Source organism: Anaerococcus provencensis, assembly GCF_000312365.2.
Lineage (GTDB): Bacteria > Bacillota > Clostridia > Tissierellales > Peptoniphilaceae > Anaerococcus > Anaerococcus provencensis.
The window spans coordinates 1-57,671 of the sequence record NZ_HG003686.1 but is presented as its reverse complement, the minus strand read 5'-3'; the positions used below and the strand labels follow the sequence as shown (position 1 = coordinate 57,671).

Genomic DNA, 57,671 nt, shown 5'->3' with positions numbered 1-57,671 from the left:
GCTGCAAGGGCTAATTCCTTATTGTTGTAATAATTATATAGGTAGTTGTAATAGCCAACTCCAAGTTTGAGGTTGTAATCAATGTCATTTAGCTTATCTGGATAGTAGTCCTCTCCAATTACTTCTGCTGAGTGTTTGGCAGTTTCATCTAATAACTGCATCAAACCCTTGGCTCCTTGGTGAGATTGTGCATCATTATCAAAATCTGATTCGACCTTTACAATAGAAGCTGTAAGCAAGGGATCGACATTGTATTTATCTGAATACTCATTTATCTGATCTTGGTAATTTATCTGAGTTCTAGATGTTTGGTAGGCAATCACCCCATAGCTTACTGCCACTAGGGTAAGGATTGTCAGAAGAATAAAGCCTAAGACTTTTCCTATAAATTTTAAAACTTTCATAATAAATCCTTTTTTTCCAAAACTATTTTTAATTCTTTAATCAAATCTGCTACAGAACCGCTATTGTCAAAAACTACATCGCTTTGCTCTTGCATTTGGATTTGCTCTTTTTGCTTTTCTATCTTTTCTTTGGCATAGGATGCATCTATATTATCTCGATCCATCAGCCTTTCTACTTGGGTATCATGTTTTGCAGTAACAAGCCAAACTTCATCACAAGCAAATTTATCTTTCATTTGAAAATATAAAGGAATTTCTACAAAAACCACTTTTTCATCCAGGCTATCAATAGTTTTTTCTAGCTCGTTAATTATATTTTTGTGGGTTAATTGATTTAATTCCAATAATTTATCTTTATCAGAAAAAATAATTTTAGCTAATTTTTTCTTATCCAAGTTGTCAACATCAAAGGCATCGGTAAAGGAAGGTGAATTCTTGATAGCCTGGTAATTTAAACCATCAACTTCTAATAATCGCCTGTTTGTTTCATCAGCAGATAGGACTGTAAAACCCAAATCGGCTAATAGCCTTGATAAGGTAGACTTGCCAGAGGCTATAGTTCCTGTTATTACTATTTTATTTGGATTCATACATACTTTCTCCGGTATCTATATCAACTAATAGTGGTACAGGAAGTTTTGCGGCTTCTTCCATTGACTCTCTTAATATTTCTATAGCACGCTCCTTATCATAAATGCTTGATTCAAGGATAATCTCATCGTGAATTTGCAGGATAATTCTAGCATCAAGGCCAGCTTCTTTGAGCTTTTCATAAGTTTTTATCATAGCTATTTTTATGATATCAGCAGCTGTCCCTTGGATTGGGGTGTTTAAGGCTACTCTTTCTCCAAAACTTCTGACGTTGAAATTTCTTGATGAAATCTCTGGTACATATCTTCTTCTGTGAAATAGTGTTTCAGTATACCCTTGATCTCTTGCTTCTTTGATAATATTATCCATATATTTTTTGATATTTGGATAACTTGCCTTGTAATTTTCTATATAATCTTTAGCAACTTTTCTAGGAATATTTAGATTTTGAGAAAGACCGTAGTCGCTTATACCATATATTATCCCAAAATTTACAGCCTTGGCATTGTATCTTTGAACTTTTGTAACTTCCTCAAGCGGCGTATCAAAAACTTCTGATGCTGTCTTTGTGTGTATGTCTACACCATTTATAAAGGCATCTATCATATTTTGATCTTCTGATAGGGAAGCTAATATCCTAAGTTCTATCTGAGAATAGTCAGCATCTATCAAAATCATACCAGGACTTGCTTTAAAGGCTTTTCTGATTTTTCTACCCTCTTCAGTCCTGATAGGTAGGTTTTGAAGATTTGGTTCTGTTGATGAAAGTCTACCAGTCGATGCAATATTTTGTCTAAAAGTAGATCTTATCCTACCATCCTCATCTATAGAATTTTCAAGTCCTTCGATATAGGTTGAACGCAGCTTGTACATTTCCCTGTATTGTTCGATTTTTGGTATTATTTGGTGCTTATCCCTAAGTTTTTCCAAAACTGATGCATCAGTAGAATATCCTGTTTTGGTTTTTTTGATAACAGGCAAGTCCAAGTCTTTAAATAAGACTTCTCCAAGTTGCTTGGTAGAATTAATATTAAATTCTGATCCTGCCATTTCATATATTTCTCTTGTAAGAGTCTCTATAATCTCATCTATCTCAGCTTTTAAGCCTTCCAAAACTTGTCTATCTGTCACAAATCCAGCAATTTCCATCTCTGATAAAACCTTGGATAATTTTATTTCTATGTCCTTATAAAGGTCATACATTTGATAATCTTTAAGTTCGTAAGCTAGCTTATCCTTTGTATTTTCCAGTGTATAGAGGATAGATCCTAGGTAGTTACCCAAATCATCCTGGTCGATATCCATATATGATTTAGTTTTTGCTCCCTTACCAATAAGATCAACCGAACTTATAACTTCGTAATCAGAGTAATCTTGGCTTAAGGTTTTTACATCATATGATGATCTGGAAGGATCTATCAGATAGTGCATGAGCATTAGGTCATGGTAAGGTAATTCTACATCTATGCCGATTTTATCGAGTAAGACTATGTCTTCTTTGATATCAAATGAGTTCTTTATTATCTTCCCATCTGCAAAAATTTCTTTAAAATCTCCAACAAAATCTTCATCTGGGTCTACGATAAATGTTTTTGAATCTTTTGTTTTTATAGCAATCTTATAAATATTTGAGTGGATGTAGTTATCCCCATCATATATGGCCTTAAAAGTAAATTCTTTGCCACTTTTTATCTTATCAACTAAAGCTTTTAAGTCATTTGTTGTATCTAGGTCAAAAGATTTTTCTTCTACTGCTACATCGCTATTTTTATCAAGTTTTTCTATAAATTTATTAAAATTATACTTAGAAAATTTCTCTCTAAGGTTTTTCTCATCAACTTGACCTAATTTCAAATCATCTAAGTCAATTTCTACTGGTGCATTAGTGACAATGGTTCCGATTTTCTTGCTCATATAGGCAATGTGCTCGCTGTCAATCAGATTTTGCTTAGTCTTTTTCCCAGAAACCTCATCTATATGCTCGTAAAGCCCCTCTATTGACCCATAGTCTTTGATAAATCCTATAGCTTTTTTAGGACCGATACCATCTACACCTGGTATATTATCTGACTTATCACCCTCAAGTCCCTTAACATCTATAAGTTGTTTTGGACTTAGGCCAAATTCTTCTTTAATGGTAGATACATTGTATTCCACCATATCGGAAATACCCTTTTTGGTAAGATAGACAGTTATATTTTCATCAACCAACTGCAGATAGTCCCTATCCCCAGTGATTACTACGACCTTATAACCAGCTTCTTGGCCCATATTTGCATAGGTTCCTACAATATCATCAGCTTCGTATCCATCAAGGTCAGTATATTGTACCCCCATTGAATCAAGGATGTCTTTTAGAATTCCAAATTGATAAGAAAGTTCTGATGGCATCTTATCTCTAGTAGCCTTGTAATCTTTAAATTCGTCATGACGGAAAGTTTTGCCAGACCTGTCAAAAGCAACAAGTACTGAATCTGGCTTATATGTATCAAAGGCATTTTGGTACATGGTCAAAAATCCATATACACCATTTGTCATAACCCCATCATTGTTTGTAAGATTAGGCAGAGCAAAAAAAGCCCTAAATATTAAACTTGATCCATCAATTAACATTAGTGTTTTTGTCATAAGAACTCCTTAGTAATAGTATAACGCATATGGTTGATATTTTAAAGATTGCATTAAAAAAAGCCCATAATCTGTTGATTATGAGCATTTTTAATATGTATTGAAGCTTTTTTGGTCCTCGACCCTAAAGGGTCTGCGGTTGTTTCGTGCCTATAGGGCACGACCCCTCTCTGCGCCGGGGAGGCGAGTTTAGTCCTCTCTTAGCCGGGCGGGCTTGTTTATATTGTGCCTTCGGCAGTTTTTAGGTCCTCACTTCGTTGCGGTTGTTTCGCGACTTTTGGTCGCGAGGCCTCTCAGGAAGCCGGCCAGGCTTGTTGTGGTGCCGGTGGTGGGACTCGAACCCACACGCCCTGGTGGACAACAGAGTTTGAGTCTGTCTCGTCTGCCAATTCCAACACACCGGCAAAATGGTTACTAAGATAGTATACCATATTTTATTTGCCTTGTAAACGCAGTTTTTTATAATATCCCGAAAAATAAAATTTCATTGATAATATTCCTATTACAATGCCAAGTATTATACCTGCTAGAATGTCTGAAGGAAAGTGGACGTGGAGGTATAGCCTGCTAAATGAGATTAATATAGCCAAAACTAAGGTGAATATTCTTAGAAATTTTGATTTACCCATAAATAGTATAATTGTCGCAAATGTGGTGGCGTATGAGCTGTGGCCTGATGGGAATGAGGCATTGCCTACTTTTGGTATTAATAATTCTAATCCTTTTACATATTCATATGGTCTTGTCCTATCAACTATGTTTTTTAGGCCCAGGTTTATAATTATTAAGTTTCCTATAAAGGCAATAATCATTATTTGGGCCATTTTTTTGTATTCCTTTGTTGATAGGAATACTATGATTAAACATATCCAAAGTATTGCTCCATTTCCTAGAGAAGATATGGCAACCATAAATTCATCTAGAAATGGTCTTCTTATTTTTTGTATAGCATTTAGTATAGAAAGTTCAAAGCTTATAAAAGAATTCATTCTAATTTCCCTTATCTATGGTTTCAACAGTCATATCATAAGCTTGTTGGATTCTCGATCTTTGGTAGTCATCAACTTCGTCATAGTATTTTCCACCATCTAGGAAATCTTCTGCCACATGACTTTGAACACTTGTTCCAAAGTCATTATATTTTACGCCTACCCAAATAGGGTGTGCTTCTATATTTTCAATTGATGTTGATCCATTTTTAGGATTTTTAGCCAATTCTATTTCATAGCTTACTGCTTGTTCTGTTCTAATATCGTTGTTGTTTTCAAGGTTTTGGAAAGAGATAAAGTTTCCTAGAGCATAGGCTATAAAGCCAGTCCTACCATCACTAGCTTCGTAGTATTCGTACGGTTCAACAACGTGTGGGTGGTTGCCTATGACAAGGTCTGCTCCCCATTCAATCATCTCTCTACCTAGATCTACTTGATCAGCACTTGGATCAGAATGATATTCTATGCCCCAATGTGGATAGACGATTACAAAATCCGCTCCATTTGCCTTAGCTTCTTTGATGTCAGATTGTATTTCTTCTGGGTGCAAGTAGTTTAATTCTGGTATTTCTTCTCTAACTTGAACTAGGTCAACTAGGCCATTTGCTCCATAAGTATAGGCTAAAAAGGCTAATTTTATTCCATTGACATTTTTATACAAAATTCTGCTTTGGCCAGATTTTTTTGAACCCACATGGTCAATGCCAAATTCATCCATAGCTTCAATTGTTGTAAATAAGCCTTCGACCTCTGTGTCAAGTGAGTGGTTATTGGCTGTTGAAAGAACATCAAAGCCTGCATCTTTGATAGCTTCTAGGTATTCCTTTGGTGCATTAAATCTAGGAAAGCCAGCATATGCTAGGTTTGGATTGGTTGTTGTTTCATAATTTCCTATAGAAATATCTGCATCACTAATATAGTCACTGACATAAGCAAATGAATCTGAGAAATCATAGGCACCGCCACCCTTATTGTAGGCATATTGGATTTGTGCAAGGTGGGCCATGATATCTCCAAAAGTCTTTATCTTAACTGTATTCAGTTTTCGATCTTCTTGGTCTTCTTGATTATCTTCAGCTTCTTTTTTATCAGTTTCCTGACCATTTTCTTCTATAACTTCCTCGCTTTGATTACTTTCATCAATGCTTTCATCTCTTTGGTTTTGATTGATATTTTCAATTAAATCAGCTGTTCTAACTACTTCTTTTTCACTAGTAGGTTCAGCTTCTTTGCTAGAACAAGCTACCAAAAAAACACTAAGGAATAATACACTAAAAATTTTTCTACTTATTTTCACTAATTGCTCCTAATATTCTAAATATTATACTATATATATTCTACAACATTTTACGCTTTAAGGGTATAAGTATCTAATGTATGGAGGAGATTATGACTTTTAACGATACTTTAGCTGTAGAAATACACGAAATGAATGACCAATATTTGGAGATGAGAATCCCCTTAAAAGATGAATATAAAAATGAACTTGGAGCTGTACACGGAGCTATAATTATGGCTCTTGCTGATGTTGCAACTGGTCTTTTGGCCAACCAAGTAAAATATACCGCTCCAACACAAAGCTCATATACAAATTTTCTAAGACCAATACTTAATACTGAATATATTTATGCTAAATCTGAAATAATTAAAAGAGGAAAAAGAACTGTTACTGTAGATTGCAAAATATGGTCCGATGATACAAAACTCGCTGCTGTTAATAGATCAGAATATGCTATAGTTGATAATATAGATAAGAAGCCATCTAAACTTACAGAAAGTTTAAAATCAGGAAATTATAAAAGATACTAAAAAACATCTAGAATTAATCTAGATGTTTTCTTTTATATACTTCAAAGCATCGCGTTTTCCCTTGCTGTTAGCTATGAGAAAAACTCCTATAGCAAATAACAATACGAGAAAAGAATTAAGGTATTTGAGATAATCTTCTTGGATAATAGTATTGGTTTTGAATAAAAAATAAAAACTCAAGCTTAATACAATTATCAAAATTCCTATGATCAAATCACGTCTGAAAATCTTTTTAACTTCTATGGACCTATCATCCACATAGTCATAAGCTGCAACAGTGTATTTTGTCTTATTTTCATGCTTAAGTGAACTTATCTTATAATTACTTACTACTATCATCAATAAGCCAAGAGCTGCAATAATTATAGTCGGTATGTATTTGTTCTCTTCTTGTTGACTTTCAATAATAAGCAAGGGGATAAATGATATAATAACTAATAAAATTCCTATGGATAAAAATAATGTTGCAAGATTATAATTTTTGATAAATTTTTTCGCTACACTTGTATCCTTGTAATTTGAAATATCTGCCATAATAACTCCTTTAAGGAAATTATACCCCAGCTTATTTGATTTATAGATTTTTTCTTAAAAATATTTATACATTTAGATAAAAAGGATTATTAGAATAGGATATTAAAAAACTTCCCAATCTTTTTAAGACTAGGAAGTTTGTTTTAATTATTCTATTTTTGCTCCTGCTGGTATTCTATTGCTTACCATTAGAACATTTAGACCTTCTTCGCCATTTTGCTCGTGGATGGCTGAAAGAATCATACCATTTGATTCTTCTCCCATCATAGCTCTTGGTGGAAGATTCACTATAGCTACTAGGTTTTTACCTATTAATTCTTCTGGCTTGTAGTATTGTTTGATACCAGATAGGATAATTCTATCTTCTCCACTACCATCATCTAGGGTGAATTTTAATAGTTTCTTAGATTTTGGTACTTCTTCACAATTTTTAACTTTAACTACTCTAAAGTCACAAGCTGCAAAATTATCAAAGTCTATGTCATCATAGAATTCTTCTGTTGTGACACCTGTAAAGTCTATAACTTCTTCTTCGTGATCAAGAGTTTGAACGCTTGCCTCTTTGTTTTCAACAGCATTTTTGCCTGTTGGTTTCATTGTTGGGAACAGCAATACGTCACGGATTGAATGTTGGCCTGTTAGAAGCATTATAACCCTATCTATGCCTATACCTAGACCACCTGTTGGAGGAAGTCCTACTTCTAGGGCATTTACAAAGTCATAGTCCATCATTTGAGCTTCATCGTCACCTTTTTCACGTTTTGCTACTTGAGCTTCAAATCTTTCTCTTTGGTCAGCTGCATCGTTAAGTTCTGAGAAGGCATTTGCTACTTCTTTTCCGTTGATGAAGGCTTCAAACCTGTATGTTAATGATTTGTCGTCATTCTTTCTTTTTGCAAGTGGTGATATTTCCACTGGATAATCTATGATAAATGTTGGTTGGATAAGTTTTTCTTCTACAAATTCTTCAAAGAATTCTGCGATAATTTCGCCACGGCTTTCCTTAACTTCAACATTTTTCTCTTTAGCTATTGCGACTGCATCTTCATAGCTTGTGATTTCGTTAAAGTCAACGCCTGTTTCTTCTTTGATTGCATCAATCATTGGAAGTCTTCTCCATGGTGCCTTTAGTTCGATTTCTTTGCCATCGTATTCTATACTTGTTTTACCAAGTACATTTGTAGCAACAGTTTCAATCAAATGCTCAGTAATTTCCATCATGTCGTCATAATCACCATAGGCTTGGTATAATTCCATAGCTGTATACTCTGGGTTATGAGTTGCATCCATTCCTTCGTTTCTGAACATTCTGCCCATTTCATATACTTTATCAAAACCACCAACTATTAGTCTCTTTAGGTAAAGCTCGTTTGCAATTCTTAGATACATATCTATATCTAGGGTATTGTGGTGGGTGATAAATGGACGAGCTGTTGCTCCACCTGCTATTGTATTTAGTATTGGTGTTTCAACTTCCAAAAATCCTCTATTATCCAAGAATTTTCTAATTTCAGAAATAATTTTACTTCTTAGTACAAAAACTTCTTTTACTTCAGGATTTACTATAAGATCAAGATATCTTTGTCTGTAACGAAGATCTGGGTCTTTTAGGCCGTGCCATTTTTCTGGAAGCATTTGCAAAGACTTTGTCAATAATTGAGGTGTGTGTGTTTCTATTGATATTTCACCTTGGTTAGTTTTGAAAACTTCACCTTCCACTCCAACTATATCACCAATATCGTATTTTTTAACTTCTTTGAATTCATCGCCAATTACATTTTTACGGTTTACAATTTGGATTATTCCACTTTCATCTTGGATATCCATAAAGCTCATATTACCGTGGCCACGTTTAGCCATAATACGGCCAGCTATTCTTGCTGATTTGCCCTCATATTCGTCAAAATTATCTTTGATTTCTTTTGATGGTGTACGGTCTTTGAAATTGACAATTTCATGAGGGTCCTTGCCATTTGCTTTTAATTCTTCTAGCTTTTCCCTCTTAATTCGTAGCATTTCATTTAAATCTTGATCTGTCATTTTCGCTCCTTTTTTAATTGATGCCTTTTACAGTGAAGTACATTTTCCCATTTGGAGTAACTACTTCAACTCTGTCATCTACTTTCTTACCCAATAGTGCTGCGCCAACAGGTGATTCGTTTGAAATAAATCCTTTTACTGGATCACTTTCTGCAGTACCTACTATTTTGTAGTCCAATGTTTCATCAAATTCTTCGTCAAAAACTGTTACAGTATTGCCTACTCCTACTACATCAGAGTTTAGGTCAACCTCTATAGTTTTTGCATTTCTAATCATATCTTCAACTTTTGCTATACGACTTTCAACTTCACCTTGTTCATTTTTAGCTTCGTCGTAGTCAGCATTTTCTGATAAGTCTCCAAAAGATCTTGCAATTTTGATTTTTTCTGCTATTTCTGGTCTTCTTTTTGTTTTAAGATATTCCAGTTCATCTTCTAGCTTTTCTAGGTACTCTTTTGATAAAATTACTTCTTTATTCTCTGTCATTTTCTTCCTCTAAAACATCCTTATATTCATCTAACAAACTAAATATTTCTTCTTTAGTCTTTAGTGTATTTACTTTTTCTCTAATTTTTGTAGCGTTTGGAAGGCCCTTTATGTACCAGCCAACGTGCTTTCTCATTTGATTTACAACTAATCTCTCATCCTTATACAGCAAGGAGAGCTCGTATTGTTCGCGTATTTGATCAACTATTTCAGTTGGGCTAACCTTTTGGTAAGAACCATTTTTCAAATAATCTTTGATATACTTAAACAAGAATGGATTGCCCATGGCCCCTCTTGCAAGCATAACTCCATCGGCTTTTGTTTCATCCATTATATTGATAAAATCTTCTACTGTAAAGACATCGCCATTTGCTATTACTGGTATGGATAAATTTTCTTTTAGTATTCTTATATCTTCCCAGCTAGCCTTGCCTTGGTAGTGTTGGTCTCGTGTCCTTGCGTGAAGAATGACATAATCTATGCCATTTGCCTCACAAATTTTGCCAACTTCTAGGTAATTTTTGTGATTATCATCTACTCCAGTTCTAAACTTTACATTTATTATCTTATCAGTTGATTTTCTCAAAGCTTTTGTTATTCGGTCTACTTGGTCTAGGTCTTTCATGAGAGCAGAGCCTTCACCATTTTTAAAAATTTTTGGTGCAGGACAGCCCATATTAAAACTTATTTCACTTACATTATCCAGTGGGTTTATCTTTTCTTTTACTGCCTTTTCAATTCTTTCTAGATCCCTACCAAAAATTTGTATATTGGCATGTTTTTCCTTATCTGAAATAAACATTATCTCGTCAGTTTGTTTATTGTCAAAGGCCATGGCATTTACACTAACCATTTCAGTAAAAGTTTTGTCCGCTCCGTATTTTTCGCAAATAATGCGAAAGGCAACATCGGTTACTCCTGCAAGGGGAGCTAGCATTATTTCTTTATTTCTTGTTTCGCTCATAAATAATTCTTAGACCATCTAGCATCAAATCAGGCTCGATGATGTTAATATATTTTGATTCTACAGAAATAAGCTCAGAATATCCACCGGTTGCAATAACATTTATATCATCTTCTACATGATAGTCATTGCGAAGCTCTTTCATAATTTGTTCAACTAGACCATCAATCATTGATATATAACCAAAAACTATACCGGCATTCATACTTTCTGATGTGGTTGTGGCAATTGCACTCTTTGGCTCCCTAAGCTCAATTTTTGGTAATTGGGCAGTTGATCCAAACAAACCATCTTGGGCAATCTTTATGCCCGGTGCTATCGAACCACCAAGGTATGCTCCATCTTCGGTAATAACATCAAAGGTTATAGCTGTGCCCATATCCACTATAATAGATGGACCGCCATACTTACTATAAACAGCAACAGAATCTACAATTCTATCTGCCCCAACTTCTCTTGGAGAGTCATAGTCTATTGTTATTCCTGTATCAGTCTTATAATCAACTATCAAAGCCTCTCTGCCAAAAAGTTTCCTGTTGCAAGACTGCCAATTATACATTATATCTGGTACAACTGAAGAAATAATTGTATCTTCAATCTTGTCCTTATCTACATTATGAACGCCGAACATATTAAAAAGGGTAGCTACTAATTCATCGCTAGTTCGCTTTAAATTTGTAGCCACTCTATACCTAAATAATAATTCATCTTTGTCAAATACACCGAGAACTGTATTTGTATTTCCTATATCTACTACAAGTAACATCTTTTCTCCTTAGAGTAAATCACTAAAATTTAACTCTAATATAATACGGCAAAATCTGATAAAATCAAGCTATTTATTTAGTTTATATTTTCTAATTAGATTATTAATAGCTTCTATATCTTCTTTTTTTACTTTTACAATTTCATTTGTACTTTGATTGTCTTTTTTAACTTGCAAAACAAGGTCTGAGCTTTCCTTATCAAATCCCCATTTTTTAAGCTCTTTGTAGGTATAAAAATTAGAATTTGCTAGTATGCCATTTTCCCCAATATACATCTTGTTTTTGGAATATAGGCCAAATATAAGAGCTAGAACAATCATAACTCCCGCAGTTGCCATACTAGTTTTGTCGTTTAATTTGAATCCTTGGTAAAAATTAATAATGCCTGTAACTAACAAAACTACCAAAAGACCGATTTCTAATTTTGAAATTTCTCTACCAAATTCACCTACCTCACCACTTAATAGTGACTTGTTCTTTTTGCTTTTAAAAATCCTATATGCAAAAAACAAAATAATTGCTACATATAAAATCAAAATAAACATATCCATATTACCATTCATAGTAAAACCTCCTTAAATAAAAAAGGGCCGATAGCCCTAATCTTGCTCATTTTCATATACAGATCTTTTTAGAACACCTATATATGGGATATTTCTCATTAATTGATTATAGTCCAAACCATAGCCAACTACAAATTCATTTGGTATTTTAAATCCATACCAGTCAGCCTTGATATCTACCACTCGTCTTTCTGGCTTGTCTAGGAGAGTCACAATCTTGATATCCTTAGGATCTCTTTTTGATAGGTTATTTTTTAAGTTTAGTAGGGTATGGCCAGTATCTATAATATCCTCAACCAAAAGAACACTCTTATCCTTGATATCTGTATCCAAATCTTTTAGTATTTTGACATTGCCAGTTGAAGTTGTCCCCTCATAGGAAGAAACCGCCATAAATTCCATAGCCGTGTCTACTTTAACATACTTTGCAAGTTCAGACATAAACATAACAGATCCCTTTAGGATACCCACCATTATCAAAGGCCCTTGGCTGTCTGCATAATATTCGTTTATCGTCTTTGCAAGTTGTTTAATGCGAATATTAATACTATCTTCGTCTATTAAAACTTTTTCTATCATTAAATTTGTATCGCTAATCATTAGTAACCTCTATTCTCACTATTTTTTTTGTCCTCTGATCTATTTTGGCATCTTCTGCTAATCTATGAGAAACTAGCCAAATTATCTTGCCATCTGATAAGATAAGGGGAATCTTATCTCTTTCTATTTTATCAACTTTTTCATCAATAAAAAAATCTTTTAACTTCTTACTATGACCCAAACCAAGAGGATTGAACTTATCCCCATTCTTGCGAGTTCTTATCTCTAGGGGAAAGCTCAGCTTATCATAGTCAAAATATCCTATAGTTTTAGCTTTGTCTTTAGCCTTATCTACAAGGTCTGCTGATATAATATAGCCATTGAAATATTTTTTCTCTCCCAAAGATAAGTATATTTTTTCATCAGATAGTTGCTCACATATTATCTTTTTTAGATCATATGACTTGTAAGACTTTGAAAATTCCAAATCATCCTTGATGATTTTTTTGCCATTGGAAAGATTTGTTAGATTTATAAAGTCATCAATATTTTGTTTGCTAAAATCCTTAGTTGACCCATTCAAATCCTCAATTGCAGATCTTAATATCCTTGCTTGATAAGGGTAGGTTAAGCTTTCAAATCTGTCTTTATCCAAGCTAAGCTGATTATTTGAAGTGCTTTTTATTACATTCTCACTAAGATTTTTCATATTGTCATTTATAATTTCCAAATCATTTTTTACTAAATCAGAAAGTGAGAATATACTATCCTTAAGCCTTGGATTAATTTCTTCCATTCTTGGAATTATTTCATTTCTTATATAATTTCTAGTGTAGTCATTGGAAAAATTACTTTGATCAAGGGCGTAGGGAATATTATTCTCATTAAGATATGCTAAAATTTCCTTTTTTTCAAAAGTTAAAATAGGCCTTATAATATCTTCTGATCTAAAATCCATACCTCTTAAGCCATCTAGTCCCGTGCCTCTTATCATTCTCATAAGGATGGTTTCTGCTTGATCGTCCTTGTTGTGGGCAACAGCAATTTTCCCGTGGTCAAATTCTCTAGCAATATCCCTAAAAAATTCATACCTAAGTCTTCTGCCTGCATCTTCAGCTGAGATTTTCTTCTCCTTTGCAAAATCATCCATGCTGGCTCTCTTAACTCTCACATCAAGCTTAAGCTTTTTGCCTGTTTCTATTACTAGATTTTCATCATTAATAGCTTCTTTTCTATGTAGGTGATTGAGATGAGCAAGGACTATATTAATCTTATATTCTTCTTTTATTTGATTTAATAAGTAAATTAAAAACTGACTATCCGGCCCTCCGCTTGCTCCAACTATTATGGTATCGCCATAATCTATAAGATTGTGGGAAATTATATTATCTTTAAATCTAGTTAGAATCGTCATTATTCTCTTCGTTATTTTCTACATTCTGAGGATTCTCATCACTAGCATTTTCATCAGATTCTTTTTTGACCATGCCTAGCCTTTCTTTGGCTATCTTTTCCTTAAATTTATCTGTGTTTCTTATGTCATAGTCTTCTTCCAGGCTAGTGATTTCTTCGTCTAATTCTTGCATCTTCTTTTTGTTTGAAGTCATCTCTTGATCAAGTTCTCTAAGCTCAGCATCCATCTTGGAATTTGTGTAGTAGATAAAGCCAGCAAAAAGCAGTGTCAAGATAAGTATCATAGCAAAAAATCTAGTATTTTTAGCCTTTCTTTTTTTTGCATAAGACTTTTTTTTAGCCATCTATTACCTCATACATTTCATTAGCATCAGCTTTTTTGGCTCCGTCTATGATGTCCTTGACGCGAACTTTTAGATTGCTCTTGCCAAATACGATTTCTATCTCATCACCCTCATTTACAACAGAACCAGCTTTTGCAATATTGCCATTTATACTTACTCTGCCATTTTCACAAGCTTCTTTTGCTACTTGGCGTCTTTTTATTATTCTTGAATTCTTTAAAAATTTATCTATTCTCATAAGTAAATTTTACTTGATTTACTAATTTTATCCACTTAAAAAGCCCAGGATAACCTGGGCTAACACTTTACAATTTTTTATAATAGACCGTCTTTATCTGAATCAACTTCTTTAACATCACCTGATTCAACTACGTCAAGTTTTTCTTTTCTAACTTCTTCAGAAACTGTTTGATTTTCTGTTACATTTTCTCTGTTGATTTCTACTTCTTCGCTTATATAAGCTTCTTTATCAACTGTTACTCTTTCTTCATGGATTGGAATTCTGATTTCTTCATCTGTTGAATCGAAGTTATATCCATCAGCAACTTTTTCGCCATCTACTGCGTGACGTTCAATTGTTACTCTTTCTTTTTCAACTGGAACTTCAATCTCTTGAGTTTCAGTTACAACGTGTTTTTTAAGTCCGATTTCACCAGATTGAACTCTTTCTTTATTTACTCTTAGTCTTTCTTCGTGAAGTTGGATTTTTTCATCTTTAGAAAGGTCTTCTCTTTCAAGAATATCTTTGTCTATATAGTCTTTTCTATTTTCAAAAGCAGCATCGATATATTCAGGATTTTCTAGGTATCCTTCTCTTTCTATAGCTAGTACGTAGTTACCATTTTCAACTGCTCCAATTGCTTCATCAGAGACTGTACTGTCAAAGCCGAAATCACCAAAGTATGCTGGATCTAAATCTTCTCCTGTATAATAAGCATAAACTCCATTATATTCTGGATCTAATTCTTCTTTTCTTGCTCTATCTGAGATACCGTAGTATCTGAGAGTGTCATTGTTTTTGATTTCGTTTGCAGAAATAACTTCTAGTTCGCTGTCTTTAAAGCCTTGTGCTCTAAGTTGGTCGATTCTTGCTAATAGTTCTTCTTCGCTTCTGAATGTTTCAAAATTTGCCATTATAATCTCCTTTTAATGTAAGCATTCATGGTTGCCATCTTCTATTTCTTATATACCCGAGCTAAAAGCTCCTAAACATATAAATAATCATTTTTTAGCAAAATATTTTATTAATCTTCGTAATTTATTTTGCTTTCGTCTATGGAAATGACTTCCTTTCTAACAGGTACGCGAATAGTTTCCATCTCTATATATTTTTCACGTCTTATTATTATTTCTTCTACAACCCTTTTTTCTTTTCTGACAATAACCCTTTCTTCATGGAGGGGTATCACAATTTTTTCTCCTCTATTTAGTTTTTCTAAGTATTCATCTTTAATCTTATCCATATCAAAAAAGTCCTTTCCCTTATTCCTTGTATTTATACCCAAGATATATGTCGTATAATAGCAGTGGTGATAGTATGAACAATATTTTACATATAGATTGTGATGCCTTTTATGCTTCTTGTGAGGAACTTAGGAATCCAAGACTAAAAAACTTCCCTCTTGCAGTAGGAGGTCTCTCCAACAAGTCAATAATAACTACGGCCAATTACAAGGCTAGAAAATATGGCATCCACTCTGCAATGCCTGTTTTTATGGCAAAAGAGCTTTGTCCAGATCTCATATTGCTTAAGGTTGACCATCCTTATTATAGGAAGAAATCAAAAGAAGTCTTTGATATTATTAGAGATTACGCAATAAGCTTTGAGCAAGTTTCTATTGATGAGGCATATTTACAAATTTCTTCCAATAATCCTTATAAGCTAGCTGAAACTATACAAAACGACGTCTTTGACAAAACTCAAATCAACGTTTCTATAGGTATTTCTTATAATAAATTTTTGGCAAAACTTGCCAGCGATTGGAACAAACCTCATGGGATTAAGGAAATATCAAAAGATGACCTGCCAGATATCCTATTAGATCTTGATATAAAAAAAGTCCACGGTCTAGGTAGTCATGGAGTAGAAAAACTTAGAAAAATTGGCATTTACACTATCAGAGATTTGATGAAATTGGACCAAGAGTTTCTAATAGGGCTCTTTGGAAAGCATGGGACATATGTTTACAATGTGATTCGTGGAATAGATGATAGGGAAATTAATCCTACTAGGCAAAGAAAGTCTTTGGGTCGTGAGCGAACTTTTGCAAATAACACTAATGATATAAATACATTAAATGACTATTTATTAGAAATTTCAGAAAAAATAGAAAGTGATTTGGCTAGTAAAGACTTGCAGGGCAAAACTGTCAATTTAAAGCTAAAAAATGCTAACTTCAAAACTATAACAAGGGCCATAACCCTTCAAGAACCAGTCTACAAAAAAGATGACATATATCTTGCAGCATCTGACTTACTCAAAGACTCTTACAAAAATGAATACATTAGACTAATTGGAATCTCAATATCAAAACTTTTAGATAGAAATTCCAACCAACTTAGTTTTTTATAAGAAAGGGGCTGTTGCAAATTGATAGATATCTATCGTTCCATCATTGGAGTGCACTCTCAGAAAGTTTGAGGTTTAGCCCGCCGACTTAGGGAGGCTAAACTTTCTGGGAGGGTGCTCGAATGATATAGGAACGATTTATCTATTTTGCAACAGCCCCATTTATTCTTATAAAACTATTCCAAATCCAGACTTTCTTGTGTGTCTTCCCCATTTTCATTCATATTTTCTTTTAGTTCTGGTGCAAGGGTTGCTCTGATTTTTCCTTCGATTTCGTTCATTATATCTTGGTTTTCTTCTAGGTAAGTTTTTACATTTTCCCTACCTTGGCCTAGTTTCTCACCATCATAAGAAAACCATGAACCAGCCTTGTCAACTATGTCCATTTCTACAGCTGTATCTAGGATTACACCAGATTTTGATATACCTGTTCCATACATTATATCAAACTCGACTACTTTAAATGGTGGAGCTACCTTGTTTTTTACTACCTTTACTCTTGTACGAGATCCAATTGAATTGTCTCCTTCGGTTATTGTCTTTATTCTTCTGATATCAAGTCTTACTGATGAGTAGAATTTGAGGGCGCGGCCACCTGTTGTCGTCTCAGGTGATCCAAACATTACTCCAACTTTTTCACGTAGTTGGTTTATAAATACTACTGTTGTGTTTGATTTTGCAATAACACCAGTTAGCCTTCTTAGGGCTTGACTCATAAGTCTTGCCTGTAGGCCTACGTGGCTATCACCCATTTCACCTTCGATTTCTGCTCTAGGAACTAGGGCTGCTACAGAATCTATTACTATAAGATCTACTGCACCAGAACGAACTAGGGATTCTGCTATATCTAAGCCTTGCTCTCCAGTATCTGGTTGAGAAAGGATAAGATTATCTATGTCTACTCCTAAGTTTCTAGCGTAGTCTGCATCCATAGCATGCTCTGCGTCTATAAAAGCACACATATTGCCTTGTTTTTGGTCTTCGGCAATCATATGGAGGGCTAGGGTTGTCTTACCAGAAGATTCTGGTCCATAAATTTCTATAACCCTACCTCTTGGTATACCACCTATACCTAGAGCTATATCAAGGTTTATTGCTCCTGTTGGAATGGCAGAAACAGACACTCTTGGTGCTTCTCCCATCTTCATTATAGAGCCTTTGCCATATTTTTTTTCTATATTTTTAAAGGCTTGGTCTAAGGCCTTTTGTTTGTTTGCATCCATTTTTATCTCCTAAATATTTTCTAAATCAAGAACTTGTTTATTTTTAACTATATAATCTACACCAGAAATCACTGTTAGTGCAACGGCTATATAAAATATATAGATTCCAATATTGTTTAAGACTTCAACATCTAGCAATAGACACACTAAAGCTACCATTTGGCTGGTTGTCTTTGCCTTGCCCCACATACTAGCAGCTATTGTTATACCTTGGTCTGCAGCAAGAGTCCTAAAGCCTGTGATTATTAGTTCACGAGCAATAATTATGATAACTGCCCAAGAAGGTATTATTTGACCTTCTACTAGAACTATGAAAGCTGCCATAGTGAGTACCTTATCTACAAGTGGATCTACAAATTTACCAAAGTTTGTGATAAGATTGCGACTTCTTGCCAAGTGACCATCTAGGGCATCTGTAAGAGAAGCTATTATAAATATAATTGCTGCAATATTGTTATCTCTGCCCATGAAATAATAAAAGGCTACGAATACTGGTATTAATATCAATCTTAATGTTGTGACCTTATTTGCTATATTCATCCTACTCTCCTTCAAAATAAGATTTATCTACCAAGACTTTACGTGGTTTGCTACCCTCATAGGGGCCTACTATACCCTTTGTTTCTAGCTGGTCTATAATCCTGCCAGCCCTTGCATAACCTATCCTAAGTTTTCTTTGCAAGAGTGAAACTGATGCTGTGTTTTCTTCTATTATGATTCTTGTAGCCTCATCTAAAAGTTCATCTTCATCGCCAATTTCTGCTACCTTTGATTTTTCTTCCACAGTTTCTATGGCTTTTTCATCATAGCTTGCTTGGCTTTCTTTTTTGATGTGTTCAACTACATTTAGTACTTCTTTGTCTGATACAAAGGCTCCTTGAATCCTAAGTGGTCTCATAGAATCACTTGATGCAAATAGCATATCTCCCTTACCAAGGAGTTTCTCCGCACCAGCTGAATCAAGAATAGTCCTTGAATCGGTTTGACTAGTTACAGCAAAGGAAATTCTTGATGGAATATTTGCCTTTATAGTTCCTGTGATGACATCTACTGTTGGTCTTTGAGTTGCAATGACCAAGTGGATACCGCAAGCACGAGATTTTTGTGCAAGGCGCATAATATAATCTTCTACTTCACTAGCCGCAGTCATCATAAGGTCGGCCAACTCGTCTATGATTACAACAATATATGGAAGATTTTCCATGGATTCATCTGTTTTAGCTGCCTCTTTGTAGCCCTCTATATCTCTGACATGGTACTTTTGGAAGGCCTTGTATCTTTTTTCCATCTCAGATATTGCCCAAAAAAGCGACGAACTTGCCTTTTTAGGATCTGTGATAACTGGCATTATAAGATGTGGAATTCCATTATACACAGAAAGTTCCACAACCTTTGGGTCAATCATCAAGAGTTTGACTTCATCTGGCGAATGCTTGTAAAGAATGCTCATAATAATGGTATTAATACAAACAGACTTACCAGATCCTGTAGCTCCTGAAACTAAAAGATGGGGCATTTTTTCTATGCCTGATACTATTGGATCTCCTGAAATTGACTTGCCCATGGCAAAGGGAATCTTTGATTTGGCATTTTGGAAATTAGATGTCGATATAATCTCCTTAAACCCTACTATTTCTTTGCTCTTGTTTGGCACTTCAATACCTACATGGCTTTTGCCTGGAATTGGCGCCAAAATCCTAATTCCACTTGTTGCAAGGGATAGGGCCAAGTCATCAGATAGGTTTAGTATCTTGCTTACCTTTACTCCCCTTTGTGGTTTTAGCTCATAACAAGTTACAGTAGGCCCAACATCAATTTGGACTACCTTTGAACCTATGCCAAAGCTTTCAAGGGTTTCCTCTATAGCAAGAGCCTTATTTTTGATCTCTTTTTCATCTATAGATCCTGCATTTGTCCTATCTTCTAATAAGTCTATGGTCGGATAATTGTAATTATCAAATTCTTTTTTGATGCCTTCATCCAAGTCTTTCATCTCAATTTGTTTTGATTTGTAGCTTCTTACTTCGACTTCTTCATCCTTGTCGAAATCATAAGCTTTGATAGGAGCCCTCTTTACTACTGTCTCTTGGTCAAAAGCTTGGTCAAAGTCTTCTTTATCTTTTCTTTGAACTATATCTTCTATAGGATTCTCATAGACTTTGCTATCATTTGGTAAAACATCGACACTAATTTCTTCATCTTCTCTTCTAGATTCTTTGATTTTTTCATTTTGAGCTTTTACAAATGAACTTATTTTATTTGCAACAAAGACTATTAAATTCCTAAATCTTACAAAAAACTCTCTGTAAGTTAGGGGACTAATCCCTACCAAAAATAAAAATACCGAGATAATATATAAGATGTTTAAGCCCAAAGTTCCAATAAAACTTACCAAGTAATATGCTATGTATCCGCCAAGTATTCCTCCACCAAGACTTGCATGGGCCTTGTTATAATCAATAGTCCATGAAAGATCATATCTTACTAAGTCCTTTGACAAAAATCCAAGTGTTAGCAGAAATACCAGGTACAAGAGCAGGAATTTCCCTATATTTTCTTTGTACTTGTCCCTATAGGCAAAAAGAAAGCTTATAAAAATTATCACAGGCATTAGTATTGAAATCTTGCCAAAACTTATTGTAAACCAATTAGTTATGGCATTGCCGAGCTTTCCTGTGTTACTTGATAGGATAAATATAAACAAGAATGCACTAAGGGCCATCATTATCAATGAAAAAATATTAAAATCAAATGACCGAGTGCGTTTTTTATTCTTAGAATTTTTAGGAGGCTTTCTAGTAGATGTCTTTCTTATTCTATTTTGATTTTTACTATTAGCCATAATCTACCTCCCTATAAATTATATCTGAAATGAGCAAAAAAAGAAACCTCGAGGACTTAAATAGAAAGGGGCTGTTGCAAATTGATAGATATCTATCGTTCCATCATTGGAGTGCACTCCCATAAAGTTTGAGGTTTAGCCCGCCGGCTTAGGGAGGCCAAACTTTCTGGGAGGGTGCTCGAATGATATAGGAACGATTTATCTATTTTGCAACAGCCCCTTCTTATTTTTCTAACTTTGGCTTAGCTAAAATCGTAAGTATTATAAATCCTAGGCAAAAACCAATTAATATAAGGCTATTCTTATTTATAAAGGAATAATCAGCTTTGCTCATGATGTCTTTTATATTTGAAACGTAATAAAAGGCAGGGAATATTTTGCCTATTTTGATAGCAAAGTCTCCCAAAAGTTCTTGGGGAACAAATATTCCTGTAAGAAATGATGATCCCAAGGAAAATACGTTCATTACCCCAGTTATGGTGTTTTCTTTTTTTGCAAGTTTTGATACAAGGACCGCAAAGCAAACTATAGTTGCTGTAAATAAAAGTGCATTTGCCATCATTTGGATAACTTGCCTTGAAAACGAAAAATCTTTAAAATATAGGCAGTATACAATAACATAGACTAGCCAAATTCCAAGGCCTGATACAATATGGCCCAAGATTAGCTGTAGGTCTTGGCTAGATTTTTTCATTGGCGAGATGAGATTTCTCTTTTTTGTCATCTCCTTATTGTAAGTTAGATTGATAGTTCCTACTACGAGAATTATCTGGCTCATAATAACATACGCCATCATTTGAAAATAATATGGGCTATCTTTTTTGTAGTTTTTGCTGATGGAATTGACCTTAACATCAATTTCTTTAGCAAAATTTTCCTTTGTATTTTCTATAGCCTCACTTGTGGTAAATCCAGCATTTTCAAAAGCTTCTATTTGATTTAAGTAAGAATTTAAATCATTTTTTGCAAATAGAGTGAATGAGTCATTGTAAACTTCTTTGAATTTTAACATTCGATTTTTTTCAAAATCCTTTGGTATATCTATGGCACAGACTATCTCTTCGTAAAATAATTTGTCATCGAGCATGTTTTCATCCACATCAACAAGAATGTGATTTTTGTCTATAAAATCAACTACAGCCTTAGATATTTCAGTATTTGACTCATCTTTTACATAAATAGGTAATTTAGTTGTTGTAAATTTATCAACTGGATCACCGGTTCCAGCAAATATAAACATCAAAACTAAAAATATAATTGTGTAAAGCATCAATGATTTCTTGTGACTTTTTAATATTTTAAAGTAATTTTTAAAGACTATCATATTGCTTACCTCTAGTAAATATAAAAGTTAATAAGATTAGTCCTAGGGTAACTCCCACTAGGCAAATAAGGTTATTGTAGTACCTATCTAAGCTTTGGTAATAGTACAAGGAATATATGCCATCACTGATTAAAGCCACTGGATTGATTTTATTTATCAAAGGTGCTTTCTCAGCTATGATGATTTTTATGTTAGAAACCATCATTCCAGCCAGAAAAGATAATAACAGAGATATACCTATGCCTAGGCCAAGCTTTGTCTCAATGTCAGCCTTGTTGCTTGCTCCGATTACCATACCAAGGCTTACTCCTGTGACCGATCCTATGGCTACTATCAGCAACAATTGGGGAATTCTATTAGAAAAATCCACGCCCAACACTTTATTAAAAATTAGCATTGTAAATAGGGCAATTAAAAAGTTTAACAAAAAACCTACACTCATAGATGCCAAAAGACTTATTCTTTTATTAAGTGGTGATATGGCATTTCTCTTTGCTATAGTGGTCAAATTTGCTTCATATTGGTAGATTATAGAAAGCCCCCAGGAATAACCATATATGATTTGAAAACCAATTAGTGCATAGAAGAACACCATAGTAGGATCCATATCCTTATTTGGTATATCACTTTCTATATGAGTCTTATCGACAAAAATATTTGAAATATCAGTGTCGGGATTTTTCTCCATAATAGTTCTTACCATATTTTCATTCATGGAATAATACTTTAGTATGTTTACAAGAATGCTTTCTCTAACCCCATTTTTCTTTAAAAGGACCTGATCTTTTTTTTCTATATATGCACTTATGTCATCTTGATTTAAAATTTTGTCATCTTTAGATGCTATTGGATCAAGTAAGTCTTCCTCTTTCATCTGATCAGTAAAGTTTTTAAAATACTCATCATCAAGCAGGTTTTCATTTACCCCAACTTTAATTGCTTCAAAATTATTGGAATCCTTAACATTGCCTAGAGCAAGTTTAAAAAACACTCCCAAAACCAGAGGAAAGATTAAGGCCCAAAAAATCATTACTTTTTGTCGCATAAAGACCTTAAGAGTCTTTTTAAATTCATGAGCAAACATCCTAGTCCCTCAATTCTTTGCCTGTAAGAGACAAAAATACATCGTTAAGGCTTGGAGATTGGCTAGTCAAATCATCGTATTCTAAAGAGTTTTGATTAAAGAAATCAATCAAATTTATGAGGTTATTTTTACCGTGAGCAAAGTTTAAATGATAGTAACCATCCCTGTATTCTATATCTATAAGATGATCCATTGCCTTTATTTTCTCCAAATTATCATCACTTAGCTTATCACTTGCAAATGATACTTTCTCATTGATATCTATCAAATCTTTGAGACTTTCTTTTGTACCCTTGGCTATGACCTTTCCCCTATCAATAATTACTATGTAATCACAGAGCTCTTCTACTTCATCCATATAGTGAGAAGTGTATATTATTGTAGCTCCATCTTGATTTAGTTTTTTGATCCCCTCCAAGATGTTATTTCTAGATTGAGGATCGACAGCAACTGTCGGTTCATCAAAAATAATGATTTCTGGCTTGTGGGCTATACCACAGGCAATGTTTAGTCTTCGTAAAAGTCCACCAGAAAGCTCTTTTGGTTTAAATTTCAAGAAGTCATTGAGACCAACCAGGTCACACGCTTCTTTGACTAGGGCCTTTCTCTTGCTCTTATCTTTTATGTATAGGCCACAAAAATAATCAATATTTTCATAGACGCTAAGTTCATCATAAACTCCTACATCTTGAAAAACTACCCCAATTTTTGCCTTTATCTCATATGATTCCGGGGTCATTTCTTTGCCATAAATCTTAATAGACCCACTGTCCTTAGAAAGTAAGGCAAGCATACAATTTATCGTTGTAGACTTACCCGAGCCATTTGGACCCAGCAAGCCTAAGATTTCTCCCTTTTTGACATCTAAGTCTAGATTGTCGACTGCTTTTAGTTTTTTATAGGACTTGACCAAGCCTCTAACTTCAATAATATTGTCCATAGGATCCTCCTAGAAAGATTATACCAAAAATTTTATAATTTTTATAAATTTACATAAATTTTACTTTATATTAACCAATATTTTACAATTAAAAAATCGGCCTAAGCTCATAGCTTAAAACTGATTATTTTTTTAATTATTGTGATCTCTTGGATCTTCATCTGCTGGCCAAGCTTCTTGTTTCCTTGGTCTCTCTTTTCTTTCTTGTCTTTCTTCCCTTTCATCTCTTTCTGGTTTTGGAAGAAGAGCTTTTCTTGAAAGATTAATTCTACCCTGTTTGTCGATTTCTGTAACTTCTACCTTTACTTCATCTCCAACACTTAGAACATCTTCGACCTTGCCAACACGTTTGTGGTCTATTTGAGATATGTGAAGTAGGCCTTCTTTGCCAATAGCAATTTCTACAAAGGCACCAAAGTTCATTATCCTTGTAACTTTGCCAGTGTAAACATCTCCAGCTTTTGGATCTGTTACAATAGATTTGATCATTTCTATGGCACGTTTACCACTTTCACCATCAACAGATGCAACTGTAATGTGTCCATCATCCTCTGTTTCTATAGTTACTCCAGTTTCATCGATGATTTTGTTGATTGTCTTTCCACCAGAACCAATTACATCACGAACTTTTTCTGGGTCTATGTCTATGGTAAATAGTCTTGGTGCATAGTCAGATATGTCTTCACGTGGATTTTCGATTGTTGATTCTATTAGGTCAAGGATTTGCATCCTTGCTTCTTTGGCATTTGCTAGAGATTCTTCTAGGACTTCTCTTGTGATTCCTGATATTTTCATATCCATTTGTAAAGCTGTGATACCATCACGAGTTCCAGCAACCTTAAAGTCCATATCTCCTAAGTGGTCTTCTAGGCCTTGGATATCTGTAAGGATTGAAATAGAATCTTCTTCTTTGATAAGACCCATAGCTATACCTGCTACTGGTTTTTTGATTGGAACACCTGCATCCATTAGTGATAGGGTTGAACCACAGATTGATGCTTGAGAACTTGAACCATTTGAAGATAATACTTCAGAAACAACTCTAATTGTATATGGGAACTCACTTAATTCTGGTAAAACTGGAATAAGTGCACGCTCTGCCAAACGACCGTGTCCAATTTCACGACGGCCAGGAGCCCTAAGTGGTTTGATATCCCCTACTGAAAATGGTGGGAAGTTGTATTGGTGCATGTAGCGCTTTTGGATTTCTTTGCGGTTTAGGCCATCTATGATTTGTACATCTGCTGGTGAACCAAGGGTTACTACAGATAATACTTGTGTTTGACCTCTCTTAAATAAACCTGATCCGTGAACTCTAGGTAGTGTACCAACTTCTGCTGAAAGTGGTCTGATTTCTTTCATTTGACGTCCATCTGGTCTGATCTTATCAATAGAAATCATACGACGAACTTCTTTTTTCATGATGTCATCGATGACTCTGTGGATTTCATCTTCGCTTTCTGGATAGTCTTCTAGGAATTTTTCTTTGGCAGCTTCTTCTATATTAAAGATAGCTTCACCACGTTCCATTTTATCAGTTGTTCTGATAGAGCCTTTGATAGCTTCAGAATACTCTGCTATTATTTTTTCTTCTAGCTCAGATGGAACTATTACTTCCACCATATTTTTCTCTTTGCCTATTTCATCAATTATTGTTTGGATAAAGTCACAAATATGGCCAATCTCTTCATGAGCTATAAGCATAGCTTCAAGCATTTTATCTTCAGTAAGCTCGTTTGCTCCAGCTTCCACCATATTTATAGCATCTTTGCTACCTGCAACTGTAAGCTCAAGCAGTGATTTTTCTCTTTGTTCTTCGTTTGGATTGATGATATATTCTCCATCCACATAGCCTACAGATACTGCTGCTACAGGCCCATTAAATGGTATGTCAGATATGCCAAGGGCAATGCTTGCACCTATAGTAGATAGGCAATCTGGCTTGTTATCTTCATCCATAGAAAATACTGTTGCAATGACTTGAACGTCGTTATAGTAGTTTTCAGGGAAAAGTGGTCTTAATGGTCTATCCATTTGGCGGCTAATAAGGGTTGCTTCATCACTTGCCTTACCTTCTCTTTTTAAGAACCCACCTGGTATTTTCCCTACAGCATATAGCTTTTCTTGGAAGTCACAAATTAGAGGAAAAAAGTCTATGCCCTCTCTTGGTTTTTCGCTTGCTACTGCTGTTACTAAAAGGGATGTATCCCCACTTTTTATGTAACATTCTCCGTTGGCTTGTTCCGCAAATTTTCCTATTGTCACATCTAGATCAAAGCCGTGATTTGAACTATACTTGTAATTTTTCTCCATAATTTCTCCCTAAAAAATAAGGCGGGTATAACCCCGCCAATAATTAACCTCTGATTCCTACTCTTTCGATAATTGATCTGTATCTATCAATATCTCTATCTCTTAAGTAGTTTAGTAAACCTCTTCTACGTCTAATCATTTTGAAAAGTCCTCTTCTTGATGAGTGGTCTTTTGGATTAGCCTTAAGGTGCTCTGTTAAATCTTTAATTCTGTAGCTTAAAATAGCTATTTGTACTTCTGGAGAACCTGTGTCTCCTTCTTCTAATTGGTATTCTTTGATTAGTTCTTGTTTCTTTTCTAATGTTAACATAATTTCCTCCGTTATTATATTTGCCTTAAGCCCGGTAAAAGTCGAGGTTTCAATCACTGAGCCTAGGTACTTTAGCTATTATACCAATAAAAAAAGCATTTGTAAAGATTACAAATACTTATTTTTTATAGTATCGTAGGCCATTTTTTTGTCAGTTTCCATCTGCTCTATAAGCTCTTCAGCACTATTAAATTTGTAGTCTCCTCTGAAAAACTCCAAAAATTCTAAAGAAATCAATTCATCATATATTTCATCTGAGAAATCGAGTATATAAGTTTCGATTTTCCTATCCATGTTTTCAAAAGTTGGGTTTTTGCCAATGTTGGTTAGGGCAAAATGAGCTTTACCTTTGACATTAACGCGTGTTAAATATACACCGTCTGCTGGTATTACATAGTCGTAATTTAGCTTTAGGTTTGCAGTTGGGAAGTTTAATGTTCTGCCTCTTTTGTAGCCGTGAGTAACAGTTCCTCTTATTTGATAAGGTCTACCCAAATACTCATTGGCCTTTGCAATGTCAGATTCTTTTATAAGTTCTCTTATTGTTCCAGAAGATACTTTTTCATCACCATCATAGATAAAATCAACTACTTTGGTCTTGTAAGAAAACTCTTCTTCATATTTTTTGAGCACATCCACATTGCCAGAAGCATTTTTGCCAAATTTGTAGTCTCCACCAACAACCACTGCTTTTGTGTTTAGCTTTTTATATAAGATATCTCTAATAAATTCTAATGGGGAAAGTGATTTAAATTTGTCGTTAAATTCTAATATACAAAAATCTTCTATACCCATATCTGCAAGCATCTCAATCTTATCATCTATACTTGTAAGATATAGGGATTCCTTAGTTAGAGTTTTCTTGCTATTTTCCTTAAAAAGCAAAACCGAAGGAACTAGATTCATAGATTTTGCCAGGTCAATATTTGTTTGCATTAGTTTTTGATGGCCAATATGGACTCCATCGAAGTTGCCAAGGGAGACTACCTTAGCTTCTACATCAGTAAGTCCTTGGTCAAGGTCTACTACTTTTATATTATTTCTCATAAAATACTTTCTCCATTTTTAGGAAATATAGGTCTTCATTTTTAAAATTTTTTCCTAGTCCTATGAATTGATCTTCTATATAAACTCTTAGCAAATCATCAGAGTATAAAGCATCAAGTCTCATAGTCATGCCATTTGTCGCTTGTTTAAAGTAAGATTTATCAAGCCTTATCTCTTTGTAATCTTTAAGGGCATAGTCAACTGGCTTGATATGCTTTAATATTTGATCTTTATCCATTTCCAGCAAATCCGCTGAACTTATGGCTTCTTCTATGACAAAATCTCCAACCTTTGACCTAGTGAGCTTATTTACATAGGCAAAAGATCCCAAAGCTTCTCCCAAGTCGTCTATAAGGGTCCTAATATAGGTTCCTTTTGAACAAGTGATTTCAAAAGTAGCTTTTGGAAAGTCAAAGTCCAGGAGCTTAAAATCATAAATTGTGACATTTCGAGTCTTTCTTTCAACTTCTATACCCTTTCTAGCCAAGTCATACATCTTACTTCCATTAATCTTAATGGCTGAATACATAGGTGGGATTTGGGTGATTTGACCCTTGAAGTTTTCCATCTCACTTATAAGCTCATCTTTTGTAAAAGTCTTATCAGATTCTTCCACTACTTGGCCTGACCAATCTAGGGTATCGGTGCGAGAGCCAAATATAGCCTCTGTGATGTATTCCTTTTTCTCATCCATAAGAAAATCAGAAACCCTAGTTGCCTTGCCTATTACAATTGGTAAAACTCCTCCTGCTTCTAGATCTAGGGTGCCAGTATGTCCAACTTTTTTTATGTTTAAGGCTTTTTTAACAAGGCCTACACATTTGTTAGAAGATATGCCGACTTCTTTGTTTACATTTAATATTCCGCTAATCATTTATACTTTCTAAAATCTTTAAGGCTTTAGCTCTTGCTTGATCTAGGTCATCTGCAAAGATTGTAAATCCACTAGCTCTTATATGGCCTCCACCACCGTTTTCACGAGCTATTTTTGATACATCAACATCCTTTGATCTAAGTGATGCCTTGAATTCATTTGGGCCGTATTCTTTGATAATCATAGAAACATCAACACCATCAAGATCTCTTAGTTGGTTTACAACATTTTCTGCATCGCCAATTTGTACTCCGTGTTTTTCAACAAGAGCCTTAGATGCTACAGCAAAAACTTTATTGCCAATAAATTCAGCATTTGCAATCATTTCATTTTCAAATTGCATTACTTTGATTGGCTTGGATTGGTATAAATTTCTGTAAATATATTCCATGTTAGCACCAGCTGTGGAAAGTTTTCCAGCAGTCACAAAGGTGTTTTCTGTTACATTTGTGTACAAAAATCTACCAGTATCTGTGACAATACCTGTAAATAATAAACTTGCTGTAATCTTATCTAGAGGAAGGTTAAGTCTATCTATGATTTCATAAATTAGCTCACAGGTAGCAGGTGAATCATCAACTATGATATTTAGGTCAGTTTGGATTCCACCACCTACATGGTGATCAACTACTGCTGTTTTTTTAGAATTTCGAGCTATTGGTAGTGCTGTTCCAATTCTTTCCATCTCAGACGCATCAAGGACGAAAAATAGATCATAAGAATCTCTGTGATTTTTTGAATAATATTCTAAGTCAGGCAAAAATTTCAAATAATCATCTATCTCATCATGGCCTATGACATCGACATCTTTGCCATAATTTCTAAGGGCCCTTGCAAAGCCAAGGGTAGATCCCAGATTATCTCCATCTGGGTCTACGTGAGAAGCTATAGCAATAGTTTCTGCCTCATCTATAAAGCTTTTTAATTGGTCTAATTTTTCTTTGCTAATTTTCATCTTCTATATGAGACCTTTCATCTTTTTCTATTGTTTCTTTGATGAGCTTATCCATGTATGCACCATATTCTATAGATTCATCAAGTTTGAACCTAAATTCTGGCATAGATCTAAGGCGCATTCTATCACCTATTAGGACTTTGATATATCCTTTGGCTTGGTTAAGAGCATCTATAACATCATCTTTTTTGCTAGTATCTCCTAGAACAGAGATGTAGCAATCAGCAAAGGATAGGTCGTTGGTTACCCTAACTTCTATCACAGAAACAGCAGCGGTGTCAGCTAGTCTAGGATCGTTTAAGTCATCTCTGATGATTTTTGACAATTCCTTTTGGACTTCTGCACCTATTCTTTCTGTTCTTATTTTTTTCATTCTATTCTCTCTCTTTTTCGACTATTTGGTAAGCTTCCATTTCATCGCCAACTTTGATGTCGTTAAATCTGTTTAGTCCGATACCGCCCTCATAGCCTGAAGCAAGTTCTTTGGCATCGTCTTTAAATCTCTTCATAGAAGTGATATCACCATCAAAGATTACTATGTTATCGCGTAGTAGTCTGATTTTTGCAGATCTTGGTATAGAGCCATTTGTGACCATTACACCAGCGATTGTACCAACTGATGGCACTCTAAAGGTATCACGTACTTCTGCACGGCCTAGAACTTCTTCTACAAATTCTGGGTCAAGCATACCTTTTATAGCTTTCTCTACATCTTCTATAGCTTCATAGATTACGCTATATGTTCTGATTTCTATGTTATTATCTTTTGCTCTTTCCATTGCTCCTTGAGTTGGACGAACGTTAAATCCTATGATAATAGCATTTGATGCTTGAGCTAGTAGTACGTCAGATTCAGTAATACCACCAACTGCACCAGCTACAACTGAAACTTTTACTTCTTCATTTGATAGCTTGATTAATGATTGGCTAACTGCATCTACAGTTCCTCTAACATCTGTTTTTACAATGATATTTAAGTCTTTTAGCTCGCCTTCTGATGCTTCGCCTGATAGGTCTTCAAGACTAGCACCCTTGGCCATAAGTCTTTCTTCTCTTTTTTGTTCTTCTGCTTTTTCGGCATAGGCTCTGGCTGTCTTTTCATCTTCTACAGCAAATAGCTTATCACCAGCTTCTGCTACGTCTGATAAACCAAGGATTTGTACTGGAATAGATGGACCAGCTTCTTTAATAGCTTCTCCCTTGGAGTTAAACATTGCACGGATTCTACCAGATGCAGAACCAGTTAGGACATTATCCCCTTCGTGAAGGGTTCCCTTTTGCACTAGAACAGTTGCTACTGGACCTCTTGCCTTGTCAAGTTGGGCTTCGATGATTAGACCAACTGCAGCTCTATTTGGATTTGCCTTTAGTTCTTTCATTTCTGCAACAAGTAGTACCATTTCAAGTAATTCGTCAATGTTTTGTCCTGTTTTTGCAGAAACATCTACTGTGATGGTATCTCCACCCCAATCTTCGGCAACTAGACCGTATTGCATTAGCTCTTGTTTTACTCTGTTTGGATCAGCTGTTTCTTTATCAACCTTATTTACAGCTACTACTATTGGAATATCAGCAGCCTTAGCGTGGTTGATAGCTTCAACGGTTTGTGGCATTACACCGTCATCTGCTGCAACTACAAGGATTGCAATATCAGTTGATTGTGCCCCTCTCATTCTCATTTCTGTGAAGGCTTCGTGTCCTGGGGTATCTAGGAAGGTAATCATTCTACCATCAAGGTCAACAGAGTATGCACCTATGTGTTGGGTTATACCACCTGCTTCTCCACGGGTTACATGTGTATCTCTGATTGAATCTAGGATAGAAGTCTTACCATGGTCAACGTGTCCCATTACTGAAACTACTGGAGCACGTGTGATTAGATCTTCGTCATTGTCTTCATAGTCTAAGTCTAGAGATTGCTCTTCTATAGCAGAATATTCTTGTTCAAGAGTGATTTCCTTGCCAAAATCTATAGCAATAAGTTCAGCTTGATCAAATTCTATTGGATCATTTAGGCCTGCCATAACTCCAAGTTGGATAAGTTTGCCTATAACCACATTAGGGTTTTCTCCGATTTTTTCTGCAAATGCTCCAACATTAATAACTTCTGGGATTTCTATCTTTGAATTTGCTTCTTCTTTGTTATTTGCAGCTTGGTTATTTGCCTTAGGTCCTTTTGACTTTTTATTCTTTTTCTTTCTGTTCTTCTTAGTTTTATTTGCTACAAAATCTTCGTTGTTGTAGCTTTTAGCTTGGTCAGATTTCTTTTGACTTTTATTTTTATTTGATTTAGAAAATTTCTCTTTTTTCGCTACATTTTCGTCATCGTATAAATCATCTATATCATTATTTCTTATTTGGCTATGTTTACTCATATTTGGTTTTTTATCTAAAGAATTCTCTTCTACTTTCTTTTGATTATTCTTTTTTGTATTATTTTTTTTGTCTGTTTTTTCTTTTTTATCTTCTTCAAAATACTCATTTATAAGAATTAGGTCATCTCCACTTACATTTGACATGTGGGATTTGATTGCTAGACCAAATTCATCATTTAGAAATTCAACCATTTCTTTTGCTGGCATATTGTGTTTCTTTGCTAGTTCATATACTCTCATTTTATCAGCCATTTATAACACCTCATTTTAATTCATAAGCTTCTAACTCCTCATAAAGTTTGTCATCAATTTTTTGTTTGAATACTCGATTAAGCTTATTGTTCTTCCTAACGTCCTTAAGGCAGGCTTCGTTTTTACAAATGTATGCCCCACGACCGTTAAGTTTTCCAGTTTCATCTATCACAACGCCTAGGTCTTTGTTATTTACAATCCTAAGCAAGTCGTTTTTATCATAAAGATTACCACAAACTATACATTTCCTTTGGGGAATCTTCTTTGCTTTTGCCATTTTATTTTTCATCCTCTGACAAATCTTCTTGATCAATTAATTCATGATCTTCATCTGATGGTTCTTCAATTTGATCATCATCAAGATTAGCAAGGCTTTCTTCGCTAGCTTCTTCTAAATTTTCATCAGCTAATGCTTCTTCCTTACTTTCGCTAGACTCTTCTTCGTCATCTACTAGACCAAGTATCTGGTCTATATCTTCTTGGCTCATTGTATCGAAATCTTCTTTTGACTTGATATCTATCTTCCAGCTTGTAAGTCTTGCTGCAAGTCTTGCGTTTTGACCTTCTTTACCAATGGCAAGGGATAGTTGGTAGTCATTTACTACAACTAGTGATTGCTTCTTCTTCTCATTTATTAAAACATCAACTATATCAGCTGGTGATAAAGCATTTGATATGAATACTTTTATATCCTTATCATAGTTAATAATGTCAATTTTTTCGTTTTGAAGTTCATCAACTATAGAATTTACCCTAACTCCCTTGTAACCTATACAAGCTCCAACCGCATCAATTGCATCATCATTAGAGAAAACTGCAATTTTGGTTCTAGAACCAGCTTCACGGGCTATAGAATATATCTCTATAGTTCCATCATTTATCTCTGGAACTTCTAGTTCAAAAAGTCTTTTTACTAAATTCTCACTTGCTCTAGATAAGATGATTTGTGGTTCTTTTGATGAACTTTTTACATCCTTAATAAGGAATTTCATTCTTTCGTTAGGAATGTATTTCTCACTTGCCACTTGTTCTTTTAGTGGAACTACTCCTTCGATTTTATCTAGATTAATATATACATTGTACTTATCTTCTCTTTGGATAGTTCCAGTTATCATTTCATTTTCGCGGTCCAAATATTCTCCGTAAACAGAATCCCTTTGGGCATCTCTGATTTTTTGGATTACAATATTTCTAGCAGTTTGAGCTGCAACGCGGCCAAAATTTTTTGGTGCGATTTTTATCCTTGCAATATCGCCAATGCCAAGTTCTTTGTCAATTTCATTTGCTTCTTTTAATGATATTTCGTTGACATTGTCATTTACTTCATCGACTACAGTTCTAAGTGCAAAAACTTCGATATTTCCAGTTTCTTTATCAACTACAACGTCAACATTTTCAGCATTGTCGTAGTTTTTTTGGTAGCTTTTAATCAAAGCTTTTTCAAGTGCTTCAAGGATAACATCCTTATCAATATTTTTATCCTTTTCTAGCTCATCTAAGGCTAGCATAAATTCTTCATTCATAATTTCCCCTTAAAATACAATCTCTATATTGATTTTTTTTATATCCTCTCTATTTACTGAAACTTTCTCTTCTTTTTTGTCTCTTTCCACTCTAAAAACAAGGTCATCTTCATTTAATTCTTCAATATATCCAAGGAAGAAGTCTCCTGTTTTTAGCTTGACTTTCAAAAGTTCCTGGTAATTTCTAATCAGATCTCTGTCAGTTTTCAAAGGTCTAGATAAGTCTTGGCTTGAAACCTCAAGATAATACTGACCCTTTATTAGGTCAAGCTCATCAAGCTTTTCGTCCAAGAAATTACTAACTTTCTCACAATCGTCTACTGTTATTCCATCTTCATTGTAGATATAAAAGGTAAGCATTCTGCCTTCTTTAGTAGATCTAAAGTCAATTTCTACCAGTTCATATCCCAGATTTTCAATATCTTCTTCAAAGGTTTGTTTAAGTGTTGTTATTAAATCCATCTTATTATCCATCCTTTGCTCCATACAATACAAAAGAGCGGAAATCCTCCCACCCTTTTACTAAAAATAACTATACTCTTTTCATTCATTTATTCAATTTTTATTATCATTAAAAAGAAATATTTCAAGCAAACTATAAAAACATTTTCCTATTGCTTTTTTTATAAAAGGATTTATAATTAAGGTGAAAATAATAGAGACTAAGGAGGTTTATATGCTATTATTTTTTGTAGGACTTATTATACTATTTGGAGGCGGTTACCTATATTCAGGTTATGTTGAAAAACAACTTGAAATTGGTGATAATCCAACACCAGCAGTAAAAAAAGCTGATGGTATCGATTTTGTTGTAATGCCAAGATGGAAAAACTGGCTTGTTAACTTATTAAATATCGCTGGAACCGGCCCAATCTTAGGACCTATCCAAGGTATTTTATTTGGACCAATTGCATTTTTAGCTATTCCAATCGGTTGCGTGCTTGCAGGAGCTACTCACGACTTCGTAATGGGCACTATTTCAATGAGAAATGGTGGAGCACAAATGCCAAGAGTAATTGGAAAGTACATAGGAAATAATATCCGTAAAATTTATAACGTTGTAATGGGAGTTCTTTTACTTCTAGTAGGAGCTGTATTTGTATACACACCTGGCGACTTAATTGCAAACGATATCTTACATATCGACCCAGCTTCTAATAAAGTGTTTATTATCTATGCTATAATATTCCTTTATTACCTACTATCTACAGTGCTACCTATTGACCAATTAATAGGAAGAATCTACCCTATCTTTGGCGCATTCCTTATTATATCAGCAGTTGGTATATTTATAGGTTTGTTTATGAATGGCAATCTTCAACACTTAAGTATGCCAAATCAAAGCGGATTGTTATATGAACACCCAACAGGACAAAAATTTATCCCTGCATTCTTTGTAACGGTAGCCTGTGGTATACTCTCCGGCTTCCACGCTACACAATCAACTCTTATCTCAAGAACAATTGGCAGCGAAAGAGAAAACAGACAAGTATTCTACTCAGGAATGATTTGTGAAGGTTTCATAGCTATGATTTGGGCAGCAGGTGCAATGGTATTATTCTCACAAAATACAGCACTTGATACACCAGCTACATTAATGGTAGGTGAAGTTTCTAGATACTTCATGGGCAAAGTTGGTGGTGTAATCGCAGTTATCGGTGTTATAGCACTTCCTATAACAACTGGCGATACAGCATTTAGATCCCTAAGATTAATCGTTGCTGAAGAACTTAACTTAGATCAAAAAGCAGCAGGAAAGAGATTAGGACTTTCTGTTCTTCTATTCATACCAGCAATTTTACTACTAGTATGGGCAAAATCAGACGCTAACGGCTTTAACATGATTTGGAGATATTTCGGTTTCATGAACCAACTAGTTGCTATATTCGCTCTAGCAGCTGCAACAAGCTACTTGATGAACAAGGGCAAAAATTACTTAATAGTATTTATACCAGGCCTATTCTATACATTTATAGTATCATCATTTATCCTATACGATCCAAAGGTAGGATTTGGAGTAAACTATCCTGTTGCACTAATCATTGGTTTAGTACTAACAGCAGCTTATGGCTACGGTACACTTCATGCAAGTAAGAAAAATAAAGATAGAATAGCTCATATAATCCTTGAGTAATTTTATAATTTAGAGGCCCTAGCGGCCTCTTTTTCTTTAAAATATAAAGGAGGGTAATATGAAAGTTGTATATACAGACATTGCAAAAGAATATATCAAAGATAAAAATATTAAAAATGTATATATAAAACCAGTCCTAACTGGCAGCAGATGTTGTGGAATCCGAGGTGTAAGAATTGATATAAAAAGTCATGTAAAAGATGACAAGGAGTATATCAAGGATTATTTTGATGGTATAAATACAAATTATCACCCAGCTATAAACCAGTTTTTAAAAAGTTCACCAGAAATAATAATAACAGCTGTTGGCATTGGCAATATGAAAACATTAGTTTCTCAAACAGAATTTTCGTCAGTTAAACTTGACTAATATTAAAGTTGGGGATGTTGCAAAATAGATAAATCGTTCCTATATCATTCGAGCACCCTCCCAGAAAGGTCTCTGTCAGCCGACGGGCTAATTACCTCCCTGAGCCGGCGGGCTAAACCTCAAACTTTCTGGGAGTGCACTCCAATGATGGAACGATAGATATCTATCAATTTGCAACAGCCCCACTTTTTTTACCAACATTTATGGTTGATAAAAAGTACTTATTTCCTTATATTCACCTATATAATTCCATAATTTTTTATCAAATCTCATAAAATAATAGTATAACATTTATCTAAATTGCATACATTATAAAGAAATAAACTTGCTTATTATTCTATTCTGCTATAAAACTTGCAATTATTATATTTAATGTTTATAATTTAATAGTCATTATAATTAATACATAATAAGGAGGTATTATATGGCATTATTTTTAATAGGTTTAGTCATCCTTCTAGTTGGTGGATTTTTCTACTCAAAATACGTAGAAAATCAACTAGGTATAGATGATAGAGAAACCCCAGCTGTTAGCAAGGCTGACGGTATCGATTTTGTTGCTATGCCAAAATGGAAAAACTGGCTTATAAACTTACTAAACATAGCTGGTACTGGCCCAATATTAGGACCAATACAAGGTATTTTATTTGGACCAATTGCATTTATAGCTATCCCTCTTGGATGCGTATTTGCTGGAGCAGTACACGATTTTCTTGTAGGTAGTATTTCTATGAGAAATGGAGGAGCTCAAGTTCCAAAATTAGTTGGTAAATATTTAGGAAATGGTACTCGTAAATTCTATAATGTAGTTATCGCAGTACTTTTGCTTCTTACAGGAACTGTATTTGTTTACACACCTGGAGATTTGATTGCAAATGACCTTATGAGCCTTCCAGAAGGTTCAAATACAATATGGGTAATATATGGTATTATTTTCTTATATTACATACTTTCAACAGTACTACCAATTGACCAACTAATCGGCAGAATTTATCCATTATTTGGTGCATTTTTAATTGTATCTGCTGTAGGAGTTTTAATAGGTGTTCTTACTAGAGGTGCTGGACACTTATCTTTCCAAGGAGCTGGCCTACTTGCTGAGCACCCAACAGGACAAAAATTCATCCCATCATTTTTCATAACTGTAGCTTGTGGTATCCTTTCTGGCTTCCACGGTTCCCAAGTAACCCTTGTTTCTAGAACAGTAGCTTCTGAAAGAGAAAACAGAGCAACATTCTACTCAACAATGATTGCAGAAGGATTTATAGCTATGATTTGGGCTGCCGGTGCTATAGTTTTATTATCACAAGGTGTTGTTCCAATGGATACTCGTGCAACCCTTATGGTTGGTGAAGTTTCAAGATTTTTCATGGGAAAAGTTGGTGGTTTATTAGCTATCATAGGTGTAATCGCACTACCAATCACATCTGGAGACACAGCATTTAGATCACTTAGACTTATTGTAGCTGAAGAATTAAATATAGATCAAAAAGTACCAGCAAAAAGAATTGGAGTAGCTGCAGTATTATTTGTTCCTGCAATATTCTTACTTTACTGGGCAAAATCAAATCCAAATGGATTTAATATGCTTTGGAGATACTTCGGATTTACAAACCAATTAGTAGCACTATTTGCACTAGCAATGGCAACAAGCCACTTACTATATGGCGGCAAAAACTATCGTATAGCTCTAATTCCTGGAATATTCTATACATTTATAGTATTTTCATTTATCCTATACGATCCAGCAGTTGGTTTTGGTATGAACTACAATCTATCACTAATAATTGGTGCGGTAATTGCAATAGCTTACACATATTTTGTAGTAAGTAAATCAAAGAAAAACAAAGACAGAATTTCAGCAATTATATTGCAATAATAATTTTAGGGGGCTTTGCCCCCTATTTTTAAAAGGATATATTTTATGAAATTTATTTATAACAAAAAAGCACAGGACTATATAAAAAGAAAAAATATAGATAAGATATTTATCAGAGAAGATATAGAATCATCCATTGGTTGCTGTTCTATCTCTACCATAAAGCTTAACATTTCTACTAAAGGTGGCAATGAAGAAATTTACAAAAAAGAAGAGTCTGATTTAGTCACAACCTACTATGACCCTAGATTAGAAGCACTTTTGGTTAATTGCCCACAAGTGGTTATTTCAGTATTTGGTTTTAGAAATAAAAAATCATTTTTTACAGAAACAGAATTTAGTCCGCTTAACTCATAAAAAATGCCCTAACTATTGGAAAATCCAATGTAGGGCATTTTATTATATTATTTTTACAATCCTTATAGCTTTTTTCGGCAAATTTCATATTATATCTTACAATTATTATTTTTTTAGACATTAGAAAATTCCATCAAATAGACTTATTTGATTTTCTTCGCCCATATTATCTATGATTCCAAAATTCTTTAGTGAATCCATAGCGTTTTTGTTTATGGAAGTCCTAGAATTTAGATCCTCAATAGATATAAATTCGCCTTTTTCTCGTTCATTTACTATATCTATGGCCATAGCCTCTGAAACATTGTCTACTGAGCTAAGTGGTGGCAATATGTAGCCTTCTTTTTCACTTAGGATAAACTTTGTTGCTTCAGATTTATACAGATCGGCCTTATCAATCATAATATCCCTGGCATACATCTCTTCAGCTACTTCCAACACTTTTCTTATGTTTTCATCGCGAGCCGTGAGATCATACCTTTCTTGGTAGGATTTGAGAGCCATTTGTATAGATTCTAGACCATTTATGATTATTGAGTAGACAAAATCATTGACCTTGGTATTAAAATATGTGGCATAAAAGGCCCTTGGATAATAAACCTTATAATATGCTATACGATAACTCATCAAACAATATGCTACAGCGTGAGCCTTAGGGAATAGGTATTTTATCTTAAGACATGATTCTATATACCATTCTGGCACACCATTTTCTCTCATATAGGCCAATTGCTCTTCAGATAGGGATCTTCCCTTCCTTACAATTTCCATGATTTGGAATGACTTTTTCTTATCAAGGCCCTTTTGAATCAGTGAGTTCATGATATCATCACGAGTTGATATAATCTCATCAAATCCAGCAGTTTTTGCTGCAATTATGTCACGAGCATTGTTGTTCCATACGTCTGTTCCGTGAGATAGGCCTGATATCCTAGTCATTTCAGAAAACTTGGTTGGAAATGTTTCTTTTAACATGCCTCGCACAAAGTTAGTTCCAAATTCTGGTATTCCAAGAGTTCCAATCTCATTATTGGAAAAGTCGTGCTTGATATTAAGTGGCTCAGTGTTTGAGAATATCTTCATAACTTCTGGATCGCCCATCTTTATCTTAAGGGGATCAGTTCCCGTCAGGTCTTGGAGGGCACGGATGATAGATGGTACATCGTGGCCAAGCAAGTCAAGTTTTAGCAGGGTCTCGTGCATCATATTGTAAGTAAAGTGGGTTGTCTTGATGTCATCTTTTGGGTCATCTGCTGGATATTGGATGGGTGTTATGTCAAATATTTCTATGTCATTTGGCACAACAATGAGTCCACCCGGGTGCTGGCCAGTTGTTCTTTTGACATCTTTAAGTCCCCTCTGAAGTTTCCTAATCTGGGCATTGGTGAATGTTTCATTGTATTCTTCGCTGTATTTTTTGATGTAGCCAAAGGCCGTGTTATCTTGGATAGCACCTATGGTTCCAGCACGAAATACTTTGCCCTCACCAAAAAGCTCTTCAGTATATTTGTGTATTGTAGGTTGGTATTCTCCAGCAAAGTTTAGGTCTATATCTGGTTCCTTGTCTCCCTCAAATCCTAGGAAAACTTCAAATGGTATGTTGTGACCATCTTTATTCATAGGACTTCCACAGACTGGACAATTCTTATCTGGATAGTCAATTCCTGCCCCTAGCCTATCTTCTTCAAAAAATTCACTATGCTTACACTCTGGACACACATAGTGAGGGCAAAGTGGGTTAACTTCTGTAATATCAGCCATAGTAGCTGCAAATGATGACCCAACAGAACCCCTGGAGCCAACAAGGTAGCCATCTCTGTTTGACTTACCTACTAGCTCCTTGGCTATGATATATAAAACTGCATATCCATTTGAAATTATGGAATTTAGCTCACGATTTAGCCTATTTTCTACAATTTGTGGCAAAGGATCACCATAGATTGACTTGGCTTTTGTAAAGCAAGCATCTCTGAGCTTTTCATCAGATCCTTCAATTTTTGGTGGGAAAGTTCCAGGAGGAATCGGCCTTATATCTTCGATTTGCTCTGCAATCAGTTTTGGATTTTTAATTACAATCTCTTCGGACAAATCCCTATCTAGATAAGAAAATCCATCTAGCATTTCCTTTGTAGTTCTCAGATAATAAAGTGGCCTATTCTCGTGGTATCTAAAATATTGGCCCTTGTGGAGGATATTTCTCAAGATATAATCACTTGGCTTAAGATATCTCACCCCGCCTGTTGCAACAGATAGCTTGCCGTTTTCTTTGGCAAGGTTTATTATCCTGGTATTTATCTCTTTTACTTGGTCAAAACTTCTTATCTTTCCATTGTTAACTTCATCCGCAAAGATTTCAAGAGGCTCTACCTGGAGAAAATCGAAAAGTTCCAGGGCGCTATCTACCTTACTTTGTGGATATCCATTTAAAAGATAGTTAAAAAGTAAGCCTTCATGGCCCCCGCTTCCAACTAACAAGCCTTCTTTGTGTTCCTTGAGTAGGGAAATAGGAGTTTTGCCCTCGTTGGCAAAATTTTCCATCCTTGATTTGGAAATAAGCTTGTATAGATTTTTTAAGCCAACTTGGTCTTTGGCAAAGACTATGGCAGAAAATGTTTCGAATTTAGCCTTTGGATAATGTGTGGTAAGCTTATTAATATTAGCTAAATCAACATCTTGTTCCATTATCATATCAAACATCTTTATGAAAATTTGAGCAGTTGCTCTAGCATCGTCACTGGCCCTATGGTGGTTAAAGGCTGGTATGTTTAACTTTCTAGCTATTTTATCAAGAGAAAATCTACCCATATCGTCAAACAAGGCTCGAGCCATAGGTAGAGTATCCATGTAAATCGGAGAAAATTCGTAGCCAAGATTCCTTGCATTTTCCCTTACAAATCCAATATCAAAGTCAGAGTTTTGGCCAACTAGTATGGCATCTCCTGCAAAATCAAGAAATCTTGGTAAAACCTCATCAATATTATCCTTATCCATGACCATTTCATTGGTAATTCCTGTTAACTCTATGACTTTATCAGGAATGAGCTTTTCTGGATTTACTAGCTCATTAAAGATTTCTGTAATCTCTCCATTAACTACTCTTACAGCGCCAATTTCTGTGATTTTATCAGCAAATCTAGAAAGTCCTGTAGTTTCCAAGTCAAAAACTACAAATTCCTGGTCTCTTATATATTTGATTCTAGGAACAGGGTTTTCAGATAGGTTAGTTAGTATCCTTAGTTCATCTTCTACTAGCAAAAGTTCAGCACCCGGCAGCATCTTTTTGCCAGTTTTTATTATAGCTTCGTAAAGATCTGGCAAGCCTTGGAGAGTAGCCGTATCTGTGATGCCAATTGCATCCCAATTCCAATCATTTAAAACTCTTACAATGTCAGCATTGTCCACAAAGCCATCTAGGTTTGTCATCTTGCTGTGAACTTCTAGTTCAATGCGCTTGTCTATAGCAGTGTCGATTTTTTTGGAAATTGTTGCAGGAATTACTGAATTGGCTGTAAAGACCTCATCGTGGGCGTAGTCATCGTAATTTAGTACTCCCTCTACTTGGATCCCTATACCATTTTTAAGATCAGCAAGCTTAGGATTAGTCTTTTCAGATGCAAATATTTTGCAAGCTATGGCATCACTTTCATCTTCTAAGTCAAAGGTATAAATAAAGTAATTGTTTTTGGTTTGGAAGACATCTAGGCCGTAGACAGTTCCGATAAGTGAAACTCTTAGACCTTTTTTGGAATAAATTTCTGAAATAGGAATCACATCTTCCCTAATCTTTCTACCAAAATTTAAACCGTCAACTGGCTCTTCTTGCTTTTTCTCCTCTTTCTTGCTGTTATCAATGGCATGGCTTATGCGCGCATTTAGCTCTTCTTCCTTTTTCTTTAGGAGATCATCACAAGAATCACTCTCACTATCTTCTTCATCTTCCTTGTAAGGTTCACGAATTTCTATTTCCAAGTCCTGATCTTCTATGATTTCTACTTCATTTATATTTTCTGTAGTATCATTGCCAGCAGAATCTTCTTCCACAGCTGGAGATAATTTTATAAATTCAATTGTGAGTGTCACATAAGAAAAATACTCGTCTAAAGATGACCTTATCTTTTCATCAAGATGGTCGAGGTTCGATTCTATGGTTAATTTTAGCTCATTATTTTCTTTAAAATATATGGCATTTGTTATAGTATATTCATTTTCTTTGATTTCTACGAACTTACTTAAATCAATTTTCATTTAGATGGCTTTCTTTTAAAACTTCCAAAAGTGTGTCCACTATTTCTTCTTCTTTTACCTTTTTGATTGTCTTTCCATCTTTAAATAGGAATCCCATGCCATTTGCTGCAGAAATTCCATAGTCAGCTTCCTTTGATTCACCAGGTCCATTTACAGGACAGCCCATGATTGCAACCTTGGCATTTACACCCATGCCTTTTGACTTTTCTTCTACTTCTGCTACGATTTTTTCCAAATCTACTGTTGTTCTTGAACAAGTTGGACATGATACTATGTCAAGGCCATCGCGACGTAGGTTTAGTGCCTTTAGAATTGTCTTTGCGGCCTTTACCTCTTCTACAGGATCTCCTGTTATGGAAACTCTGATAGTGTCTCCTATCCCATCTTTAAGCAAAGATCCTATGCCGATTGATGATTTCACAAGGGCTTGGTACAAAGGACCAGCCTCAGTTACACCAAGGTGAAGTGGATAGTCTACAAGATCTGATAGCTTCCTGTAAGCATCTATCATAGTGTTTACATCAGAGGATTTGACAGATATTTTCATATTATAAAAATCCATATCTTCTAGGATTTTTATCTCTGCCATGGCACTTGCCACAAGAGAATCAGCATTCACTCCTCCAAATTTGTCCACAATTTCTCTAGAAATAGAGCCAGAGTTTACACCAATTCTTATAGGAATATCCTTGTTCTTGCAAGCTTCGACAATTTCGCGAACCTTATCCTCACTACCAATATTTCCTGGATTGTATCTTAGGCAGTCACACCCATTTTCTACAGCAGCAAGGGCTAGCTCATAGTCAAATTGTATGTCTGCTACAAAAGGTAGATTGGTTCTCTTCTTAATCTCGGGGATTGCTTTTGCATCATCCATATCATTTACAGCTGATCTAGATATGTCACAGCCTGCTTTTTCTAGGGCGTTGATTTGCCTTACTACAGCATCTATGTCGCTAGTTTTAGCTGTTGTCATTGATTGGATAGAAATAGGAGAGTCACCTCCAATTGCAACTTCTCCCACATAAATTTTTCTAGTATTTTTTCTCATTACATCTCCTTAAAAAAGTGTAAATATGTCTTTTATTGTGACTATTAGTATCAAAGATAAGAGGATTATAAATCCTGCAATAGTCACCTTTTCTTCTATTTTCTTGTTGACCCTTTTTTTTGTAATCATCTCATAGAGATTTGTAAATATCTTTGATCCATCAAGGGCTGGAAATGGTATCAAATTGAAAACTGCAAGGTTAACGCTGATGTATGACAAAAAGTATAGGACATTCATCACTCCATTTTGAGCTTGATTGCCAATTTCCTTTACTACGCCAACTGGTCCACTTAGGGCTCCAAAGGAAAGTTTGCCCGTAAATAGATTGCCCAAAACAGTAAAAATAAGTTTAATATTTCGACCTGTTTCTTTAAAACCCAGTCCAATAGCTTCCAAAAATCCCACATCGCGCATCTTGGCCGTTACACCAATATAGGCCATATCATCTTGAAATGATGGGATGATATCAAAGGACTTCTCTTCATTATCTCTTCTAACCTTAACAGTCACTGGCTTATCTTTTGGATTAGCCTCATAGAAACTTGTTAGATTCTTTGAAATATCAGTAAAATCTTTAATTTCCCTATCTCCAACACTCAAGATCTCATCATCCAAGATAATTCCAGCTTCTTTTGCCTTTGAATCGTCAGTAAATCCACCAACAGAATTTGTAGCAGTTCCACTGTTAAAGGCAACTATAGTAAACACAATAACTGCAAGTATCAGATTCATAAGAGGCCCTGCAAGGATTGTCAAAAATCTCTTGTAAGCAGGTGCGTTGTCGTAGCTTCTTGGATCATTTGACTCGTCGTCTTCCCCTTCCATAGCGCAATATCCACCAATTGGTAGAAGCCTTAGAGAATACTTTGTTTCTCCCTTCTGATTTGAGACTATCTCTGGTCCCATACCTACGGCAAATTCATTTACTTTTATGCCGGATAATTTTGCCACTATAAAATGTCCAAACTCGTGGATTGTTACCAAAAGTAAGAACATCACAATAGCTATAATAATTGTTCCCATTTATTCTCCTTACATGATGGAAAAAAGATAAAGGATTGGCGCAATAAAAATCATAGAATCAAACCTATCTAGAATGCCCCCATGGCCTGGGATTATATTGCCAAAATCTTTTATTCCCGTTTTTCTCTTTATAAAACTTGCCACCAAATCCCCAATTTGAGATAAGATAGCTCCAAATACTGAAAAAATTATAACATAAGATGTATTAATACCAACTAAATTATATTTATGATAAATCAAATTTAAAACCAAAGCTCCAATTATACCACCTATACAGCCTTCGATAGTCTTTTTTGGACTAATGTGAGCTATTGATTTGATTTTACTCCTGCCAATAATAGAACCCACTAGATAAGCAAAAGTATCAGATCCCCAAGCTGTGATATATAAAGGCCAAATATATTTTATGTCTCTGATTCTAATAATAGTCCCCATCAAAGTAGGGATATACATAAGGATAAAAATCCCAATACTAATTGTATAAAAAGATACATCTTCCTTAAATATCATATAAATTAGTAGCGCTATGACAGAAAAAATAATTGCCAAAATAAAAGCATCTTTATCTTGCCAGTATGCAGCCCCCATTATGGCTAAATCACAAATATATAACAAAGTTTTTGGAAGTTTTATATCAATATTGGCAAAAGCTTCCGTAATCTCCCTTATTGCTATAAGGGAAAATATTGTAAATCCAATACTTAATGATATGTGACCAAAATATGTTATGGCAAATATCACAAGTAGGATTATAGCTCCACCATAAGTTCTCTTTAGCAAATTCATTTGACATCTCCAAAGCGGCGGTTACGTCTAGAATATTCTTCTATGGCCTTATCAAAGTCCTCATAAGAAAAATCTGGCCATAGCTTATCAGTAAAATATAGCTCGCTATAGGCAATTTGATAAATCAAAAAATTTGATATTCTAAGCTCACCACCAGGTCTTATTAATAAATCTGGGTCTGGTATATCTTTAGTATATAAATATTCAGAAATGAGTTTTTCATCTATATCTTCTGCCTTGTACCCATCGTTAACAATATTTTTAAAAGCGTGGACTAGCTCGTCCCTACCACCATAGTTTAAAGCAATATTTATAAACAGAGATTTATTATCCTTTGTTCTATCAAGTGCTAATTCGACTGCCTTTCTAGTTTGGTCAGGAATAGCAGACAAATCTCCCAAAAAGTTCAGCTTACAATCTTCTTCCATAAGTTGATCAATTTTATCATTTACAAACTTAATAAGAAGTTTCATCAAATAGTCAACTTCTTTTTTTGGTCTTTTCCAATTTTCGGTAGAAAATGCATATAGGGTCAAATATTTTACTCCACGTTTTTTGGCGTGGATAGCTATATCGACTACATTTTCCGCTCCATTTTTGTGGCCAAAAGTCCTTGGCATATTTCTTTTTTGAGCCCAACGCCCGTTCCCATCAAGTATTATAGCAACGTGACTTGGTGTTTTTATATCTTCCATAATTCCCTCTTCATAAAGTCTAGAAGTATTATACCGTTTTTAAAGATAAGACACTTAAATATTACTCGTTATATTTATAACTAATAACTTTACTATCTGATTTTTTATGCTATAATTTATATAGCTTATTTAAAGGCAGGATACTTAACTGATCCTAGCAAAATAAAAGCAAAGTTAGTGAACAAAGAAAGAACGATATCAATATGAACCGTATCAGGAGGTAAAAATGAAAAAAGAAAAACTAACGAGCAAAAAACTTGTTACAGCTGCCATTCTCGGTGCTATAACAGTGGTACTTTCCCTTACACCACTAGGTCTAATACCACTTGGCCTAATCAATGCTACAACCATGCATATTCCAGTAATCATTGCAGCCATTGTAGAAGGACCACTAGTAGGCGCACTAGTAGGTTTGATATTTGGTATATCATCCCTAGCTAATGCTATCATTAGACCTAATCCGGTATCTTTTGTATTCTACAACCCACTTATATCAATAGTCCCAAGGATACTTATAGGTATTACTTCATATTATGCTTACAGCGCCCTTAAAGGCAAAGATGAAAAAACATTAAAAGTACTAACAAAAGTATTGTGGACACTAATCTTACTTGGACTAGCCTACTTACTATATAGAAATATAAAAACTGGTGCATCAACACTAAACATAGTCTTAGTTGTAATTCTACTTATAATTACAATTGGCTTACTTATTTATTCACAAAAAACACCTACCCTAGACTTCCCAGTAGCTATAGGTGCCTTTGTAGGATCTATGACAAATACCATACTTGTCCTAGGTGGCATATATGTAATCTATGCTGAAAAATACGTAAAAGCAGTAAATATTCCACTAGAAAGTGCCAAATCAGCAATACTAGGAGTATCAATCACATCAGGTATTCCAGAAGCAATACTTTCTGTCATTCTTGCAACATCAGTAGTAAAAGCTGTAAAGAATACGAGAAGGTAAAATGTTACTTGCAATTGATATTGAAAACAAAATTACAAATGTAGGAATATTTGAAAATAAAAAGCTAATAGGAAATTTTGAAATAACAACTGACAAAAATAAATCGGTAGATGAGATTTACCTCATCATAAAGCTAATGCTAATGGATAAGGAAATTAATTTTTCTGATATTAATCATGTAATAATTTCTACAGTTGTCCCAGAATTATTAGAAAGCTACAGTAAAATTTCACAAAAAATTACTAATAAAAATCCAATAATAATTTCTCCTGGTGTAAAGACAGGAATAAATATAAAATGTGAAAATCCAAAAGAAGTCGGCACAGATAGAATAATCAGAGCTGTTGGAGCAAGTGATTTCTATGATAAAAACATCATAATTATATCAGCTTCAACTATTACTACCATTGATTATATTAATGAGAAAAAAGAATTCTTAGGTGGAGTAATCCTTCCTGGAATTGACCTTTTTGAAAAATCTCTACACCAAGAAAGTGCCAAACTTCCCCAAGTAGAAATTCTAAGACCTGAGAAAATCCTAGGAAATAACACAACAAAATCAATCCAAAGTGGAATTTTCCACGCCTATCAAAACGCTTGCTGGGGAATCGTAAAAGATATAATTGATGAACGAAAATTAAATAATGAAAAACCTGAAATAATTATTACAGGCAAATATGCAAACTTTTTGGCAAAATCTACATCTACACAAATACCATCACTAAGCCTTATAGGTCTAAGTAAAGTATTTGAAATCAATAAGGAAAAATTTGATAAATAAAAAAATAGGTGGTGTTGCAGAATAGGAAAATCTATTCTGCTCATCACTTTTTTTATTGTATATTTATATCAAGCCATAATATTCTGTACAGTTTTTAAACATGAGGATAAATTTTTCCACATTTTCTTTAAAATTAGGTTCAAGTAATAGAGCTCCTCATTTTAATATTTTTTTCTTAGGCAGCTTTATATTTTATGATTTCTAAGTTTCTTTTTTCTATTTTTGATGATAATTTGTTTAAGTTTAGTGCCATTGACAATAGGCATATTTCACTTATTATATTTGCTTTTCCTCTGTGGTGGAATCTATTGTAGTTTAGTCCTGATTTTATTTTGGAAAATGCTCCTTCTGCTTGGATTGATCTGTTTAATCTTTCTTCTATTCCTTGGGCTGATCTTATGTTTTCTAAGGATTCTTTTCTATATTTTTGGAATGTTTCTGATATGTAGATTCCTTTGGTTTTTTTACCATCTTTGTTCCAGTCGAAACACCTGTAGACTTTAGTTGTTGTTACATATCCGCTTTTTCTTTTTCTATATCTATCTTTACATCTTACGAATTCTTTACCTTCTTCTGATATGTATTTGTCTTGATGTTCATCATAGTTTAAGCTTTCCTTAAATGCTTGTTCTTTTTTATATTTCCGTGTTTTGGATTTTTCATAGTTTGATGGTTTTATGTAGGATGTTAGATTGTTCTCTGCTAGATATACATAGTTTTCTTCACTTTCATATCCTGCATCTGCTACTATTTTGTCTAGTTTGTTTGGATAGTTTTCTTGTAGTTTTTTTAAGAATGGTTTTAGGGTGTACATATCGGATGGATGGTGTGATACATTTTCTCCTATGATGAAGCCTGATGCACTTGCTAGTCCTCCACGAGCCGGACGGGCTAATTTTTTGTAGGCTGGTTTTAGTTGACCATTTCTCATGTGGTCTTCTTTCATTCTCATGAAGGTTGCATCATAGTCTGTTTTTGAGTAGGAGTTTCTGTAATCGCCCATTATTTCTAAATGTTTATTGTAAGTTTCTAGTTTGTTTTTCCAATCTTTTAATTGTTCATAGTCTCGTTGAAGTTGGTGTTTTCTTTTGCCTTGCCCATGTACAAAGTTTATCTTTTTTTCTTTACATTCTTTACTTACTTGATTAAATACTATTTTTACTATTTCTAATACTTGGGATGGGGTTAATTCATTACTTAAATCGAAGTGCTTTATTATTCTTACTCTTAGTTTTTCTTGCCATTTTTCTATGCTTCCTCGCCATACAAAACTGTATCTGTTGGCGTAGGCTTCTATTTTTGTTCCGTCTATGTATATGCTTGATAGGTCTATTTGTTTTTCTTCTATTAGTATTTGGACCATTTGATTTAATAGATTGGGTGTTAGTTCTACTATTTTTTGTCTGAATCTGTTTATGGTAGAATGATCTGGTGGGTTTTGTCCATCTAGTAAATATTTTATTCTTAGATCATATTTGCATGATTTTTCTATTTCCCTTGATGAGAATATTCCTTCTGAATAGCAGAATATTATTATTTCCAGCATAGTTACTGGATTTACAGTAGGTTTTCTTCCAAATGATGAGTACTTTTTTTAATTCTGCTAGATCTATCCTTTCAATTTATATTTTTTTACAAGCCTTAGTTTAACATCATTTTGAATGTATATTTCTGTATTAAAGTTTAATTTTAATTGAATTGTATCATTAACTAGTGTAAAATTAGTTAGTGATGATGTATTTGTAACGGTTTTCATAAATACATTGTATCAGAAAAAGACGAGGATGTTTAGTTTCCTCGTCTTTTTTCTATGTTAGGACTTTTGCAACAGCCCCCTTATTTTTTAAAATTCTGGAATTGCTTGGAAGTCAAATATTTGATAATCATAACCAGCATTTTTAACAAATTTGAATACATCTTCATTCTTTAAAAAGACTGTCTTCGTATTGTCATCTGGATGGAAGGTCATAATTTCATTTTCGTCGATCATATCCTTGTCAAAGATAACTTTGATATCTTCATCAGTATTAATAAGACCAAACACTGAGATTATACCAACTTCTTGGTCCAATATTTCCAGTATCTTTTCCGGTTGAACAAAGTGCATGCCTTTTTCATCCAAAAGCTTGTTATAATCTTTTATACTAATCATCTTTTGATCGTCCATAACGATAAGATAGTATTGCCTATCCTTTCTATTGGCCATGAAAAGATTCTTAGTCCTAGCACCTTCCTTGCCTTCTATATACCTATCAGCTTCTTCTGTGGTTTCAGCAGCTGGATGCTCTACCATATCATATTTGATATCAAGCTCATCAAATATTTCAAATAGCTTATCCCTATCGCTCACTAAAATTCCTCCTCTGCAAGGATATGTTTTAGTACTTCTGCTTCTTCTTTAGTAAGAGTTACACCCTTGCTCATTCTAGTGTGATCTTCATTCCAATCTCTAATGTCATATTTTGGATCCCTTTCATTCCAAGAAACAAGGTTAAGTTCCTTTGTCCATCCCTTAGCATTTGTAGAAAGTACTCCAAGATTTTCAACTATATCAAATTTTAATTCTGCCATAATTTCCTCCTTAAGCTCTAGTAATTTTTAATCTTTCATTAACGGCTTTTTGTACGATATTATAATCATAACCTGCATAGGTGAGGCGTTTTTTCCTCTCGGCACCTGTACCCCATCTGCCAGCTATTATTTCACTTACAAGCTTATCCATGCTCTTTTTAGATCTACCCTTAATAATCAAAGGATAATCTTTATAGACTACACTTGTATCTACATTATATTTATATCCATTATAGTACCCCTTGTCAGTAAACTGCCAAGAGTCAAAATCAGAACCATTATATTTGGTAAAGTTCTTTGATGCGTAATCAGCTATCCAAAATTCGTATTTATTTCTCACATCTTTGGTCAAATAGTTATTGGCAAACCAAGGATATGAATATATACCAGATACATAGCCATTTCTTCTCATGGCTAGTATAAAGGCTTCAGCAGCTTCAGAAATGTCGGCCTTAGACGCCTTTGCTTGCCTTTTGTCATCCTCTATGTCTATATAAACAGGATAAGATACATTTTTATTTTTTAAAACTCTACTTACATATTCAGCTTCTCTTATAGCCTCTCTAGGGTTGATAGCGCGAGAATAGTGATAGAATCCCAAAGGAACTCCCCTACTATTAAGCTGCCTATAGTGTTCTTCTAGATGATAATCAGTCCTGATATTTAAGGTGTCTGCATCCATAATAGAAGTACGTAGGATTGCACCATCGATACTTTTGGCAAACTTATCATAATTAATCAAACTAGGATTTTGGTGCTCCGAAATATCTACAACTTTTTTATAAACTGGTGTCTTAGAATAAATAGGTTCCTTTTTTTGATCTTCATATGTGGTCTCAGTAGTTTCTGTAATATCAACTTCACCATTGTCTTTCACTGTAGTTTCCTCAGTAACTGTTTCTTCAATAGGCTTAAAATCTGGAACAACATCCTCACTTGGATTATTTATATATTCCTTAATCCTATTTTCTACTTCTTTTTTATCATAATAAATACCATTGTCATCCAAAACCTCGTCAAGATTTATATCATTATACCTAACAAGATCTGATGCATAAGAAGTAGAAGAAGAAACAAAGGCAAAACAAAAAGTAAGAGCCAATAATTTATTTTTAAAACTAGCCATAGATAATCCTTTCAAAAATAAGTAAATAAATTATTACAAAATAATTACATAATCATTATAGATTAATCTATGTAAAAATTCAATCAATAAATTGAGTATTGTTTATCACATATAAATTAGATACTAAAAAACTCATTCAAATGACTAAGTCTAGTTTCACTCGACATCCATGAAGTCTACATATATAAGGGATACTTTCTTCCACAATATATACTGGCTTATTTTCTATATTAGATATAGTAAAACATATATTTATGGATTATCAAAACCTCTTTTTACAATCCACTTATCAGGAAATATCCCTCCTTATCCATTTATACTTTCACTTTGAATTCAAATGTATCCTTCTCCTTGTCTGTTTTTCGTAATATTTTGCTAGTTGAAATAGTGAGCACTGGTACTTTTCCCCTAATTTATTAACTTTCGAAATTCGGACAAAGCTAAAATAATCAGTCTAATGGTCTTTATTCATTATAAATAAGGTCTTTATAAACAATAAAAAAAGGAAGAGATGATTTTTAAAGTACTTACATCTCTTCCTCTTCTGTAAAATTATGGTATTTTATTCTTTAAAGAGTTTCAATTATTCTATGCGTTAACTGTCATTTTTTTGGGTCTAATCTTAATAAAATTGCATTAATTGCGACTATGACTGTTGACAAAGACATTAGAATTGCTCCTAATGCAGGACTTAATGTTATATCGATAGGGGCCAAAATTCCCGCAGCTAGAGGGATAGCTATAAAGTTATAGCCGGCTCCCCAAAAGAGGTTTTGTTTCATTTTACGAGTTGTTTTGTGCGCTAATTCAATGAATGATTCAATATCTCCTGGATCGGATTGAGTCAATATGACATCTGCTGAATCCAATGCAACTTGAGTCCCAGCACAAACAGCTATACCAACATCTGCCAAGGCAAGAGAAGGGGCATCATTGACACCGTCACCTACCATGATAACTTTTTTTCCTTCATCTTTAAGTGCTTTTACTAACTCATATTTATCTTGTGGAGATTGATTTGCTTTATATTCAATCTCTAAATCTTCTGATACACCTAAAGCCGCTTTTTCATTATCACCTGTTGCCATAATTGGTTGTATATTGTTCTTTTTAAGAGCTTTTATTAACTCTTTGCTGGTTGGCTTTAATTCGTCTCCTAAAGCTACAGCACCAATGGCATCATCGTTTTCTACTAATATACTGAGAGTAGCTCCTTTTGGAATATCAATATCCAAATTACGTCCATATGCTTTTTGACTGATTAATTGGTAACTATGGCCCTTGGCTTTGCCTTCTACTCCAGCACCGGAAATCACATCAATTGAATCAAAAGATACTGGACTTATATCTTGCTGGTTAGCGAAACTAATAATTGATTGAGCAATTGGGTGGCTAGATCCTCCTTCAATACCTGCCAGTAAGGCAATGATTTCCTCTTTTGTATATTTGTCATTAAGAAGTTTTACATCTAATACTTTAAACTCACCAGTTGTTAAAGTACCTGTTTTATCTAAAATCATCACATCTGCATCTTGAGCTATTTCTAAGGCTTGGCGGTCTTTTACTAGTAAGCCACGACTAGCTCCTAAGCTTGTGCTACGGGCGGTTACCAATGGAATAGCCAGACCCAAGGCGTGAGGACAAGCTATAACTAATGTTGTGATAGCAAATTTTACTGCCGTTGGGATGTCCGCTATAAGCATCCATACTACAAAAGCTATTAGTGCGGCAGTTACCGCAATATAGAAGAGCCACCCTGCAACTTTTTGAGCAATATTTTCTGCCCTGGAAGGCTGACTTTGAGCTTGGCTGATTAGATTCTGTACTTGAGAGATGAAGGATTGATCACCTGTCTCTCGCACTTTAATATAAAGAACCCCTTCTCCATTTGTTGAGCCCCCGATTACTTCATCGCCAGGACCTTTTTTAACTGCTTTTGACTCCCCAGTTAGAAGAGCTTCATTTAAACGTGATTCGCCACGCTCGATAGTTCCATCTGCTGGCACATTTTCCCCAGCTTGAACACGAATTAAATCACCTACCTTTAAGTCAGCAACTGGACGTGTTTCAATTGAATCATCTTCTAATACAACATGAGCATCTTTTGGTACCAGCTTAGCCAGTTCTTCTTGTGCATCTCCTGCTTGTCCAATAGCTTTCATCTCAATCCAGTGACCTAATAACATGATTAATAGTAATGAAGCAAATTCAAAGAAGAAATCCATAATTTGTTCACCTGTTACGTAGCTTGCTATTACAGTATAAATACTATATAAATATGAAACACTTAAACCTAAAGAAACGAGAGCCATCATTCCAGGTTCTTTTTGTTTAAATTCGTCAACTGCACCTTGATAGAATGGACGTCCACCATAAATAATTAATATAGTAGATAAAATAGCTACTACAATATCAGAATATGGAAAAGTAAACTGGAATGGTAGGTCAAACCCAGCCATAGGGGATAAGAGCATAATAATGATTCCTAGTGGTAATGACTTTAAGAAAAGTTCCTTAAAGTTACCGTGATGATGATGCTCATGCCCACCGTGCCCACTGTGGTCATGGTGGGCATGATGGTCGTAATGTTGATCCTTATGGTCTCCATGTTCTTCCGTGCTTACGTGCTCATGTTTTGAATGATCCATGTCGCCATGATTATGGTGACTGTGGGATGAATGTTTGTTGTTATTGTTCATTTTAAATACCTCCTTATTCTTAATGATGATGTAAATGACACTCGCATTGTCCTTCTGGACAATTGCAATCCACTTCTTCTACTGCGAAAGCTTTTTTCTTCTCTAATATTTCTTCTAATCGATCTATATCATCGAAGCTTAAGACATGATCTTCAATGATGTTTCCTATTACATTTCCGACTTTCTTTCGGCAGATACGGTTAAAAATATCCTCTGTATAATCCCTTACGGCTTCTTTCTCTTCAATATTGGCAGTGTAAATAAACTTTCTACCTTCCTGCTCTGTATTTAGTACGCCTTTCTCAACTAATCGACCTAAGATCGTTTTGATAGTAGATTGTGTCCAGTCCATTTTTTCTTTCAATACGGAGATGACTTTTTTACTAGTTACTCGATCATTTGCCCAAACTACACGCATGACTTCCCATTCAGCATCTGTGATATGAGTATTATATACTATTGCATCCATTTTCTTTCCCTCCTTGTCGTTTACAATTGTAGACTCAATGCTTAAAATAAGTTTACTCTTGTAAACCAATCTTGTCAAGTATTTTTTATAATACGTAAACAGCTATTATTGCCTTTATTTTATATTTTTACTCAAACTAATATAAGTTTACATTGATTTACTTATAGTAATTTAGAATTATAAATAATTAAGAAAAGAGATAGAAAAATATATTAAATGGTACAATGATTAAGACAAAATTAAACGGAATGTCTCCTGTTATGTACAGATTACATTCCGTTTAAAATATTATTAAATTATTCCGTGTTTACGGGTTCAGCTCAATTTCCCCTAGCGTTTTTAATGTTAATTTTTTGCTTATAGCCTATTATCTATCCAAGTAATGATATCGCCAATTACTTCGTCTTTGGCATATTCATTCATGATTTCATGGTAAAGACCCTTATAGATTTTAATTTGGCAGTCTTTAGAAGAGTTGTTTTCAAAAAAGTCAAAGGAATCTTTGAAATTAACTATGCCATCGTCCCTGCCGTGGAGAATTAAAACTGGGTAAGAAAAGTCTTTTTCATTTTCCTTAAACCAAGCTATTCCGTCTTTTAATGCATATAAAAGACCCAGTTGGTATTTTTTAAGGTTTAATGGGTCAGCAACATAGGCTTCTACAACTTCTTTTACAGAGCAAACCCCGTCGCCAAGCTCGTTTGGAAGTTCTGTGTGTGGGTCAAGGCCAGGACCTACCATTTCAGTTATCTTATTATTATCGTGGGTAAGACCACCAGAAGTTATGACTCCAACAAGGTTTTTATCCCTATACTTTGCCCCGTAAAGGCTTACTGCAAAACCACCCATAGAATGACCTAGCAAGAATACTGGCTTATCAGGATTTTCTTCTATAGCATTATCTACAACTACATTTACATCTTCTAGCATGTCTTCGTAGTCCTTGTAATATCCCCTCTCGCCTTCAGACTTGCCGTGGCCCCTGTGGTCAAACCTATAGGTCGAAAAACCTGCATTGTGAAATTTCTCAGCCACATAATCGTACCTACCAGAATGTTCTGCCAATCCATGGACAATAACAACTGCAGCCTTGGCATTTTTTACTTCTTCCTTGTTGTAAAATAAAGCTGTGCCATCGAAAGATTCAATAAAATTTGTCATGATCATTCCTCCAATTTTTTCTATATCAAATATTTGCTTTCCTAAACAAAAGCTTATTATATATTAATACCCCTAAGAGTTGTTTCCTTTTCAATTAATTTTGCCTCGAGGGCAATATTTATCTGAGCTTCTTCATCATTTAAAATCTTAAGAAGATTATCAATTGCAAAATTTATCTGATCGGAAATTCTCTGATCTATGGAAGTTATGGCTTAGTCGGTAAAGTCTCTTGCATGGATATTGTCAAAACCTATAATGCCAAGGTCTTCAGGGATTTTTATTTCTTCATTTGCCATAAGTTTATAGGTATTTACAGCAAGCCTATCTAACTCAAATTGGATTGAGTCAAATTCTACGTTTTTCCTTAGAAAATCGATTAATTTCAAGAGGTCTTCCTCTGGGTCTTTTACTTTAAATTCAACAAAATTCGCATCGTCATAATACTTATAAAGAGCCTCAACAAAACCTGATTTCTTGGCAATATAGGACCTAGACATATAACTAGTATCCAAAGACACATAGAGGGGTTTCTTGTAAGAATTATCCTTAAAAAGCTTGACAGTCTGGTCTATAGCTTCAATTTAATCTATATAGACGTTTACAATTTTTTCGTTTTCGTCAGTTGTTTTAACATTTAAAATCGGCATGGGAATAAGAACCGACATATTTTTTAGATTTTCCTAAAATCTTTTTTCTTCATAGGTAGAACCCACACAAATAATTGCTTCAACCTTGCTTTCAACCAAGACATCAGGGTAGGAGACCTTTTTTCATAGGTGTCAGTTGTAACGCAAAGAAGTGTAGTATAACCAAACTCATAAAGCTTTTTTTCAAGCTCATAGGCTGATTGGCTTTCAAAATACCCTCTAATGTCAGGGACCATTATACCAATCATCTGGAAAGAAAAATTGATACATAACAATAACAAAAGTCTACAGATCTTTCGACTGGAACAAAGATGGTCAAAAAACTAAAGGAATCTACATAGCGAAAACCTTCCAAAAGTATAGGAAAGAATCATTAGAAAACATAATATCTGACCAAGGAATAGAAGAAAGATTAAATAGATCAATCCAAGCTGAAGGAGCATTTTCAAAAATAAAGTCAGGACTAAACTACAATAGATCCCATCATAGAGGAAAAGAAAATATAATAAGCAAAATATGCCTCTTATCAATAGTACTAAACATAAATAAACTAGCATCAAAAATAGAAAATAAAGATTTAAACATCATAAAATACAAAGCCGCCTAAGAAACAAAGTGATGAGCAGAATAGATTTACTTATTCTGCAACATCACCTCTCACTATGCTCGACCATTCCATGGAGGGTCCTCCTTGATCCGGACGGGCTTATTTTATTCAGCAGCTTCCTACTCTACCGGGAGGTCGCCCTCCGAGTACCATCGGCGTTGCTAGGCTTAACTTCTATGTTCGGTATGGAGATAGGTGTATCCCTAGCGCTATCGCTACTGTATTATTTTATTTATGAACCTCAAACTGTTCGTAAATGTCATCCAAGCTGCTTTGCACCTTGGGACATTCTGAACAAGGTCCTTCCATCATTTTAGCTTTGCTAAAATGGGATAGGACTCTCAAATAGCAATCAATATTTCCAGTCAAGATATAAAGTTTAGTATCCTTTAG

At 34.5% G+C, this 57,671-nt stretch carries 55 protein-coding genes, 1 tRNA gene, 1 rRNA gene and 1 pseudogene (1 of these 58 running past the window's edge); 9 read left to right on the top strand and 49 right to left on the bottom strand.

What is annotated here, in order from left to right; genetic code table 11:
• The 6 genes from BN38_RS02890 to BN38_RS02865 all read right to left on the bottom strand — a co-directional run.
• Positions 1–404: the 5' portion of a lytic transglycosylase domain-containing protein gene (locus BN38_RS02890; RefSeq protein ID WP_044565477.1), read on the bottom strand. Its footprint begins 253 nt before the window's first position; the window shows 404 of its 657 coding nt (coding positions 1–404); the start codon lies at positions 402–404; its stop codon lies off the left edge, out of view.
• Entirely contained in the window at positions 401–994 is a 594-nt protein-coding gene (coaE, locus tag BN38_RS02885; protein WP_044565476.1) for a dephospho-CoA kinase, read from the bottom strand. The genes BN38_RS02890 and coaE overlap by 4 nt, the downstream gene beginning before the upstream one ends.
• Complete coding sequence (gene polA / locus BN38_RS02880; protein WP_044565475.1) at positions 981–3,623, bottom strand: DNA polymerase I; 2,643 nt, start codon at positions 3,621–3,623, stop codon at positions 981–983. The genes coaE and polA overlap by 14 nt, the downstream gene beginning before the upstream one ends.
• A gap of 317 nt (positions 3,624–3,940) precedes the next feature.
• Positions 3,941–4,027, bottom strand: a tRNA-Leu gene (locus BN38_RS02875).
• A 30-nt stretch (positions 4,028–4,057) separates the two neighbouring features.
• Complete coding sequence (locus BN38_RS02870) at positions 4,058–4,612, bottom strand: phosphatase PAP2 family protein (RefSeq protein ID WP_044565474.1); 555 nt, start codon at positions 4,610–4,612, stop codon at positions 4,058–4,060.
• A 1-nt stretch (position 4,613) separates the two neighbouring features.
• A complete protein-coding gene (locus tag BN38_RS02865; RefSeq protein ID WP_049944433.1) occupies positions 4,614–5,909 on the bottom strand; it encodes a CapA family protein in 1,296 nt (431 codons plus the stop codon).
• A gap of 92 nt (positions 5,910–6,001) precedes the next feature.
• Between BN38_RS02865 and BN38_RS02860 the strand changes: the two genes are divergently transcribed.
• The gene (locus BN38_RS02860) at positions 6,002–6,421 is read left to right on the top strand and encodes a PaaI family thioesterase (RefSeq protein WP_044565473.1); all 420 of its coding nucleotides are present in this window, start codon (positions 6,002–6,004) and stop codon (positions 6,419–6,421) included.
• 18 nt (positions 6,422–6,439) lie between these two features.
• Here the strand turns inward: BN38_RS02860 and BN38_RS02855 are convergent, their stop codons facing one another.
• From BN38_RS02855 to BN38_RS02800, 12 genes are all read right to left on the bottom strand, one after another.
• A complete protein-coding gene (locus BN38_RS02855) occupies positions 6,440–6,955 on the bottom strand; it encodes a hypothetical protein (protein ID WP_044565472.1) in 516 nt (171 codons plus the stop codon).
• A gap of 147 nt (positions 6,956–7,102) precedes the next feature.
• Positions 7,103–8,995 (bottom strand): lysine--tRNA ligase, encoded by a 1,893-nt coding sequence (lysS, locus tag BN38_RS02850; protein WP_044565471.1) that lies wholly within the window; start codon positions 8,993–8,995, stop codon positions 7,103–7,105.
• 13 nt (positions 8,996–9,008) lie between these two features.
• The gene (greA, locus tag BN38_RS02845) at positions 9,009–9,482 is read right to left on the bottom strand and encodes a transcription elongation factor GreA (RefSeq protein WP_044565470.1); all 474 of its coding nucleotides are present in this window, start codon (positions 9,480–9,482) and stop codon (positions 9,009–9,011) included.
• Entirely contained in the window at positions 9,469–10,446 is a 978-nt protein-coding gene (gene dusB / locus BN38_RS02840) for a tRNA dihydrouridine synthase DusB (RefSeq protein ID WP_044565469.1), read from the bottom strand. Before dusB ends, greA begins: the two co-directional genes overlap by 14 nt.
• A complete protein-coding gene (locus tag BN38_RS02835) occupies positions 10,427–11,212 on the bottom strand; it encodes a type III pantothenate kinase (protein WP_044565468.1) in 786 nt (261 codons plus the stop codon). Before BN38_RS02835 ends, dusB begins: the two co-directional genes overlap by 20 nt.
• A gap of 69 nt (positions 11,213–11,281) precedes the next feature.
• Positions 11,282–11,776, bottom strand: a complete 495-nt coding sequence (locus BN38_RS02830) for a DUF5673 domain-containing protein (protein WP_044565467.1) — start codon at positions 11,774–11,776, stop codon at positions 11,282–11,284.
• A gap of 36 nt (positions 11,777–11,812) precedes the next feature.
• Positions 11,813–12,376, bottom strand: a complete 564-nt coding sequence (hpt, locus tag BN38_RS02825; RefSeq protein WP_044565466.1) for a hypoxanthine phosphoribosyltransferase — start codon at positions 12,374–12,376, stop codon at positions 11,813–11,815.
• The gene (gene tilS, locus BN38_RS02820; RefSeq protein ID WP_044565465.1) at positions 12,369–13,730 is read right to left on the bottom strand and encodes a tRNA lysidine(34) synthetase TilS; all 1,362 of its coding nucleotides are present in this window, start codon (positions 13,728–13,730) and stop codon (positions 12,369–12,371) included. The genes hpt and tilS overlap by 8 nt, the downstream gene beginning before the upstream one ends.
• A complete protein-coding gene (locus BN38_RS02815) occupies positions 13,714–14,073 on the bottom strand; it encodes an FtsB family cell division protein (RefSeq protein WP_049944432.1) in 360 nt (119 codons plus the stop codon). The genes tilS and BN38_RS02815 overlap by 17 nt, the downstream gene beginning before the upstream one ends.
• A complete protein-coding gene (locus BN38_RS02810) occupies positions 14,066–14,311 on the bottom strand; it encodes an RNA-binding S4 domain-containing protein (RefSeq protein WP_044565464.1) in 246 nt (81 codons plus the stop codon). Before BN38_RS02810 ends, BN38_RS02815 begins: the two co-directional genes overlap by 8 nt.
• A gap of 77 nt (positions 14,312–14,388) precedes the next feature.
• Positions 14,389–15,207, bottom strand: coding sequence for a YsnF/AvaK domain-containing protein (locus BN38_RS10720; protein WP_049944431.1), 819 nt, complete (start codon positions 15,205–15,207; stop codon positions 14,389–14,391).
• A 110-nt stretch (positions 15,208–15,317) separates the two neighbouring features.
• The gene (locus BN38_RS02800; protein ID WP_154649913.1) at positions 15,318–15,536 is read right to left on the bottom strand and encodes a DUF2382 domain-containing protein; all 219 of its coding nucleotides are present in this window, start codon (positions 15,534–15,536) and stop codon (positions 15,318–15,320) included.
• 74 nt (positions 15,537–15,610) lie between these two features.
• Here BN38_RS02800 and BN38_RS02795 point away from each other — a divergent pair, with 74 nt between their 5' ends.
• A complete protein-coding gene (locus BN38_RS02795) occupies positions 15,611–16,645 on the top strand; it encodes a DNA polymerase IV (protein WP_044565461.1) in 1,035 nt (344 codons plus the stop codon).
• A gap of 173 nt (positions 16,646–16,818) precedes the next feature.
• Here BN38_RS02795 and recA read toward each other — a convergent pair whose 3' ends face one another.
• The 16 genes from recA to BN38_RS02715 form a co-directional block, all read right to left on the bottom strand.
• Positions 16,819–17,865, bottom strand: coding sequence for a recombinase RecA (gene recA / locus BN38_RS02790; RefSeq protein ID WP_044565460.1), 1,047 nt, complete (start codon positions 17,863–17,865; stop codon positions 16,819–16,821).
• Between the two features lie 9 nt (positions 17,866–17,874).
• Positions 17,875–18,405, bottom strand: a complete 531-nt coding sequence (gene pgsA / locus BN38_RS02785; RefSeq protein WP_044565458.1) for a CDP-diacylglycerol--glycerol-3-phosphate 3-phosphatidyltransferase — start codon at positions 18,403–18,405, stop codon at positions 17,875–17,877.
• A gap of 1 nt (position 18,406) precedes the next feature.
• The gene (locus BN38_RS02780; RefSeq protein ID WP_044565457.1) at positions 18,407–20,707 is read right to left on the bottom strand and encodes a DNA translocase FtsK; all 2,301 of its coding nucleotides are present in this window, start codon (positions 20,705–20,707) and stop codon (positions 18,407–18,409) included.
• A gap of 223 nt (positions 20,708–20,930) precedes the next feature.
• The gene (locus tag BN38_RS02775; RefSeq protein ID WP_044565455.1) at positions 20,931–22,031 is read right to left on the bottom strand and encodes an ABC transporter permease; all 1,101 of its coding nucleotides are present in this window, start codon (positions 22,029–22,031) and stop codon (positions 20,931–20,933) included.
• Positions 22,018–23,076, bottom strand: a complete 1,059-nt coding sequence (locus tag BN38_RS02770) for an ABC transporter permease (protein ID WP_230197717.1) — start codon at positions 23,074–23,076, stop codon at positions 22,018–22,020. The genes BN38_RS02775 and BN38_RS02770 overlap by 14 nt, the downstream gene beginning before the upstream one ends.
• 40 nt (positions 23,077–23,116) lie before the next feature.
• On the bottom strand, positions 23,117–24,055 hold the full coding sequence (locus BN38_RS02765; RefSeq protein ID WP_044565452.1) for an ABC transporter ATP-binding protein: 939 nt from the start codon (positions 24,053–24,055) through the stop codon (positions 23,117–23,119).
• Between the two features lie 132 nt (positions 24,056–24,187).
• On the bottom strand, positions 24,188–26,368 hold the full coding sequence (pnp, locus tag BN38_RS02760) for a polyribonucleotide nucleotidyltransferase (protein WP_044565451.1): 2,181 nt from the start codon (positions 26,366–26,368) through the stop codon (positions 24,188–24,190).
• Between the two features lie 43 nt (positions 26,369–26,411).
• A complete protein-coding gene (gene rpsO / locus BN38_RS02755) occupies positions 26,412–26,678 on the bottom strand; it encodes a 30S ribosomal protein S15 (RefSeq protein ID WP_044565450.1) in 267 nt (88 codons plus the stop codon).
• A gap of 108 nt (positions 26,679–26,786) precedes the next feature.
• The gene (locus BN38_RS02750; RefSeq protein ID WP_044565449.1) at positions 26,787–27,725 is read right to left on the bottom strand and encodes a bifunctional riboflavin kinase/FAD synthetase; all 939 of its coding nucleotides are present in this window, start codon (positions 27,723–27,725) and stop codon (positions 26,787–26,789) included.
• Positions 27,715–28,599: a tRNA pseudouridine(55) synthase TruB gene (gene truB, locus BN38_RS02745; protein WP_044565448.1), complete on the bottom strand. Its 885-nt coding sequence runs from the start codon at positions 28,597–28,599 to the stop codon at positions 27,715–27,717. Before truB ends, BN38_RS02750 begins: the two co-directional genes overlap by 11 nt.
• Positions 28,592–29,554: a DHH family phosphoesterase gene (locus tag BN38_RS02740; RefSeq protein ID WP_044565446.1), complete on the bottom strand. Its 963-nt coding sequence runs from the start codon at positions 29,552–29,554 to the stop codon at positions 28,592–28,594. Before BN38_RS02740 ends, truB begins: the two co-directional genes overlap by 8 nt.
• Positions 29,544–29,927, bottom strand: coding sequence for a 30S ribosome-binding factor RbfA (gene rbfA, locus BN38_RS02735; protein WP_044565444.1), 384 nt, complete (start codon positions 29,925–29,927; stop codon positions 29,544–29,546). The genes BN38_RS02740 and rbfA overlap by 11 nt, the downstream gene beginning before the upstream one ends.
• A 1-nt stretch (position 29,928) precedes the next feature.
• Positions 29,929–32,181, bottom strand: coding sequence for a translation initiation factor IF-2 (gene infB / locus BN38_RS02730; RefSeq protein WP_044565443.1), 2,253 nt, complete (start codon positions 32,179–32,181; stop codon positions 29,929–29,931).
• 10 nt (positions 32,182–32,191) lie between these two features.
• Positions 32,192–32,458 (bottom strand): RNase P modulator RnpM, encoded by a 267-nt coding sequence (gene rnpM, locus BN38_RS02725; protein ID WP_044566344.1) that lies wholly within the window; start codon positions 32,456–32,458, stop codon positions 32,192–32,194.
• A gap of 1 nt (position 32,459) precedes the next feature.
• Positions 32,460–33,704 (bottom strand): transcription termination factor NusA, encoded by a 1,245-nt coding sequence (gene nusA, locus BN38_RS02720; RefSeq protein WP_044565442.1) that lies wholly within the window; start codon positions 33,702–33,704, stop codon positions 32,460–32,462.
• A 9-nt stretch (positions 33,705–33,713) separates the two neighbouring features.
• Positions 33,714–34,166 (bottom strand): ribosome maturation factor RimP, encoded by a 453-nt coding sequence (locus BN38_RS02715; RefSeq protein WP_044566343.1) that lies wholly within the window; start codon positions 34,164–34,166, stop codon positions 33,714–33,716.
• A gap of 214 nt (positions 34,167–34,380) precedes the next feature.
• Between BN38_RS02715 and BN38_RS02710 the strand changes: the two genes are divergently transcribed.
• The 4 genes from BN38_RS02710 to BN38_RS02695 all read left to right on the top strand — a co-directional run bounded on the left by BN38_RS02710 (position 34,381) and on the right by BN38_RS02695 (position 38,444).
• Positions 34,381–35,838 carry a carbon starvation CstA family protein gene (locus BN38_RS02710; RefSeq protein WP_044565441.1) on the top strand — a complete coding sequence of 486 codons (1,458 nt, stop codon included), beginning with the start codon at positions 34,381–34,383 and terminating at the stop codon, positions 35,836–35,838.
• 58 nt (positions 35,839–35,896) lie between these two features.
• A complete protein-coding gene (locus BN38_RS02705) occupies positions 35,897–36,208 on the top strand; it encodes a hypothetical protein (RefSeq protein ID WP_044565440.1) in 312 nt (103 codons plus the stop codon).
• Between the two features lie 424 nt (positions 36,209–36,632).
• On the top strand, positions 36,633–38,087 hold the full coding sequence (locus BN38_RS02700) for a carbon starvation CstA family protein (RefSeq protein ID WP_044565438.1): 1,455 nt from the start codon (positions 36,633–36,635) through the stop codon (positions 38,085–38,087).
• A 45-nt stretch (positions 38,088–38,132) separates the two neighbouring features.
• Entirely contained in the window at positions 38,133–38,444 is a 312-nt protein-coding gene (locus tag BN38_RS02695; protein ID WP_044565437.1) for a hypothetical protein, read from the top strand.
• A 120-nt stretch (positions 38,445–38,564) separates the two neighbouring features.
• Here the strand turns inward: BN38_RS02695 and BN38_RS02690 are convergent, their stop codons facing one another.
• Genes BN38_RS02690 through BN38_RS02670 form a run of 5 tightly spaced genes read right to left on the bottom strand, consistent with a single transcriptional unit; the run spans position 38,565 to position 46,244 of the window.
• A complete protein-coding gene (locus tag BN38_RS02690; RefSeq protein WP_084593735.1) occupies positions 38,565–42,689 on the bottom strand; it encodes a PolC-type DNA polymerase III in 4,125 nt (1,374 codons plus the stop codon).
• The gene (gene ispG / locus BN38_RS02685; protein WP_044565436.1) at positions 42,679–43,740 is read right to left on the bottom strand and encodes a flavodoxin-dependent (E)-4-hydroxy-3-methylbut-2-enyl-diphosphate synthase; all 1,062 of its coding nucleotides are present in this window, start codon (positions 43,738–43,740) and stop codon (positions 42,679–42,681) included. The genes BN38_RS02690 and ispG overlap by 11 nt, the downstream gene beginning before the upstream one ends.
• A gap of 9 nt (positions 43,741–43,749) precedes the next feature.
• On the bottom strand, positions 43,750–44,763 hold the full coding sequence (locus BN38_RS02680; protein WP_044565434.1) for a M50 family metallopeptidase: 1,014 nt from the start codon (positions 44,761–44,763) through the stop codon (positions 43,750–43,752).
• Positions 44,764–44,772: 9 nt separating this feature from the next.
• Positions 44,773–45,549 (bottom strand): phosphatidate cytidylyltransferase, encoded by a 777-nt coding sequence (locus tag BN38_RS02675; protein ID WP_044565433.1) that lies wholly within the window; start codon positions 45,547–45,549, stop codon positions 44,773–44,775.
• Positions 45,546–46,244, bottom strand: coding sequence for an isoprenyl transferase (locus BN38_RS02670; protein WP_044565431.1), 699 nt, complete (start codon positions 46,242–46,244; stop codon positions 45,546–45,548). The genes BN38_RS02675 and BN38_RS02670 overlap by 4 nt, the downstream gene beginning before the upstream one ends.
• 226 nt (positions 46,245–46,470) lie before the next feature.
• Between BN38_RS02670 and BN38_RS02665 the strand changes: the two genes are divergently transcribed.
• Positions 46,471–47,217, top strand: coding sequence for an ECF transporter S component (locus BN38_RS02665; RefSeq protein WP_044565430.1), 747 nt, complete (start codon positions 46,471–46,473; stop codon positions 47,215–47,217).
• A 1-nt stretch (position 47,218) separates the two neighbouring features.
• A complete protein-coding gene (locus BN38_RS02660; RefSeq protein WP_044565429.1) occupies positions 47,219–47,998 on the top strand; it encodes a type III pantothenate kinase in 780 nt (259 codons plus the stop codon).
• Positions 47,999–48,173: 175 nt separating this feature from the next.
• On the opposite strand, the gene BN38_RS11515 is transcribed toward BN38_RS02660, so the two are convergent.
• From BN38_RS11515 to BN38_RS11320, 9 genes and pseudogenes are all read right to left on the bottom strand, one after another.
• Entirely contained in the window at positions 48,174–49,361 is a 1,188-nt protein-coding gene (locus tag BN38_RS11515; protein ID WP_407636498.1) for a transposase, read from the bottom strand.
• 12 nt (positions 49,362–49,373) lie between these two features.
• Positions 49,374–49,553, bottom strand: a pseudogene (locus BN38_RS11510) (transposase); the annotation flags it as partial.
• Positions 49,554–49,841: 288 nt separating this feature from the next.
• Positions 49,842–50,348, bottom strand: a complete 507-nt coding sequence (locus BN38_RS02650) for a YbaK/EbsC family protein (protein WP_044565427.1) — start codon at positions 50,346–50,348, stop codon at positions 49,842–49,844.
• A complete protein-coding gene (locus BN38_RS02645; protein ID WP_044565426.1) occupies positions 50,348–50,569 on the bottom strand; it encodes a YdbC family protein in 222 nt (73 codons plus the stop codon). Before BN38_RS02645 ends, BN38_RS02650 begins: the two co-directional genes overlap by 1 nt.
• Before the next feature lie 10 nt (positions 50,570–50,579).
• Positions 50,580–51,695: a GH25 family lysozyme gene (locus BN38_RS02640; RefSeq protein ID WP_049944430.1), complete on the bottom strand. Its 1,116-nt coding sequence runs from the start codon at positions 51,693–51,695 to the stop codon at positions 50,580–50,582.
• A gap of 602 nt (positions 51,696–52,297) precedes the next feature.
• Positions 52,298–54,394 carry a heavy metal translocating P-type ATPase gene (locus BN38_RS02635; RefSeq protein ID WP_044565424.1) on the bottom strand — a complete coding sequence of 699 codons (2,097 nt, stop codon included), beginning with the start codon at positions 54,392–54,394 and terminating at the stop codon, positions 52,298–52,300.
• A 19-nt stretch (positions 54,395–54,413) separates the two neighbouring features.
• The gene (locus tag BN38_RS02630; RefSeq protein ID WP_044565423.1) at positions 54,414–54,863 is read right to left on the bottom strand and encodes a CopY/TcrY family copper transport repressor; all 450 of its coding nucleotides are present in this window, start codon (positions 54,861–54,863) and stop codon (positions 54,414–54,416) included.
• A 357-nt stretch (positions 54,864–55,220) separates the two neighbouring features.
• Positions 55,221–56,024 carry an alpha/beta hydrolase gene (locus BN38_RS02625; RefSeq protein WP_044565422.1) on the bottom strand — a complete coding sequence of 268 codons (804 nt, stop codon included), beginning with the start codon at positions 56,022–56,024 and terminating at the stop codon, positions 55,221–55,223.
• A 212-nt stretch (positions 56,025–56,236) separates the two neighbouring features.
• Positions 56,237–56,521 carry a type 1 periplasmic-binding domain-containing protein gene (locus tag BN38_RS11320; protein ID WP_230197715.1) on the bottom strand — a complete coding sequence of 95 codons (285 nt, stop codon included), beginning with the start codon at positions 56,519–56,521 and terminating at the stop codon, positions 56,237–56,239.
• Positions 56,522–56,939: 418 nt separating this feature from the next.
• On the opposite strand from BN38_RS11320, the gene BN38_RS10890 reads away from it, so the two are divergent.
• Positions 56,940–57,278, top strand: coding sequence for a transposase (locus BN38_RS10890; protein WP_326544529.1), 339 nt, complete (start codon positions 56,940–56,942; stop codon positions 57,276–57,278).
• A 106-nt stretch (positions 57,279–57,384) separates the two neighbouring features.
• On the opposite strand, the gene rrf is transcribed toward BN38_RS10890, so the two are convergent.
• A 5S ribosomal RNA gene (rrf, locus tag BN38_RS02610) occupies positions 57,385–57,501 on the bottom strand.
• Positions 57,502–57,671 lie beyond the last annotated feature (170 nt).

Excerpts from the sequence above, each read along its gene's own strand:
- coaE (WP_044565476.1), bottom strand. The coding sequence starts at position 994 with ATGAATCCAAATAAAATAGTAATAACAGGAACTATAGCCTCTGGCAAG.
- polA (WP_044565475.1), bottom strand. The coding sequence starts at position 3,623 with ATGACAAAAACACTAATGTTAATTGATGGATCAAGTTTAATATTTAGG.
- BN38_RS02870 (WP_044565474.1), bottom strand. The coding sequence starts at position 4,612 with ATGAATTCTTTTATAAGCTTTGAACTTTCTATACTAAATGCTATACAA.
- BN38_RS02860 (WP_044565473.1), top strand. The coding sequence starts at position 6,002 with ATGACTTTTAACGATACTTTAGCTGTAGAAATACACGAAATGAATGAC.
- BN38_RS02855 (WP_044565472.1), bottom strand. The coding sequence starts at position 6,955 with ATGGCAGATATTTCAAATTACAAGGATACAAGTGTAGCGAAAAAATTT.
- lysS (WP_044565471.1), bottom strand. The coding sequence starts at position 8,995 with ATGACAGATCAAGATTTAAATGAAATGCTACGAATTAAGAGGGAAAAG.
- greA (WP_044565470.1), bottom strand. The coding sequence starts at position 9,482 with ATGACAGAGAATAAAGAAGTAATTTTATCAAAAGAGTACCTAGAAAAG.
- dusB (WP_044565469.1), bottom strand. The coding sequence starts at position 10,446 with ATGAGCGAAACAAGAAATAAAGAAATAATGCTAGCTCCCCTTGCAGGA.
- BN38_RS02835 (WP_044565468.1), bottom strand. The coding sequence starts at position 11,212 with ATGTTACTTGTAGTAGATATAGGAAATACAAATACAGTTCTCGGTGTA.
- BN38_RS02830 (WP_044565467.1), bottom strand. The coding sequence starts at position 11,776 with ATGAATGGTAATATGGATATGTTTATTTTGATTTTATATGTAGCAATT.
- hpt (WP_044565466.1), bottom strand. The coding sequence starts at position 12,376 with ATGATTAGCGATACAAATTTAATGATAGAAAAAGTTTTAATAGACGAA.
- tilS (WP_044565465.1), bottom strand. The coding sequence starts at position 13,730 with ATGACGATTCTAACTAGATTTAAAGATAATATAATTTCCCACAATCTT.
- BN38_RS02815 (WP_049944432.1), bottom strand. The coding sequence starts at position 14,073 with ATGGCTAAAAAAAAGTCTTATGCAAAAAAAAGAAAGGCTAAAAATACT.
- BN38_RS02810 (WP_044565464.1), bottom strand. The coding sequence starts at position 14,311 with ATGAGAATAGATAAATTTTTAAAGAATTCAAGAATAATAAAAAGACGC.
- BN38_RS10720 (WP_049944431.1), bottom strand. The coding sequence starts at position 15,207 with ATGGCAAATTTTGAAACATTCAGAAGCGAAGAAGAACTATTAGCAAGA.
- BN38_RS02800 (WP_154649913.1), bottom strand. The coding sequence starts at position 15,536 with ATGGATAAGATTAAAGATGAATACTTAGAAAAACTAAATAGAGGAGAA.
- BN38_RS02795 (WP_044565461.1), top strand. The coding sequence starts at position 15,611 with ATGAACAATATTTTACATATAGATTGTGATGCCTTTTATGCTTCTTGT.
- recA (WP_044565460.1), bottom strand. The coding sequence starts at position 17,865 with ATGGATGCAAACAAACAAAAGGCCTTAGACCAAGCCTTTAAAAATATA.
- pgsA (WP_044565458.1), bottom strand. The coding sequence starts at position 18,405 with ATGAATATAGCAAATAAGGTCACAACATTAAGATTGATATTAATACCA.
- BN38_RS02780 (WP_044565457.1), bottom strand. The coding sequence starts at position 20,707 with ATGGCTAATAGTAAAAATCAAAATAGAATAAGAAAGACATCTACTAGA.
- BN38_RS02775 (WP_044565455.1), bottom strand. The coding sequence starts at position 22,031 with ATGATAGTCTTTAAAAATTACTTTAAAATATTAAAAAGTCACAAGAAA.
- BN38_RS02770 (WP_230197717.1), bottom strand. The coding sequence starts at position 23,076 with ATGCGACAAAAAGTAATGATTTTTTGGGCCTTAATCTTTCCTCTGGTT.
- BN38_RS02765 (WP_044565452.1), bottom strand. The coding sequence starts at position 24,055 with ATGGACAATATTATTGAAGTTAGAGGCTTGGTCAAGTCCTATAAAAAA.
- pnp (WP_044565451.1), bottom strand. The coding sequence starts at position 26,368 with ATGGAGAAAAATTACAAGTATAGTTCAAATCACGGCTTTGATCTAGAT.
- rpsO (WP_044565450.1), bottom strand. The coding sequence starts at position 26,678 with ATGTTAACATTAGAAAAGAAACAAGAACTAATCAAAGAATACCAATTA.
- BN38_RS02750 (WP_044565449.1), bottom strand. The coding sequence starts at position 27,725 with ATGAGAAATAATATAAAAGTAGTAGACCTTGACCAAGGACTTACTGAT.
- truB (WP_044565448.1), bottom strand. The coding sequence starts at position 28,599 with ATGATTAGCGGAATATTAAATGTAAACAAAGAAGTCGGCATATCTTCT.
- BN38_RS02740 (WP_044565446.1), bottom strand. The coding sequence starts at position 29,554 with ATGAAAATTAGCAAAGAAAAATTAGACCAATTAAAAAGCTTTATAGAT.
- rbfA (WP_044565444.1), bottom strand. The coding sequence starts at position 29,927 with ATGAAAAAAATAAGAACAGAAAGAATAGGTGCAGAAGTCCAAAAGGAA.
- infB (WP_044565443.1), bottom strand. The coding sequence starts at position 32,181 with ATGGCTGATAAAATGAGAGTATATGAACTAGCAAAGAAACACAATATG.
- rnpM (WP_044566344.1), bottom strand. The coding sequence starts at position 32,458 with ATGGCAAAAGCAAAGAAGATTCCCCAAAGGAAATGTATAGTTTGTGGT.
- nusA (WP_044565442.1), bottom strand. The coding sequence starts at position 33,704 with ATGAATGAAGAATTTATGCTAGCCTTAGATGAGCTAGAAAAGGATAAA.
- BN38_RS02715 (WP_044566343.1), bottom strand. The coding sequence starts at position 34,166 with ATGGATTTAATAACAACACTTAAACAAACCTTTGAAGAAGATATTGAA.
- BN38_RS02710 (WP_044565441.1), top strand. The coding sequence starts at position 34,381 with ATGCTATTATTTTTTGTAGGACTTATTATACTATTTGGAGGCGGTTAC.
- BN38_RS02705 (WP_044565440.1), top strand. The coding sequence starts at position 35,897 with ATGAAAGTTGTATATACAGACATTGCAAAAGAATATATCAAAGATAAA.
- BN38_RS02700 (WP_044565438.1), top strand. The coding sequence starts at position 36,633 with ATGGCATTATTTTTAATAGGTTTAGTCATCCTTCTAGTTGGTGGATTT.
- BN38_RS02695 (WP_044565437.1), top strand. The coding sequence starts at position 38,133 with ATGAAATTTATTTATAACAAAAAAGCACAGGACTATATAAAAAGAAAA.
- BN38_RS02690 (WP_084593735.1), bottom strand. The coding sequence starts at position 42,689 with ATGAAAATTGATTTAAGTAAGTTCGTAGAAATCAAAGAAAATGAATAT.
- ispG (WP_044565436.1), bottom strand. The coding sequence starts at position 43,740 with ATGAGAAAAAATACTAGAAAAATTTATGTGGGAGAAGTTGCAATTGGA.
- BN38_RS02680 (WP_044565434.1), bottom strand. The coding sequence starts at position 44,763 with ATGGGAACAATTATTATAGCTATTGTGATGTTCTTACTTTTGGTAACA.
- BN38_RS02675 (WP_044565433.1), bottom strand. The coding sequence starts at position 45,549 with ATGAATTTGCTAAAGAGAACTTATGGTGGAGCTATAATCCTACTTGTG.
- BN38_RS02670 (WP_044565431.1), bottom strand. The coding sequence starts at position 46,244 with ATGGAAGATATAAAAACACCAAGTCACGTTGCTATAATACTTGATGGG.
- BN38_RS02665 (WP_044565430.1), top strand. The coding sequence starts at position 46,471 with ATGAAAAAAGAAAAACTAACGAGCAAAAAACTTGTTACAGCTGCCATT.
- BN38_RS02660 (WP_044565429.1), top strand. The coding sequence starts at position 47,219 with ATGTTACTTGCAATTGATATTGAAAACAAAATTACAAATGTAGGAATA.
- BN38_RS11515 (WP_407636498.1), bottom strand. The coding sequence starts at position 49,361 with ATGGTCCAAATACTAATAGAAGAAAAACAAATAGACCTATCAAGCATA.
- BN38_RS02645 (WP_044565426.1), bottom strand. The coding sequence starts at position 50,569 with ATGGCAGAATTAAAATTTGATATAGTTGAAAATCTTGGAGTACTTTCT.
- BN38_RS02640 (WP_049944430.1), bottom strand. The coding sequence starts at position 51,695 with ATGGCTAGTTTTAAAAATAAATTATTGGCTCTTACTTTTTGTTTTGCC.
- BN38_RS02635 (WP_044565424.1), bottom strand. The coding sequence starts at position 54,394 with ATGAACAATAACAACAAACATTCATCCCACAGTCACCATAATCATGGC.
- BN38_RS02630 (WP_044565423.1), bottom strand. The coding sequence starts at position 54,863 with ATGGATGCAATAGTATATAATACTCATATCACAGATGCTGAATGGGAA.
- BN38_RS02625 (WP_044565422.1), bottom strand. The coding sequence starts at position 56,024 with ATGACAAATTTTATTGAATCTTTCGATGGCACAGCTTTATTTTACAAC.
- BN38_RS11320 (WP_230197715.1), bottom strand. The coding sequence starts at position 56,521 with ATGTCTAGGTCCTATATTGCCAAGAAATCAGGTTTTGTTGAGGCTCTT.